This window comes from Desulfobulbaceae bacterium DB1, from assembly GCA_001914235.1.
Lineage (GTDB): Bacteria > Desulfobacterota > Desulfobulbia > Desulfobulbales > SURF-16 > DB1.
On the sequence record MQUF01000021.1, the window covers coordinates 1 to 57671 of the forward strand.

Below are 57671 nucleotides of genomic sequence, written 5' to 3' on the forward strand. Positions count from 1 at the left end.
GTCGTCCTCCTTGTATTTTGAAGACGACTATAACAAATATCACGCAAAAATACGAAAACTTAAATTTTACATTGTACTAGGGCAAAAGACGCCAGATGTTGCGTACCGGTTCGCAAAGCACGGCGGGGCGTTGATCGTGGACAGATTCCCAGACAGAGAAAAGAAAACTGAACAGGCAGCACCAGAAAAGATCAAATCGGGACAGCGCCGTCCAGCTGTGGATGAAGTCAAATGTGCAGCTTAAACTCTGTGTTTTTTTGTCTTGACTCAGGGGTCCACTTTACCGCCTCAAGTCGGCGGATCTGGTCTTGCCGGAAGTGCCAAGTGGGGTTTGATTACCGCTTACATTGAGAATTTGTTCAGGAAAAAAGGAAGGGGTGGCTTTTCGTACGACTTGCAAATAAAAAACCCTCTGATACCAAAAGAGAATATCAGAGGGTTTTCGTATATGGTGGGATGCAGGGACTTGAGTTGTTTCTGTAACTAATTGAAATTAAATAATTTTTTTATTTGTTATTCTGGGAATACCGTCATAAATACCGTCAAATCCATTTCGCTGCGTTTTAATTCATAGCATTTCCCAGACACGCATTATTCGTAGCAGTTAATCGATCTAAAGCAATTTTTATCAATCTATCATTGAAAACTTTCATCTTTCTTTGCCCGGCTTCAGGCCCTCCCGGCCATTGTTGTAAGCCCTTCTTTATTTCATCTAGTGTTGCTGCGCATTTGTTTTTTTCTATCAACCAATCTACCGTAGCCAATAATTCCATACCCAAAGGTGACTCAAAACCGTCGATAATTTGGGAAGTTGTCTCCAACGCTTTCACATAGGGCTTAACGGCAACACTTTTCAAATAAGTCTTCAAGTAGTCTTTCTTTTTGTCATCAAACCAAATTACATCCATAGGCCCGGCATCAGCAATTCGTTTGTCGCAATGCAGGTAACTTCCATCTAAAGCATTAAGCAGGTGATTTAATCTAGTCGCAAACGGCCCGAATTTATTTGCTTCAAATCGCAGATCAAGAGGGTTGTCCGGAGCACACTTTTCAATATTCCGTTCCAAAAACCAGGCAAGTTTCTGAATTTCTAACAGAGTACATTCTATGCCGAGTATCCAATATTGTCTTATTAATTCTGCCACTAAAGCTCGTGCAGGCGTTAGCTTCTGGACCCCTGTCTTTTTTGCAACATTCTGGTATTTTTTTATAGGCTCAAAAACAATAATCTCAACATTTTCTATATCTGACAAAACATCCACAATTTCATCGCGCACATCGTTCCAATCTAGCCCTCCATTCCCACATCCCAAAGGAGGGATAGCGATTGATTTGATTTGATTTTCAATAATTACACGATGCAAGTCTAACAGGCCTTGAGCAACCCATTCCATCTTGGTTGGATGCCGCCAATGTTTTTTTGTGGGGAAATTGATTATCCATTTCGGCCCAAACAATTGAGCGTTTCTGACGACAAACATTTGTCCGACATCAACTTTTTTTGCCTTACAAGCCGCTTCATATTGCTTGGTATTTTCGGGGAATGCTTCCTTAAACATCAAAGCTATACCTTTTCCCATAACACCTACGGTATTAACCGTATTAACTAATGCTTCAGCCTCAGCTTTAAGTAAGTTTCCTTTAGTAAACCGTATCATTAGAAATACCACCCAGGAAGTTTTTTAACCTGCAGATCAATACCACTGCCATTGGCTAGTTTTTGAATATGGTTCAGCCCCTGATCTGTGTAACAAACAGCCCCAATGAATTTCTCAATCGGCAAATGCTGATAAATCAAGGCTTCAGCTTGGTACCGTTCAAGTTTACCAGGATCATCAGGGTCTCTTTGGAAATTCCTACTCTGCAACAAAGGCCAATCGATTCGTTCCAGGTCAACTAATTCGCTATAAAATTGAGCGCTTAAAAGATATGCGTGCCGGTCGGTAAAGACAAACGGGTTCTCCATTTGGTTCAACTTATGCAAGCTAGAAACAAAAATAACCACTTTTTCATTAGGCACCTTTGTAATGCCAGCATACCCTGTTTTAATATTGTACATCATCGGCGAAAATGGTGTGAAGTAAAAAGGAATGTAGTCACTTAATGTTCCGCCAGGATTGATCGGCACATCCCGATATTGTCGCTTATTAATTAGCTCAGGATTTCCTATGGTTCGGTATTCCAAATCCTGAATAGAAGAATTACGGCAATACATACCATGTCTAAGAATCCACTGAACGTTGTCCATGTGAACAATTCTAAAGATCAGGGCTTTTAGAGGATTAAGGTTATCCGACATTTCTTTCTGGAATTAGCGTAAAATATGCGACCAAATATTAATACAAACTATACTCTATTTTATATTATTCTCATCATTTAGATGGAAAGAAAACCAACAAGACTGTCATTTATCCTTCTTTCGTTAAATTCTATCCCCTGCCGAAGCCCCGGCCCCCTGAAACCTCTTAAAATTCTCCGCCTGCTCGAAAATTTCTTTATACACCTCATCACGGTCAACCGGCGGGTAGTCATTCTCGGCAAGAAGGATAATCAGGTCTGCCTTCAGCTCGGCTTTAATGTCATCGCGGGCGTCCCAGTCGGTATACTTGGCCTTGTCATCAACTATAACTTTAACCTCCTTGGCCAGGTGCAGAAGTTTGTCTTCCGGGTATTCAAAATCATACTTATGCGCCAGGGCCTTCAGGATGTCATAGAACGCCTTTTCCTCAAAATCAATGCCCAGGTCGGCAAATGACTCTTTCTCCTTTCTTAACGCCTGAATCAGGTCGTAAATCTCATTGGTGAAATCATCCAGCACTTCACTTACCAATACATCCTGTTCCTTGCGCTCATTGTACCGCTCCACCAGCGCCTTGAGCTTCTTTGAAAAGTCGATACCCTTGATCTTGTTTACCTTCTTGAAATCGCCAATGGCCTTGGCCAAGAGCTGTTGCAGGATTTTAATTTTCGTGTTGGGCAGCTTGATCTTTTCTATCTTGGCAAGGTAATCGTCATCAAACAGGTCATGCTCCTTGCCCCCATCTTTTCCCATCTTGAATATCTCTTCCACCCCATCGCTCTTGATGGCCTCCTTGATCATCTCCCGAACCTTGGCGTTCATCTGTGCCGTGTCCGGGGCGTCGCCCTTGGTCAGCTTGAAGACAATGGAACGGACAGCCAGATAAAAATGGATATGGTCACGCTCATCCTGGCTGAAGGCGTCCGAGCCGCAGCAGATGTCATAGGCAGCCTTCAACCGCTTTACCAGATACATGAACCGCTTTTCCTGGGTATCGGTGATCATGGCAAACTCAGCCGCCATGTTGAGGCAATGCAACTGTTCAAGCGGAGCGCCGCTGAAATATGGTTTCTTGTCAAACTTGTGGAACACCTTGGCCAGCAGATCAAGATGGTCTTTGACCACCACAATGGACTGCTCTACCTCTTCAAAGTTTGAGCTGTCGGTTTTGGAATACTGGGCCAGGGCCTGATTCATCTGGCGTTTGATACCGATATAGTCCACCACCAGCCCCTTTTCCTTGCTCTCAAACTTGCGGTTAACGCGGGAGATGGTCTGGATCAGGTTGTGCCGCTGGATGGGCTTGTCGATATACATGGTATCCAGAAACGGCACATCAAAACCGGTGAGCCACATATCCACCACAATGGCAATCTTGAAGTTTGATTTCCCGTTCTTGAACTGTCGGTCCAGTTCTTTGCGATAGTCCTTGGTGCCGAGCATGTCATACAGCTCTTTAGGATCATCCTGGCCACGGGTCATGATCATCTTGAACCGCTCCATGGGCTTGATCTCTTTTTTCTCCTTCTCGGAGAGTTCCACGCCTTCCTCGCATACCTTCACATCTGCCCATTCAGGCCGCAGCGCAATAACCGCCTTGTAGAAATCCCAGGCAATGAAACGGCTTGAGCAAACAAACATGGCCTTGCCCTTGACTGTCGCGCCTTCGCTCACCCGCGCCTCATAATGCTTCACAAAATCATCAGCCAGGGCCTTGATCCGGTCAGGGTCGCCCAGGATAGAGTTCATCTGGGCATTGGCCTTCTTGCTCTCTTCAATCTGGTATTCGCTAGCCCCCTCTTCAGCACACTGGGCGTAATACTCTTCAATCTCCTGCAATTTGGAATTATCAAGCAACACCTTGGCGGCCCGGCCTTCATATACAATGCGCACGGTGATTTCATCGGCAACCGATTCGGTCATGGTGTAGGCGTCCACCACTTCGCCGAACACATCAAGGGTCGCGTCGATGGGGGTGCCGGTAAAGCCGACATAGGTGGCATTAGGCAGGGAATCATGCAGATACTTGGCAAAGCCATAGGTTTTGCTCACCGACTTCACACCGTTCTTTTCTGTGATACGCACCTTCTGATCAAGATTGACCTGGCTCCTATGCGCCTCATCGGATATGCAGATCACATTGTCCCGGTCGGTTAAGAGTTCCGTGTCCTCGGTGAACTTGTGGATGGTAGTCAGGAAAACGCCGCCGCTGTTCCGGCCTTTCAAAAGTTCCCGCAGATGCCCCCGGTTCTCAACACTGATCACTGAGTCATCACCGATATACCCCTTGCCATTGGTGAATTGGGCGGAAAGTTGATCATCCAGGTCGGTGCGGTCGGTAATCAGCACAATGGTGGGGCTGGCGAAATCAACGCTTTTCATCAAAAGCCGGGTCAGAAAGAGCATGGTAAAGCTCTTGCCGCAGCCGGTGGCCCCGAAATAGGTGCCGCCCTTGCCGTCCCCCTCCGGGCGGCGGTGCGCCTTGATATTCTGATAGAGCTTGTTGGCCGCGTAATACTGGGGATACCGGCAGAGGATTTTTTCATCCTTTTTGGATGTGTCCGGAAAATAGATAAAGTTGCGGATAATGTCCCGCAGCCGGTCTTGGTTGAACAGACCCTTGATCATGGTGAAGAGCGAGTCGATACCATCCTTTTCAACCAGATCGCCGCCATCGGTTTTGCGCCAGGCATAGAAAAATTCGTATTGAGCAAAGAAGGAACCGGCCTTGTTGTTCACCCCGTCGCTGATCACGCAAATGGCGTTGTATTTGAACAGTTCCGGGATGTCCCGCCGGTAACGCACCGTCAACTGCACATAGGCGTCATGGATGGTGGCCTCTTCCCGGATGGCGCTCTTGAACTCAAAAACCACCAAAGGCAGGCCGTTGATATAAAGAATACCGTCCGGGATGCGCTTTTCATATCCGGTAATTTCAAGCTGATTAACGATTTTAAAGATATTATTGCCTGCATGGTAGACGGCAGGCTGCTCGGCAACTACGGTTGCCAGTTCAGAGGCTTCCGGGGTGCGGAATGCTGTCAGTTGTCTGTAGTCGATAAGCTGGACATAGAGGTCTTTCTTGCTGCGGTCTTCCCTTTTGAGCAGAAAACCGTCCGAGACCATTTTCATGATGGCCTTGTTGCTCTCGTACAAATCGGAAGCGGGGAAGGTCTCCAGCTTGCGGACAATGAATTCTATCTCGCCGGGGGTGATGTTGTCGGCTTTGTATTGAGTGGCCAGGAAGGTTCGCAGGTCTTCCTTGATGAGAACGTCGGCAGGATCGCGGGCAATGCCCTGGCCAAGGACATGGGGATAGCCCTCTCCTTCAAGAAGCTCGATAATCGCCTGTTCTAAGCGTTCTTCAGTGAATTTCATTAGGCTGCCATCCTGGTCATTTTTGAAAGAAGGATACCATTCAATGTGTTTAATATGTTTTGTTCTCCTTCTTTTAAATAAAGATGCTGAAACAGTGCCGTTGATACCTTCTCAAATTCCTCGACAATATCTTCGACAGGAAAAATTGTGACAATACTATTCAATAAATTTTGAGTTAATAAAGGTTGTCCTGTCCCTTCACTTCTCTCATTAAGGTTAAGACTTTTGAGAGTGTGAAAACAAAACATATTTTGCTGGTTTAATGATTTCGCACAGATTGCGTTGTCACTGATCCAACATTTGCCAGGAACTCTGTATAAACTGCCGCAATAAGCACCTACACGTCCTATTGCAACAACATTGTCATTGTTTGATTTATTCGCAAAACCTAATATCCCATTCCCTCCGTAGATAGGAAAATTCCCCTCATCCAATGGTCTTGATTTTCCATTTTTGAACTTTATCATTTTTTCCAACAGTCCAGCCGACCAACCCTGCGGAATCTCCTGATCCAGTTCATCATTGTAAACCATCTCGCCGCCGCTGGATTTATAGGGCTTGCCTTCCAGTTCCGGTTTGCCGATGGCTGCGACATACTCGGCGGAAATGGGGAACTCAAAATCCACAAACCACTGCTTGTAAATGGCCTGGGCGGTCTCTTCCAGCTTTTGGTTGAGCTGTTCGTTGAGCCTGATCCGTCCAACAATGGTGTGGTACTCCTTGACAATCTCCCGCTGTTTTTCCGGGGATGGCACAGGAATTTCCATTTCACAGAAGTCGTTCCAACTAAAGCCGCCCCGTACGCTGCTGTCTGTCGTGAACCATGCATTGCGGTCAAATTCGGGACGCCTGCACCACATCATCAGATATTCCGGCAGCAACTCATTCTCATCTTTGATTTCAAAGACAACATAGGCAGGAGAAACGATGACGCTTTCCTTCTCTTCGAGCATACTGATAGGCAATACCTCATCACGGCCAACATGCATGGGGTTAAAGGCAAACTGCTTACGGGCTACCACCTTGTATTTGGATAAATCCGTTCCATGGACATTGGCCACAGAAGGCATGAACTCTTTATTGATGCTGACACCCTGGAGGGTTGTGACAGACAGGTCTTTATTCCGGGCATTTACCTGTTTTACGAGGGTGTAAAATAGTTTGTGTAAATGGCTATGACTGAGTAAGTCAAAAAACTACCCTTTAAAAAGGAGCTCATATGGCCATTGATAAAGAAATTTTGGATCGTTTACTTGCCGACTACAATTACCAGAAGCCCGAAGAACTGATCGGTGAAAACGGGCTGCTCAAGCAGCTCACCAAGGCCTTACTGGAGCGGGCGTTACAGGCGGAAATGACCGTCCACCTGGGCCACGAAAAACATGGAACCATCGTCACCAAAGGCGGTAATGCCCGAAATGGTAACTCTGCAAAGACCATCAAGGGCGACTTCGGTAAAATGCCGATTGAGGTCCCGCGCGACCGCGACAGCAGTTTCGATCCGGTCATCATTCCCAAAGGGCAAACCCGCTTTCCCGGCTTTGACGACAAGATTATCTCTCTCTACTCCCGAGGGATGACTACCAGGGAGATTCAGGGGCACTTGGAAGACATTTACGGAGTTGATGTCTCTCCCACCCTGATTTCAACGGTCACCGATGCCGTTGCTGACGAGGTTAAAGTTTGGCAAAATCGCCCGTTGGACCCCATTTATCCCATTGTTTACATGGACGCTATCCGGGTTAAGGTGCGCGACAATGGGCATGTTAAGAACAAGGCGGTCTATCTGGCTATTGGCATCACCATGGACGGCGTCAAGGATGTCCTGGGAATGTGGGTTGCCGAAAACGAGGGCGCCAAGTTCTGGTTGCAGGTAGTGACTGAGCTAAGAAACCGTGGCGTGCAGGATATTTTCATTGCCTGCGTCGATGGCCTCAAGGGTTTTCCTGAAGCCATTGAGACGGTTTTCCCCTTCACCCAGGTCCAGCTCTGTCTCGTCCACATGGTGCGCAATTCCCTGAAATATGTCTCATGGAAACAGCGCAAAGAGGTGGCTGCGGATCTCAAGGCCATTTACCAATCGCCAACAGCCGAGCAGGCCGAAATGGAACTGATGACCTTTGAAGAAAAATGGGACAAAACGCATCCGTCCATCGGCCAATCCTGGCGAAGAAATTGGGAAAGAATCACCCCATTTTTTGCGTATTCGCCCGAGATACGCAAGGTGATATATACCACCAATGCTATTGAGTCGTTGAACATGTCACTGCGCAAAGTTACCAAGAACCGGGGTTCATTTCCCAATGACGAGTCGATGCTTAAACTGCTTTACATGGCGCTGAACAATATCGCCAAAAAATGGACTATGCCAATCAGAGACTGGAAGGCTGCCTTGAACCGCTTTTCAATCTTGTTCGGCGACAGAATGCCTGCATATTGAAAATTAAAAATGAAAACCATTTACACAAAATTCTTTACAGGCCCTGTTTTACATATTTGCCGATGCGCTTATAACCTGATCTCATAACCCAGCTCTTTGAACACAGTCAGTAGTTCTTTTTTTGAATCCTCTTCGGCTTTCAGCAGTTCGTTGATCACAGCCTGCAATCCGGCCATCTTTTCGTCAAAATCAATATTCTCATCCCGGTTAATAAACTCAATATATTTACTGGGAACCAGCGAATAGTCCTTGTTGCGGACTTCATCAATATGGGCGGAGTAACAATATTCCGGCACATTTCCATATTCCTGATCGGCAATAGCCTGCTGCCAGGTGTGATAGGTCTTGGCAATGTCATGGATATGCTGCTCGGAAAACTGCACATACTTCTTCTCGAACGGTTCACCCCATTTCCTCAAATCCATAAACAGAATTTCATCTTCCCGGTCTCGGTAATGCCTTGAAATATCACCATGTTCAACGGTACGGGCTTTTTTGTTCTTGTTCAGAATCCAGAGGGTGACGCTAATGTCTGTGGTGTAGAACATTCGCATGGGCAGAACCATGATCGCCTCAACCAGATGGTTCTCAATCATCTTTTGGCGGATTGCTTTTTCGGTGTTACCACCGGAAAGCGCACCGTTGGCCAGAATGAAACCGGCCACCCCGTTTTCCGAGAGCTTGGAAACCATGTGCAGAATCCAGCCATAGTTTGCATTGCCGGTCGGCGGCACCTCGTAGCCTGCCCAGCGGGGATCATCGGTCAGTTCATCGGCGGCCCGCCAGTCCTTCTGGTTAAAAGGTGGATTGGCCATGATGTAGTCGGCCTTGAGATCAGGGTTCTGATCCTTGGAAAAAGAGTCGTCTCCTTTATCCCCCAACTTAGCGGCAATACCGCGTATAGCCAGGTTCATCTTGGCAAGCTTGAGAGTGGTTGACGTGCCTTCCTGCCCATAGATGGAAATATCTTTCTGGTTGCCCTGGTGGTTCTCGACAAACTTCATGGACTGCACGAACATGCCGCCGGAACCGCAGCAGGGGTCATATATCTTGCCCTTGTACGGCTCAATCATCTCGGCAATCAGATTAACAATGCTCTTGGGGGTATAGAACTCGCCCTTGCCCTTGCCCTCGGCCAGCGCAAACTTACTCAGGAAATATTCATACACCCGGCCAACAATGTCCTGCTGCTTGTCCTTGATGGTGTGGATATTGTTGATGGTGTCAATAAGGGCCGCCAGCTTGCTGACATCCAGGTCAAGGCGGGAAAAGTAGTTGTCCGGCAAAGCGCCCTTGAGGGCCTTGTTGGTTTTCTCCACCGTAAAGAGGGCGGTGTCGATCTTGATGGCAATGTCATCCTGCTTGGCGTGCTTCTTGATATAACTCCAGCGGGACTCCTCCGGCAGGAAGAAGACGTTCTTCATGGTGTAAAACTCCACCATGTCGATGTACTTCTCCTTGCCCTCGCGGATCAACTCCTGCCGCCGCTCCTCAAACTTGTCGCTGGCAAACTTGAGGAAGATGAGAGAGAGTACCACATGCTTGTACTCCGACGGTTCGACATTCCCCCGGAGCTTATTGGCCGAATCCCAAAGGTTATCCTCAACGCTCTTCTGCTTCTTATTGGCCGTATTTTTTGCCATTATGTCTTGCCCTCACCAAAACCAGGGAGTTTCGTTTGAATAACCCCATAAAATAACGATAAAATTTAGAACAATGATGTTATGTACCAACTGCCTGTATAATTCTCAAGAAAATTGCCTGACATTCACCTGAAATTGACGATGGATTTGAATTTACCACCTGGATATGGTAATAGGTTTTCTTTTTTGTCGCTTTTGATCTGCCGGATTAATCAACTTTCATTCTCCAGCCGAAATATTATATTATAAGAGTAGATCAACAAACCAAATACTGCTTAAGTGAAATTCTCATGGATCAAAAACGGGTAGACCTCCTTATTCAATACATTCTTTCTGTCGCAGCCCAAGGCTGGGGCGACTACGAAGACAAAGGGGTCGGACGTATCCATATTATCAAGTACGTTTATCTTGCTGATCTTGCCTATGCCATGCGCCATGGGGGTGAAACATTCACCGGCATCCCCTGGCGATTTCATCATTTCGGCCCATGGGATGAAGGGCTTTTCCAGAGAATTGATCCTGCCTGCCAGGCCATAGGTGGCCACAAAAGGACAATAACCGACACCCCATATGATGATTTTGACCGCTGGTCCGTTGACGATGGACACTTGACAGACCAACTGGGCAAACAGCTTCCTTCTACTGTTGTGTTTGCCATCAACGGAAGTTTCAGGCAATTCACAACAGATACCTATGACCTTCTTGATCACGTCTACTCTACAATACCAATGCGTCATGCCGCGCCAGGCGAGACATTGCCTTTCGATATTGCCGCACAACAGTACGAACAGCAAAAAAAAGAATACGAAGAGCTGAAAGAATACCAGCCTCCGAAACTGTCCGCCAAGCAACAGAAAAAACGGAAACAGGCTTTCCGGGACTTGAAAGAAAAAATTCAGGCAAAAATCGCAGACAAGAAAAAAAGTGGCCAGGCTGGATTTGTCAAACCTACTCCCCCTCGATATGATGAACTCTTCTGGAAAGGACAGGAGTGGCTTGACAGCCTAGCAGGGGAACCGCTCTGTAGTGAAAAGGGTGAGCTGACGGTATCCGATTCAGTCTGGAAGTCTCCGGCCCGAAGTGAACCGCATGTATGAAGATGGCACCCTACAGTCTTTTTTTCATACTGAGACATCACCTTGGTGGACAGTAAACAAGAACAAGGAACTTTGCATAGGCCGTTTATTAAGGGCCTTTGTCCCGCACACTGACCTTATCCCGAATGTTCTGATACCAGAGAGCAGGGCTGAAGCCACTGTACATGATAAAATCAATTACCGTATCGAAGATTTCAGTGTTGCCAATCCCCCACCAAACCCAAAGCTACCCACCGCTGCTCTGCAAGATTTTCCGGGTGAAAGAAAATTTGTATATCGGGCAAAAAAAAGGCCGGTTGTGGTTGTAAGCCTTGGCGGGCCAGAAGTCCCGAAGACGCTGCGGCCTGGCAGCAAACCAAAATGGCAGACAGCCCCAACCATGTTGGTTGCTCCATACTATGGTTCTGAAGAGACCGATTTAAGGGCTGGATGGCATGGGGCTTTGGTTGAACGAATCCAGAGATGTGAATATCCCCAATATATGTGGGAAAGACTCCCCATAAATAATCCCCCACGAGAATCCATACTAAAATTTGACCATATTCAACCCTTGGGAAGGCATTATAAATCGTATGAACTGACTGATTATGTTCTATCCGATGAGGCTCTTGAGGTGCTGAACCATTGGCTTATTTGGCTGATAAGAAATGAAATGCCGGAAGGGAGCAACCTATACGAAATACGTGAGTCGTTACTTGAAATCAACGGTACTGATTCCTCAGTATAGAAGTCTCCTCCCTTTATTTGTCGACCATATTTGCTTGGTTTAATCGTTTAAAAAGCGCTTCGACTATTTCATCGGCGCCCGTAGACATATTTTCTTGCGGCTTTGCCAGATTTTGAATGATTTCCCCCTGACGTTGGCAAGCAACCTCACCATAACTCAGAAAGGTTGTCAGAACCTTCTCATGGCCCAGGTTCTGGCTCCATGCCTTGAACTCTTCCGGGCTTTTGCAGATTTCCTGCCCGAGTTTGACGAGGGTATTTCTAAAGCTGTGCGGGTTAAAATACGGCAGCCCGGCGGCAATGAAGGCATTTTTGAATATGATGCGAATGGGGGAGGCGTTGCTCCAGTGTTTTCGATCCAGCCCGGCGGTTTCAAAATGGCAAGACGCGCCAACCTTCATGAGGGTTGCCGGGAAGAGCGGATCATCATTGCCCCACAGTTTTTCATCCCGGAGATAGCGCACCCACTCCGCCACAATAGCATGAATTTCTTCACCCACCGGGAAGAAATAGGTGGTGAAGGTCTTGCTGAATTTCGTCTGCACCTCGCGGGCATCCTGATTGACACACCCGGCAATAAGGTCAATGTGCTTCAATTTCATTGAGGCAATGGCGCTGTCCCGTGCCCCGGTCAGCAAGGTGAATGCGATCAGGGCGCGGTTGCGTCTTTCAATCTCGGTATCGGCGGGCATGGTGCTGATAACATGCTTAATCTGCTTCATGGTCGGCGCTTTCTGGTGCCGCTTGGCGGTGGCGATCCGGGTGTCTTTGTCGGAAAGGTTGAAATACTCGGCATCGGAATACTGAATACGGGATTTATAACCCGGTTCTCTGGATAGCCATTTGAAGAATTTCTTCAGTTGATTCAAGGTGGCAAGCAGAGTTGCCTTGCTCAGTTTCTCGCCGGAACGCTGCCCCTTTTGCGCGGCAAGATGCTTTTTAAAGGCAATGGCCTGATCCACATGGAAATACTTGAAGTCCCGGAACTTGGAATAAACCTCGAACCGGTTCAGTGCCTTGGCCACTGCGTCAATGGTCGGCTCGCTGTGCTGCTTGGCTTCTTTCAGAAAGGCAAAATATTTGCGCTTGATTCTCTCATTGGCCGGGTTGTGTTTTGTCATGTTCTTTACTCCCTATCTCAAATCACAGTTTACGGAGGGCTTTGTAATATCAACTATGTGTTGCAGCTCTTCCGGGAACGTGATGTCCATATTGCCTCTGATTTGCCCGATTTTGGCCAAACTGACCCTCCGGTTCATGAGGGTGTCACAGACCGGACAAATGGCAATCAGGTTGCCGGTCTTTTCGTTGACTGGTGAATATTCCGCCATATCTTCCGCCGCTGGCCTCGGGACATGGCACCGGACACAGAAGAGTTCTCCCGGCTTGCATTTCTGCTTGTTTTTTGTCCGCCGGTCTTGCAGGTACTCCGCCAGGACACTGCCTTGAATGAGGGTGGGCCGCTTGCTGTCGATGGGTGCGAGTCCGTTCTTGACCCAGTTCCGCACCGTGTTTTTATGGATGCCGTACAAACCGGCCACCTCTTCCACTGTGTAGCTGCGGTGAGTTTTAACCAAGCGTGGATTTGGATGACGCTTTGCCATTGTTCAGACCGCCTCTCTTGTTTGCGGTAAGGTTGCAGTGCAGTGGTATCTATAGAATAGTGACAAATATGTTACTCCAAAGGGGTTGCAGTGCTTTTGTCTCATTTTCTCAAACATTACCGGTTGTTACCTTTTTGCTATTTGGTTTTGGGGTATCAATTCCGTTACTCGAAAGTATTGGGGATTCTCCGTCTGGAGTAGCAGAACTGACACTCGAAACAGCCTTTTTAGGTATCAATTTTGTTACCGAAGTTTTTTTCTTCTTGGCGTGAAAAGCTGTCCAGCCCCTTGCTTTCCGGGTGTCTTTTATGCGGGGTTTTCTGGCCGGACGAAATGCAGGGGTGCCGTAATCTTTCCAGCGGTCATCAATGAAATATTTGGTCATGTCCCCGGAACGGCCACCGGAACCTTGATGGGCGATGTCGAGAAATCCTTTCTCCATCAACTCGTCAATGGCGTTCCGGAACTCCCGGCGGCCTACCCCTTTACGCTCCGCCTCGGAATATGGATAGACGATTTCACCATTGTTTTTGATGAGCCAGTCATCCGACCTTTTACCCCGCTTCACCGGTTCCATCTGCCGCTTACGGAGAAAATCCAGATACACGATAAGCGACCACTTTTTCAGGGATCGGAACGCTGTAGAACGCAGCAGGTCTTTGTCAAACCAGATATTTTTCGTCATGGTCGGCCAGCAAAAGGGATTAGCTGTTGTTGCGGACTTCCAGCCTGTCAGCCAGCCATGCTTCAATCTCATTTTCCAGCCAGCCAACAGCACGCGCTCCCAGGTTGATCGGTCTCGGGAAAGTGCCTTCCTGGATACGGAGATAAATGGTTGACCGGGACAAGCCGGTGCGTTTCTCAACCTGCTTGCGCCGGAGGATGGAAAGTTTCTCTTGGTTTGTGTTCGCCATAGCAATACCTCATGAATTGAAAATGGATGTTGTTAGCCTATGGCGGTAGTTATAATGACTGGAGAAAAAGCGGTCATCGCGTGTTGCAACGGTCAGCGTTGCAATTGCAATGATGGGGGGGGAACTGCTGAGGGGGAGAGGCAGGAAGTAGAGGCGGGAAAGGCAGGGCGTTTTCAGTCTATGTCATCGTTGAGCGCCCTTTTTGCGGCAGCGAATATGTCAGCCGTATTTCTGACGCTGACCCCACGGAGATCATCGAACTTCTCGGCTATGAAGTCACGAAGCTGGGTCTCGCTTGAAAAATTTTCACCCTTAAAGGTGCCGGTGGTCACTTCGAGGAGTGCGCCAATAATATTGAGATAGGTTCTTTCAGTACGGGGGTTGATTTCATCCCCCAGGTGCTTGAGCCGCTCTTCATACTGTTTCACTTTGGCGGCAGCTTCATATTTCTCCATTTCCATCTTCTGGATGGATTCCTTGGCAGATTGCAATTGCCGGTTAAGGGCATCCCTATCGGCTTGCAAGACCCTGAAAGATTCGGCATTGATGGCAGTGTGTGTTTTACGTTCAATCTCATCGAAAAGAAATTCTGGTTTGTCAGAAGGGAACTCCTTGGCGATCCACTCTTTGAGGTCTTGGCGGGAGACCGTCCGCCGCTCAGGCGCGACATGATCCTCGGATTCCAGATTGCGCCCCTTGCCCTCTCTGCCGCAGGAAAGCTTGTTGTTGTCGATGGCGTCATGAATCGCCCGGCACCTTGGCTCAAGGCAAGAGATTTTTGGATGGGCATAGACGTTTCTGGTTGTTTCGGTCGCCTGGCTCAAAATATGGTTCAGCATTTCAGCGGGGACGCCGCACCATAAGGCGGCAGCCTGGGGGATATAATAGGCGGAATAATAGGCCCGGACTTCTTCGCAACTGTCTGATTCCCAAGGGTTAGCCATTGTGCATTTCTCCAATCATTGAACTTGCTCCGGTGCCAAATCAGTCAAATTCCTCCCTGATTGTTTTTTTGGCGGCAGCAAACTTTTCGGCAAGGGTTCTTTCCGTAAGGCCCTTGAAACCGGCATATCTCTCGCTTAAAAACTCCCTCAACTTTGTCTCGCTCGGGAAATTGACATCGCCATGATCTTTATGGACAAAGGTTTCCAGCATGGCCCCGATGATATTGAGATATGTTGTTTCGGCCCGACTATCCAAGGGAGTGTTTCTGTCAGAATCTGCCGGTGACAACCTCTCTTGCAGATCAATTAATGCCTGGGTGCGTACGACAAGCACACTGTCATCACTGGGCAGACCAGTAGCGTCAGCGGGATAATAACGATCAGCTTCATTTTTAAAGTCTACCTTCTTTTTTTCCCCTTGAGCAGTTTCATACTCTATGGGTTCGTCAAATCTTTCATGAAGTCGGCATACTTGCCCCCCTTCCCTTACAACAAAAGTAGCACCAATAATTGGAGGCGCTACCTCTGGACCACCAGTCAACATTTGATACTCATTTTCAATGCAATACCGCTGGCCACAAACCATGGGCAAATCCCATACACCCTCAATTGCTGTCACTTTGTCGTCAAGGTCAAGGAACTGATTTTCAAAGTGACCCATTTTGATAAAGCCCGCAATCAGCTCATCTTTCTTCTCCTCAGAAAAACCATCAAAAAGTGAAAGAAAGTGAGCAGGAAGATTTTCCTTGTCTTCAGATGAGATGAGCTTTCCACACTTGCCATAGGTAGGATTCACGAAGTTTACAGATAGCTTTAAGTGACCATCCAAAGCCAATCTTAATACGTCCGCCTCGGTGACGTCCTCGCAGAACACGCTGGACAAATGTCGTGCCGCTTCCGAAACAGTCAACCATTCTCTCAACTTGAAGAGTTTGCTTTTGATGGATCTTTGTTTGTTGCTCATGCCGGGTCACCTTTTAATTTTTCCAGGTAGTCGGCCCATGCCTGCATCATCTTCCTACGTTCCGGCAGGTGTTGAGCATGATTGTAGGCGGCTTTGATGCTGTTCCGTTCTGCATGGGCAAGCTGGCGTTCGATAACATCCGACGGCCAGCCCTGTTCATGCAGGACGGTTGACGCCATGGCCCTGAAACCGTGACCGGACATCTCTTCCTTGGTAAAACCCATGCGTCGCAAGGCGGCTAAAACGGTATTCTCACTCATGGGCCGGGCATTTGTTCTGACGCTTGGAAAGACATACCGGCCCTTGCCGGTAATCGGCAAAATCTCAGTCAAAACCTCTACTGCCTGGGAGGATAAAGGGACGATATGCGGGTCTTTCATCTTCATTTTTTCTGCCGGGATACGCCACTCGGCCGTATCAAGATCAATTTCTGCCCACTCAGCATGCCGAAGCTCTCCAGGGCGGACGAAAACCAATGGGGCCAATTTTAAAGCACATTTGGCCACCGGTGTTCCTTCATAGCTATCAATGGCCCGCAGCAATTCGCCGATTTTTTTTGGATCGGTTATGGTCGCCATCCGTGCATGCTTTGCCGGGGTTAATGCGCCTCGCAGGTCTGCGGAAGGATCACGCTCCGCCCTGCCCGTTGCTATGGCATACCGGAAAACTTGGCCGCAGTTCTGTTGCGCCCGATGCGATGTTTCCAAAATGCCCTGACTTTCAATTCTGCGAAGGACCGCAAGAAGCTCCGGCGGTGCAATTTCAGATATTGGGCGGGAGCCAAGCCAGGGAAAAATATACAGTTCAAACCTGCGAATTATTTTCATGGCATGACTATCCGCCCAGTTTGAGGAATATTTCCCATGCCATTCTCTGGCCACTGCTTCAAAGCTGTTTTCAGACTGTTCGATCTGTATGGATTTTTGAACCTTGCGGGTCTGCCCAGGATCAACGCCATTGGCAATCATCTTTCTGGCGTGATCACGCTTTTCTCTTGCCTCAACAAGTTTTACGTCTGGGTAAACACCAAGGGCAAGGGTCTTGCGCTTACCCGCATAACGGTAATCAAGGCGAAAATATTTCCCGGCCTTGTTGACCAGAAGATACATTCCCTTCTCATCAGTCAGCTTGTACTGCTTACTTTGGGGCTTGGCGTTGCGAATGGCGGTATCTGTGAGCGGCATGACGGTATCTCCATTCAACGGGTGGCGGTATCTCTTTTGCGTAGGCTTTCAAAGAGAACAACCACTTAATTTGATGGGGAAAACACTGTTTTGACGGTATCTAACTTGCAAAATCTGTTTATACCGTCAAAAATACCGTCATGAGTGACGGGATGTCAATAGTTTTTACTGGAACACACAGGAAAAGAAAAACCCCGAAATCCTTATCAGGACTCGGGGTTTTATATCTTACCGGAACACTCCGGATTTGTTTTTGGTGGCGATGCAGGGACTTGAACCCCGGACACTACGGATATGAGCCGTATGCTCTAACCGGCTGAGCTACATCGCCATGGTTTGTGTGCGATTCGGGAATGGAAATCGTTCCCTTTTCTGACAACGCAAAGAAAAAAGTATATGGTAAATTTTCTTGGCATTGTCAATAAAAAACAGCATTTTTTACATCATGCCGCCCATTCCACCCATTCCACCCATGCCGCCCATTCCTCCCGGAGGCATGCCGCCCATGTCACCTTTTTCTTCCGGCATATCGGCAATCATGCACTCGGTGGTCAGCAGCAGCCCGGAAACGCTGGCTGCGTTCTGCAGGGCGAAACGGGTTACCTTGGCCGGGTCGATAACGCCCGCGGCAATGAGGTCTTCATATTTTTCGGTGTCTGCATTGAAGCCGTTGGGGCCGTGCTGATTCTTGACATGCTCAACCACCACGGATCCTTCGCAGCCCGCGTTGGCGGCAATCTGCCGTACCGGTTCTTCCAGGGCGCGTTTGATGATGTTGATGCCCAGGGCCTGCTCGCCGGCGAGCTCCATTTTGTCCAGCGCCTTGATGCAACGGATATAGGCCACGCCGCCGCCGGGAACAATGCCTTCCTCAACCGCCGCCCTTGTCGCGTTCAGAGCATCCTCGACACGGGCCTTTTTCTCTTTCATCTCGATCTCGGTGGCAGCACCGACATTAATAACGGCAACGCCGCCGATCAGTTTGGCCAGCCGCTCCTGCAGTTTTTCACGGTCATAATCGGAGCTTGACTCTTCGGCCTGGGCACGGATCTGTTTGACGCGTGCGGCAAGTTTATCTTTGTCGCCGGCGCCGTCAATGATGGTGGTGTTGTCCTTGTCGATGACGATACGTTTTGCATTGCCGAGGTCATCCAGGGTAACGTTTTCCAGCTTGATGCCGAGATCTTCGGTAATCACCTGGCCGCCGGTGAGGATGGCGATATCTTCGAGCATCGCCTTTCTTCTGTCGCCGAAACCCGGGGCTTTGACAGCGGCAACATTCAGGGTGCCGCGCAGCTTGTTGACGACCAGGGTGGCCAGCGCTTCACCGTCCACGTCTTCGGCGAGAATGAGCAGCGGTTTGCCCATTTTGGCAACCTGCTCCAGGATCGGCAGCAGATCTTTCATGTTGCTGATCTTTTTCTCGTTGATCAGAATGACGGGATTTTCCAGGTTGACTTCCATTTTTTCCGGGTCGGTGACAAAGTAGGGAGAGAGGTAGCCGCGGTCAAACTGCATGCCCTCAACCACGTCAAGCGAGGTCTCCATGGATTTTGCCTCTTCAACGGTGATAACGCCTTCCTTGCCGACTTTATCCATGGCCTCGGCAATAATGTTGCCGATGGTGGAGTCGTTATTGGCGGAAATGGTGCCGACCTGGGCGATTTCCTTCTGTTCCTTGGTGGGCTTGGCGATCTTGGCCAATTCCGCAACAACGACATCAACCGCTTTGTCGATGCCGCGTTTGATTTCCATCGGATTGTGACCCGCGGCCACCAGTTTTGAGCCCTCGGTGTAAATGGACTGGGCCAGAAGTGTTGCCGTGGTGGTTCCGTCACCGGCGACATCACTGGTCTTGGAAGCAACTTCCTTGACCATCTGGGCGCCCATGTTCTCGAATTTGTTTTTCAGTTCGATTTCCTTGGCCACGCTGACGCCGTCCTTGGTGATGGTGGGGGCGCCGAATGATTTTTCCAGCAGGACGTTGCGGCCTTTGGGGCCCAGGGTTACTTTGACTGCATTGGCCAGCGTGTTGACGCCGTTTAAGATCTGCTCTCTGGCTTTGCTGCCGTATTTAATTTCTTTTGCCATCTTGTCTTCTCCTTAAGATGCGCCTGCGGAGAGTTATTGCGGGTGTACCGGCAGGCGTTTTTATTTTTGTTTTAAAAAATTGTTTCCGCCAACGAATAATTATCCTTCAATAATGCCGAGGATATCGTCTTCGCGCATGATCAGGTAATCAACGCCGTCAACTTTGACGTCGGTGCCGCCGTATTTGCTGAAGAGAACGCGGTCGCCTTTTTTAACTTCCAGGGCCACTCGTTCGCCTTTGTCGTTCATTTTGCCGGAACCTACGGCCATTACTTCGCCTTCAGCCGGTTTTTCCTTGGCGCTGTCGGGAATGATGATGCCGCCTGCGGTTTTTGCTTCGCTCTCAAGTCTTTTGACCAGAATACGATCGTTCAAGGGACGAATTTTCATCTGCAACCTCCGTAATGAATGGATTTTGATTTGATATTTTTTGATAAGCCGGGCGGGTGCCGCCGGCCTTCTCGAAGTAGTGGACCCGATCCATCGGGGAAATTTTCTTGTCCACGATAAAGAACAAGGAAATTGGACCTTTATGCAAGGTCCGCATTCCTTGTTGGCGAAACAATAGGGATGGGTATTTCAAAAATCAAGAGAGGGGTCAAAAAAAAATTACAGGGGGGCCACCCAGCCATAGGGGTCGGATTTGCGGCCGTATTGGATATCCTGAATTTCATTGAACAATCTTTGCGAAAGGGTGCCTGTTTTGCCGTGATTGACAAAGCAGGTTTTGCCCTTGTAAAAGAGCGATCCCACCGGCGAGATGACGGCGGCGGTGCCGGAGCCGAAAACTTCATGCAGCATGCCCTTTTCGCTTGCGGCAAAAATCTCGTCGATACTGATTTGCCGTTCAACGACATTGCATTTCCAGTCTCTCAGCAGGCGCAGCACCGAATCCCGGGTGATACCGGGGAGAATACTGCCGGAAAGCGGGGGCGTGATGACTTCATCGCCGATGACAAAAAAGATGTTCATGGTGCCGACTTCTTCGACGTATTTGCGATGGATGGCATCAAGCCAGAGCACCTGGGTGAAACCCTGCTGTTGCGCCTCTACCGCCGCCATGATGCTGGCCGCGTAGTTGCCGGCGGTTTTCGCCTCGCCGACGCCGCCGGGAACGGCGCGGACATATTTATCGGTGACAAAGATTTTGACCGGGTTGAAGCCCTCTTTGTAGTAAGCGCCGACCGGACTCATGATGATAAAGAAGAGATATTTGCCGGCCGGCCGGACTCCGAGAGCCGCTTCGGTTGCTATCATGGTGGGCCGGATGTAAAGCGAAGCGCCCTGGGCATCCGGTACCCAGTCCTGATCGGTGCGCAGCAGCGCCTTCAACCCTTCAAAGACCGCATCGACGTCGATATTCGGCATGCACATGCGGGTGGCGGAATGATTCATGCGGCCCAGATTGTCTTTGGGCCGGAAGAGAAAGATGCGGTTGTCGCTGCCCCGGTACGCCTTCAACCCTTCAAAGATCGCCTGTCCGTAATGGAGAACCATGGCTGCCGGGTCAAAGGAAAAATTGCGATACGGAGTTATCCTGGCATCATGCCAGCCCTGATCCTTGTCATACTCCATGAGAAACATGTGGTCGGTGAAATGGGCGCCGAACCCCAGCGCATTTCCGGCAGGTTTTGCTTTCAGGGCGTTTCCCTGCGCCTTTTCGATAGATAAATCCATAAAAAACTCCTCAAGCGGAACAGCAATAACAAACCCATGGGAATGAGGCACGGTAATGCCGCGACCGGCTTGGCACAAAAAAAAATTGTTCTACAGGAAATGTGGGTTATAATTAAATAATTAAGGATAATTACATTTCCCGGCCGTTTTTGACTCGAAACGCAGAAGCGAACTATAGCGGATTCTCGCCGCCTTTGAAACAACTTATTTCATCTTGTATTACAGGATTTTTATGCCGAAGCAGCCCCCCAGCCCCATGGTATTGTTTTATTTCCTCACCCTGCTGCTGCTCGCCACATTGCTGATGGGCTGGTTGTTATGGCCGTTTTTGTCAATAATCATTCTGTCTTATCTGCTGGCGTCTATTTTTGAGCCGGTTTATGTCTTCCTGAACAAAAAGCTGTCCGCCAACCTTTCCTCGCTCGTCACCTGCGGCCTGATTGTCCTGCTTATTTTTGTGCCGGTTATTTTTTTTGTCGGGGCGCTCTCCTCGGAGGCCTATGATCTTTTTCAGATGACAAAGGGAACGAATCTGGCGGAAAAGTTCAAGGAGTTTGTCGAAAGCAATGCCCTGCTCGGCCGGTTAAAAGTGCTGATGGAGGGATACGGCATTCATTTGCAATTCGCCCAACTGGGTGTTGAGTTGTCCAAGTTCGGCGGCATGATCGCCCTTTTTGTCTACAATCAGGCCAGTTCATGGGCGGCAAACATTCTTCATTTTGTTTTTCAATTTTTTATGATGATTCTCATCATTTTCTTTCTGCTCATCGACCGGAGCCGCCTGCTTGCCTATCTGATGCGTCTTTCCCCCCTGCCGGATGATCATGAGAGAAAGCTGATCAGCAAGTTCGAGGCGATCAGCCGGGCCATTCTGATCGGCAACGGTATTTGCGGCGTCATTCAAGGGGTGATCGGTGGCATGGTCTTCGCTTTCTGGGGATTTTCCTCGCCGGTTATCTGGGGAGTGGTGATGGGGATACTTGCTTTCCTGCCCATTGTCGGCATCGGACTGGTGCTGGGGCCGACCGCGGTCTTTCTGCTGTTGCAGGGCAAAATCGGCCAGGGCATCGCCATGGGCCTCTTTTATATGTTTCTTTCCTTTTCCGTGGAGTACCTGCTCAAACCGAAAATGGTGGGCGACAAGGTGAAAATGCATACCCTGCTCGTTTTCCTGGCCATTATCGGCGGACTGCAGTTGTTCGGCATCATGGGGATAATCTACGGGCCGCTTATTGTCACCGGCTTTCTCACTTTAGGCGAAATTTACACCGTCAACTATGACAAATGCGTCAAAAGCCTTGTTTACTGGAAAAACGCCGGGACATTGAGCGGAGAAAAGGAACAGGACCAGCCGTGACGGGTTGTCGCGCAACGATGAAAATCTTCGCGTGATTCATCATCATCCTTGCGTTTACAAGTGACTGTCTATCATGTTAGTATCGGTGCAAAATCAATACTCAAGGATATTCGACCTCAAATTTGTGTATAAATGATCCCCATTAAACACGCTCGAAAAATAATATCCTCGCTGTTTGTGCCGATCAGTTTCTTTTTCTTTCCGCTGTGGCTTTTTTCCGCATCAACCGCCTGCTTTTATTATTTTAATCCCGATTCCCCGCAGAGCAACATGTCCCGCTTAAAGGAGGCCATGGATAATCTGCTGGCCTTCGGTAATATTCCCCTTGTTTTTCAGCCGTTTACCAAGCTCAGTGATTTTGACCGGAAGGTGCGCGAAGAGGCGCCTGATTTTCTCCTGTTACCTGAATGGTATCTCAAGCAGGACGGGAACGAGAAAAGGTTCGAGGCTTTCTTGGCGCCGGTGCGGAATGGGAATACGACCTACCGCAAAATCCTGCTTGTCGCCCAGGATTCCTCCCTCTCCATTCAGGATCTTGCACAGGAAACCATTGCCATGACCCCCATGGGCGCCGCCGGCTTGGAAGACCTCGACAAGGTTATTTTTCAAAAGCACGGGCTGGACTCCAAAAAGCTTAATTTCGTCACCACCGCCAAGGATTCAGACGCCCTTTTCGCCCTGGCCCTGCGTCAGGTAAAGGCGGCCCTGGTATCCGAGGACAATCTTGACCATTTCGGCGCCATCAACCCCAGGATTCTGCAGACAGTGAAACAGCTGGCGATATCAGATCCCATTCCCCTGCCGTTGCTTTGTTATAATAAGGAGATTGCCGGCAAGGATGAAGTGGAAAAATTAAAGAGCCTCTTTTTAAAGGGGAAAATTGACGGCGGAACCGCGAAGATTATGGAGATGTTGCATATCGATGCCTGGCAGACGATTAATTAGCATATTGAGTGCCCTGTTGCTGCTTGTCGCCATGGCGATGGCGGCAATGGAAGCCTGTGCCGCGGAACGAACCTCGTCCGTGGCCGCCATCCTGCTGTCCGACGGCGAAAGTGCCTACCGGCAGGCGGCTGACGCCTTCAGGGAAAACAGCAATTTTCCGGTGCAGCTTTTCAATCTCCACGGGGACATCAAGGCCGACCCCGGATTGAAGGACAAGTTGCTGGCATGTGAACCTGACATTATCTTTGCTCTTGGCGCCAAGGCTGCCTATGTCGCCAAGCTCTGGACCAGGGATCGGCAGGATATCCCGGTGATTTTTGCCATGGTGCTGAACTGGCAGCGCTACAAACTTTTGGAGGGTGCTGCCAATATTGCCGGTATCGGCGCGGAATCCGCCCCCGGCACTCAGTTTGTCAATATGACCATGTTTTCTCCGAAGGTGCGGCGGATCGGTGTTGTCACCAGCCCCCATTCCCTTCAGATCCTGGAGCAGGCAAAACAAGCGGCCGCCCTGCTGGGGATTGAATTGATTGTTGAGTCGATCAGTCGCTCCAATAACTTCCAGCGCGCTTTCAAAAAAATTGCCGGTCAGGTGGATGCCTTCTGGGTGCTGAACGATCCGGTGATTTACACCCTGGAAAATGTTGACTGGCTTGAAGAACGGTGCCTGAAGGAAAGACTTCTGTGCGTCGGACAGACGCAGAATATCGCCCGGATGGGCGTGGCGTTGTCCGTTAATCCGGATACCAACCAGATAGGGACACAGGCGGCGTCAATGGCCCGCAACATTGTGGAAAACGGCCAGAAACCAAGTGATATCGGGGTGATGGATCCGCTGGCCACGCAAATATTCTTCAACCTGAAAACAGCCGAAAGAATCGGTCTTGCAACCAACCCGCAAACCCTTGATATGGCCACCATGGTTATCCGTTGACAACGGCTCGTTTGTTGCGCCTCTTTTCCGGTCTCCCTCCTGCAGGATTTTCTCCTCGACTTCAACGTCTTCCTCGTGTCATGAAATCGTATAAAAAATGAGGAGTGGTTCAATTTTGTATTTCATTTGCCGCCATGGAAGGTTTTTCTGACATTTTCCATTGTTTGCTTGATTTTTGTGTTCTGCTTCATCTAAGCTGAATTGAATAGATCCGAATCCTAACCGATTGGTTTTGTTTTGGTTTGGCGGCATGATCCGAAACGTAACGGGAGCGGGAGAAGAGCATGGGGAAAAAACGGCTTGCCGCGGCAGCGGCCTTCTTGTTCATTATCGTCAGCGCCTCGTCCCCGGCCGCTGAAACAGTTGAACCGGCGGCGGGAGAGCAGGAGGAGCAGGCCTTTTCCGAAATGTTCGGCCGGGGTCCCCAGGAGGAAGACGTTTACCGGGCGGACCGGCTGCTGCTTACCGCCACCGGCTCGTTGAAACCGGTACACAAGGCGCCGTCGGTGGCCTCGGTCATCACCGCCGAGGACATCCGGAAGATGGGGGCCACCACCTTGGACGAGGTGCTGGTGGCGGTACCCGGCCTGCATGTCGAGCAATCCGGCCTCTGGTTTTCCTCCATCTGGTCGATCCGCGGCGTGCATACCAGCCTCAATCCCCATGTCCTGCTGCTGGTCAACGGCGTGCCCTTTACCTTCAACTATCAGGGCAGCCGCTATTTCGACTACAAGATGCCGGTGGCGATGATCTCCCGGGTCGAGGTGGTGCGGGGGCCGGGCTCGGCCCTGCACGGTGCCGATGCCTTTGCCGGCACAGTCAATGTCATCACCAAGGACAACTTCGAGATAAACGGCACCGAGACCGGCGTCCGCTACGGCTCCTTTGATAGCAAGGATGTCTGGTTGCAGCACGGCGGTCAGTACCGGGGCTGGGACGTGGCCTTCGGCCTGGAGTGGCAGAAGACTCAAGGGGATGACGAGCGGATCATCGAACGCGATTACCTCCACGCCGTCGGCGCGGCGGCTCTGTCCAACGCACCCGGCCCGCTCGACACCGGCCATGATCTGCTGGACAGCCACCTCAACCTGCGCAAGGAAGACTGGAATCTCCACCTCTACGGCACCCTGCAGGAGTCGGCCATGGGGCCGGGCGGTGCCCAGGCCGTCACCTACGGAACCGAGAACGACGCCCGCTCCCTCCTCGTCGACCTCACCTATCACAACGACCATCTGCACGAGGACTGGGACCTCACCGCTCGCACCTACTATTCGTACATGAAATCGGATTCCTTTATCCAGTATTTCCCCCCTGACTTTCTCAACATGCTCGGCAACCCGATCCATGAGTCGCAGGACGGCGGACTGGAGATGACTGGTCTCTTCAAGGGGTTTGATCGGCATCAGGTGCGCTTCGGGGCCGGCTGGAAGAACTATGATTACGAACCGGACCAGTACAAGAATTTCGGCCCGCCGGCCGGAGTCGATCAGTTCGGCGCCTTGGTCCATGTCACCGACCCGGCCCACCTCTTCATGCCGTCAGCCAACCGCCAGCTTCTCTTTGCCCTGGTCCAGGATGAGTGGCAACTGGCCCCGGCCTGGGAACTGACCGCCGGCGTCCGGCACGACGACTACAGCGATTTCGGCTCCACCACCAACCCCAGGGCCGCCTTGGTCTGGGAGACGCGTTACGATCTCACCACCAAACTCATGTATGGCCAGGCCTTCCGTGCCCCCTCCTTTGGCGAGCAGTACACCAGGAACAATCCCGCCGCCATCGGCAGCGAGGATGTCGAGGCAGAGGAGATCGAGACCCTGGAGCTTGCCTTCGACTACCAGCCGCTCCGGGATCTCCGCCTCATCCTCAGCCTCTTCACCTACAAGGCGGACAAGCTCATCGAGGCCACCGGCGCCCTGCCCCAGCAGTACACCAACTACGGCGAGCAGGAGGGCGATGGTTTTGAACTGGAAATGGACTGGCTGCTCCATCCCGATCTGCGGCTGCGCGGCACTGCCGCCTACCAGCGCTCGGAGAACACCAGACTCGACCATGTGGTGCCCGATGCGCCGGAGTGGCGGTTTTACCTCAATCCCAACTGGGAGTTTCTGCCGGACTGGTCCCTGGACGGCCAGTACATCTGGATCGGCGACCGCCACCGCGCCCAGGGCGACCCGCGCGGCGACATTAACAACTACGATCTGGTCAATCTCACCCTGCGGCGGGTCAACATCGCCCGCCACTCGGAGGTGGCGCTTTCCCTGCGCAACCTCTTTGACGAGGATGGCCGTATCCCCAGCCCTTATGCCGCGGCCGCACCGGAAGGGGCCTTCATCCCCGACGATTACCCCATCGCCGGTCGCTCGATTTACGCGGAAATCCGCTATCGATTTTAACGGGTTCGACACACATGCACAAACAAACCAGTAAGGTCGGGAAGCGGAATATGACGTTCAACGACCGCACCGTAACCAAGCTCTGGCAGGAAATCCCCGACGCCGAAAATCCCTATCTGGCCGCTCGGTGCCGCTGTCATGGCTACGACATCCTGGAGCTTGCCGAAAAACTAAGCTTTGTCGAGGTGCTGTTTCTTCTCTTCAAGGGCGAACTGCCCTCCCGGCAAGAGGCCCGGCTGCTGGAAACCATCTTCATTGCCATGATCAACCCCGGGCCCCGTCATCCGGCCACCCGCGCGGCCATGAACGCCGCGGTAAGTCGAACGAACACCCAACATCTGTTGCCAATCGGCCTTTCCGTTTTGAGCGGGTCATATCTGGGGGGCGGCGAGGTGCTGGCCGCCATGCGCTTTCTGGCTGACAACCTTTCGCTGCATCCGGAGGAAACCGCTGCCGCTTGTCTCCTCCCGCAACGACCTTTGGAAGGGGATTTTCATCCCGCTCCCGGCTTTGGCAGCCGTTTCGGCGGCATTGATCCGTTGCCCGCGCAGCTTGCCGATATCCTGTGCGAAATGCCCGGCTGCGGCAAAAACCTCAGGTGGGGCAAGGATTTTGCGGCATTACTTCGTCCACAGGCAATGGGCTGGCTCAGCACAGGCATAGCGGCCGCCACCTTGTGCGATCTCGGCTTTACCCCTTGGGCCGGGGCCGGACTGTTTCAACTGATGAATGCACCGGGTATTCTTGCCCACGGGCTTGAGCTGGCTGACAAACCTCTCACATTCATGCCATTCCTCGCCGAGGAACATTATGTCATTGCCGGGCAAGCAAAAAAATAGCACGCCCTACTGGGATCATCGCAGAGGCAGAATATTCACGCGCAAAGGCGGAATAGTCTTTGGCGAGGCAGTTTACTGCCACGGCTATGACATGATGAAAGATTTGGTTGGGCAGACTTCTTATTTTCAGGTCCTGATTCTCAATGCAACAGGTAAACTTCCGGAGCGCCGGCTGGCGGACTGGCTGGAGGCGTTGTTCATCTGTCTCAGCTACCCTGATGCCCGTATCTGGTGCAATCAAATTGGCAGCCTTGGAGGAACACTTCGGACATCTCCCGTTGCAGCTGTTTGCGGAGGAATACTCGCTTCTGACTCAAGAATGTATGGCCCAGGCACCATCACATCAGGCGTGGATTTTATCACTCACGCTCTCCACCAAAAAAAATCAGGAATTTCCACAAAAGACATTATTGCTCGGCATCCGAAGCGAAGAGATGACGACACGCCAATTATCGCTGGCTATGCCCGCCCAATTATCAATGGAGATGAACGCATCCCGGCAATGGAACAAGTGGCCAGCCAACTTGGTTTCGCATACGGCGAACATCTGACTGTTGCATATGAAATTGATCATGTTCTTCATGTCGATTGCGGAGAAAGAATCAACCTCATTGGCTATGCCTGTGCATTTCTTTGTGATCAGGGCTTCTCTACGGCAACAATTTACTCCCTGCTGAGCTGCTGGGTGTATTCCGGCGTCCTTGCCTGCTACGCCGAGGCCGCAGATCAGGTGCCGGAATCGTTTTTCCCCCTCCGATGCGGGGATATCGACTATCAGGGGCAGCCACCGCGATCGGTTCCGGATGAAAAATGATTTCATCACTCCCATTTGTCCTCCAGACCATAATGATCAAAGACAAAGGCAAATTCCCGGGAGATCCGCTCCCGACTCACTCCGAACTCGGCGGGATCCCTGACCGCGTGCCTGCGCTGGTAGCGCTCCTGCCGGTCGGCCCGTTCAGCCACGGCCTGGTGCAGGGCCGGATCCGATCGGATGCCGGTAAAGGCGATAATCCGGTCAAAGGTAGCCGTCAGATTATACCGCAGCTCCTCGTAGGGCAGCACCAGCACCCGTTCCCGGGGCAGCTGACCATGTATGTCCAGCTCGTAAAAGTAACGGTAGAGATCAGCAATGCCCTGAAAGCGGTGTTCATTATAGCGCTGCAGAAGCTCCGGCCTGATTGTCTCAATGCCCCAGCGGAATTTGATGCTGTTGTGCAGCAGCGAGAGAAAGGAGGGCACCACTTGATGCGGGTTGCGCATGATGAAGATGAACCTGGCATCCGGATAATACTCAAGCATGGTTTGCAGGCGAAAGGTGGAGAAATGGGTCTGGGCTATGATCTGCTTTTTGCCGGTAAAAAAAATATGGCGCTTGAAACAGCTGTTCAGGAAACGCATGGAATCCAGCCGCACTTCCTTTGGTTGGCGATCATGATACTGTAACTCCGGATATTTTTGCTCGTCAAAGGAGAGCATGCCGATGCTGATGAAGTTGGTGTCATAATTATGGAGAAAAAGCATCTCTTCTTCTTCCGTCTTGTTGAGTTCCATTTTGTGACCCGTCCATTCGGGCATGACCTCGGTTTTTCCTTTTTTGATCATTAAATTCACCAATGGCCGGAAGAGGGCGCGGGCCGTGAGGGCGGGAAAGAAGAGGTGCCAGGTCTGGAAGGCGGCCGCATCGTCATGGCTGCTCAGTAGATGATGGAGAAAGGTGGTGCCGCTGCGGGGGTGACCGATGATAAAGATCGGTCTTTTCACCTCAACGTTGCGGAAGCCCGGGAAAAAGAGATGGTCAAGGACCATGGTTGCCGCGGTAAGTAATTTCATGAAAGGCTCAACCAGCAGCCAGGTGAAAAAAACCCGGCCCAAACCATAGACTCGCCGGATGGAGGCGAGAACACGCAGATAGATCGTTGCCATGAAAATGAAACGCATTTCTTTTTTTGTCCTTCTTACTGATGAATAAGCTTGGTGAAAATGAAAAATTGCATTTTGCCGATATCCTACACCATCACAGCCTGATGGAATAGATATTATGTTGAGAGGAGCGCACGGGGAGGCGCGGTATTTTGGTCAAGAGGCCTAAATTCGACAGAAGCACAATCAGGAGAGGATTATGAACACTGCTGACTTGATGATTGACCTGCTGGGGCAAATGGGAGTGAAATACATTTTCGGCGTGCCGGGCGGAGCCATTGAGGATCTCAGTACCGCTATTTTTCACAACAAGCAAGGGGTGTTGCCGATCATTTGCAAGCATGAGGAGGGGGCTGCTTTCATGGCGGACGGTTTCGCAAGGGTATCCGGCAGGCTCGGGGTCTGCACCGCCACCGCCGGACCCGGAGCCTCCAATCTGATCACCGGCTTGGCTTCTTCCTATGCCGACTGCATCTCGGTCCTGGCTTTGACCGGGCAGGTTGCCATCTCGGTTTTCGGTAAAGGAGCCATTCAGGAATCTGGTTCGGAAGGGGTTAATATTACCAATATTTTCCGAAATTTCACCAAATACAGCGGCATGCTCATCACCGAAAAACGTGCCCAGTACATGCTGCATAAGGCCACACGACTGGCAATGACCGGCCCCAACGGTCCAGTCCATTTGAATCTGCCCACCGATCTGATGAAAAAAGAAATCGATCAGCAGAATCTCTGTACTCTGAAAACGGATGTACGCCTGTATGATGAAGAAAGCGTCAAAAAGGCGTCTAAGTATCTTGTCGGCGCCAAAAGGGCTGCAATCATTGCCGGATGGGGCGTGGTGTTGTCCCGGGCTGCCAATGAGCTGCTGGAACTGGCTCAGCTTCTGCAAGTGCCGGTGGCGACATCGCCCAAGGCCAAGGGGGTTTTTCCGGAGTCACATCCCCTCGCCTTGGGTGTGCTGGGATTTGCTGGTAACCCCCTGGCCAAGGAGTATATCACCAATGGTGAGGTTGATGTGCTTGTCGGAGTGGGCACCAGTTTCAGTGAGATGATGACAAGCGGCTGGGACGAGAAAATCCGGCCGAGCAAACATCTGATCCATATAGATATCAATCCGGAAAAGATCGGTAAAAACTACTGCACTTCGGTCGGCCTCGTTGGAGATGCGCGAATGAATCTCAAGGAGCTTTGCAAGGCGGTGGTCGAGGAACGATCTCAACAGAACGCCCATAAGCACTTTAATTCAATCATGGAGTGTCTGGATGAGCTGAAGGAAAAATCCCGTGATCCTGAGCTTGATTTCACCACCCGGGAAAACCTGTACCATCCCGGCAAACTGGTGTTAGACATCCAGAGATCCTTTCCCGACAATACCATTTATTTCGCCGACATCGGCACTTCCATGGCCTGGGGCATCCGGTACATGAACATAAACCGGCCCTACTCCTTCTTCGTCTCACTCGGATTTGGTTCCATGGGCTATGCCGTGGCAGCGCCGGTGGGCGGCAAACTGGCTGTGCCGGAACGGCCCGTGGTGGCCATGGTGGGGGACGGTTCTTTTCTCATGAACGGGTTTGAGGTGGCAACAGCCGTAAACTACAATATTCCGGTTATCTGGATCGTTTTCAACAATGCCATGCTGGGCATGGTTTATCATGGGCGTAAACTTTTTAAGACGCAGATTCCGGACGGGTTGCCGTCCAGGTTTAAAAGGGTGGATTATGCCATGGTGGCGGAAGGCTTGGGTGCCAGGGGGATACGTCTGGATGCTGAAAATCCGATAACGCCGGAGCTGGCCAGGGATATTATAGAATCGGGCCGGCCCACGGTGGTCGATGTCTGGATCGACGAAGAAGTGGTGCCGCCCATTCACAGCCGCATTTCAACTGTGGATAAACATTTCGGCTGAAATTGTCGGGTGGCGCCATTGACGGTGAGGAATTTTTTGTTGAGCGATCGAGGTTTTCTCGCCGTCATTTCCGCAGCCCCTTTTTCATTGCTTTTCCGTAATAACAGCCACTATAATTAGACATAAAATCTCGGAAAATATTTTCCTTGGTGCAGGAACACGATACAGATCAATGAGTTACACTTCTGCGGACTATGCGCAGCCTGAGTCGGATATCCAAGATTTCAAAAACAACACATTTGCAAGGTTTCTTCCCGGATAACAGACCAATTCCTATGCGCAGACGACCGTCAATCAGGGTGTATCTCATCGGTATGAACATGCTGTTGCTTTGTCTGCTCATTCCGACCCTCGGATTTCTTTTTATCTGGAAGACGAGTCAGTTCCGCGATGTGCAGCTGGCCGGAAATATTGCCCTCATGCAACAGGATCTGACCAACAGAAGCTCGTCGCTGGTCCGCAGCATGGGGCTCAGTGCCGATCAGTCCATTGCCGGTTTTGATTTCAGCTTCCTGCAGAATCTGGTGGTTGAAGTCGTGGAGAATGACCCGGAAATTGTTTTTTGTTTCGTTGTGGATAAACAGTTGACCGTGGTGGCCCATAATGATCCGGTTCAGCGGGGCCGAATATTGAGCGAGCCCCGGGACAGAATGATCGGGGCAATGATGGGAACCTCTTTCCCGGAAGTAAAGCCGGCTGCCGCCAAGCCGATCAGCATTCTCTGGCCGGAGACGGATCGGAGTGATTCCGCCGTTCTTGAGGCGATTATTCCCGTTTACAGCGGTTCCCGGCTGTGGGGTGTTCTGCGGTGCGGATTTTCGCTGCAAACCTTGAATACGGCCATCAGCGCGGCGGAAAGAGAATGGGCCGGGCAGATGGTCCGTATAAAAATTTATGTTATTACCGCCCTTTGTTTTTTTCTGCCGGCAGCTTTTTTGGCCGCCATCGTCTTGACGCGCTCATTGGTCCGCGACACACGGGCCCTGCATGACGCGGTGCATCTGGTCGCAAACGGCGATCTCAACCAAGAGATTCTACTTTCCGGCCTTGGTTGCAAGGAATTTGCCGGACTGGCCGCATCGTTCAACATCATGACGGAAAGATTGCGGCAAACCCGTGAAGAGCTGGATGAATATTCACGATCCCTGGAAGACAAGGTTGTCGAAAGAACCCGCGACTTGAAGGAGGCCCAGGCCATTCTCCTGCGGCAGGCGCATGAGGCGGGCATGGCCGAAATGGCGGTGGGGGTTCTCCATAATATCGGCAATGCCATTACTCCGGCCAAGGTTGTTTCATCGGTTCTCCTTAAAAATATTACAGAAAGTCCGCTGAAGACAAAGCTTGCGCCATCCCTGCTCGCCTTGGAAAAATATCTGCGGCATACCGTGGAGATTGCTGATCCGGAAAAGGAACGGCTCCTCAGGATTGTGGAGATCCTGCCGACAGCGATTGCCGAGGAATACGATTCGATTGCCGGGGAGCTGAAAAAAATTCGTGCAAAGCATGAGCACATCGAAAACATTATCGGCCTGCAGATGCGCTATGCCCGCATTGCCGACACGATCGAACCGGTCGACATGAACAGTGTCGCGCACGATGCTCTCAATATGCTGGCCGATACCATCAAAAAACGCGATGTTCAGGTCGAGGTCGATTTTTCCCGGGTGCCGCCGGTTCGGGTGGAAGAAACAAGATTGCTTCAGGTGCTTGTTAATTTGATAAAAAACGGCTATGAGGCAATGGATACCATGGTGGGGACCAAGGAACGGAAACTCGTGATCAAAAGCAGCCTGGAAAAGGGGCGGCAACCAATGGTGCAGCTGTCGGTTGCCGATAACGGCTGCGGGTTTTCCGAGGAAGAGAAGAAGAATTTTTTTACTTTCGGCTATACGACCAAAAACACGGGTTCCGGATTCGGATTACATACCTGCGCCAACTATCTGAAAGCAAATAACGGCTCCATCGAGGCATCCAGCAAGGGGCCTGGACAAGGAGCGACTTTTGTTGTTCGTCTGCCCGCCTGGGAAGGGAGGGTAAAGAATGAAGACGCCGGGGAAGAAAAGCCGGAGACGGGCCTGAGCGGCGGCGCACCTGGTGAAACCGCTGATTCGGCGGGGTCGGCATCCCCTGCGGCCGAACATAATGAAATGGATACGGATCATGGAAAAAAGACGGATTCTGATTATCGACGATGATAAGGACATCTGGGCGGCTTATCAGATGGTGCTCGATCCTCGGCGGAAGCGGGGCGGCGCGATCGAGGAGATGAAGCGGATGTTTCGCGTCGAATCGGACGATGCGGATTCGGCTGATTTTGTACTCGTTTTTGCCGGTCAGGGGCAGGATGGGTTTCAAATTGCCCGTGCTGCGAAAATGGCGGGCGAACCCTTTGCCCTGGCATTTATCGATGTGCGCATGCCTCCGGGGTGGGACGGCATGGAAACCGCGGTGCGCATTCGGGAAATGGATAAGGAGATCGAGATTATCATCGTTACCGCCTATTCGGATCATTCCTGCGAGGATATTGTCAGGGCTGTCGGCACACCGTCCAAGCTTCTTTTTTTCCGCAAGCCCTTTGACCCGGAGGAATTGAGGCAGCTTGCCTGTTCGTTGAGCGACAAATGGTTGCTGGCCCGGCAGGAAGAACTGCAGCGTCGGGAACTGCAGGGCATATTGCAGACGAGCCCGGCGGCTATCTTTGTCCTGGATGCACAGGGCAAAATCATGACCTGGAATCCGGCCGCCGAGCATATTACCGGCATGCCGGCGGCAAAGGCGGTGGGAGGCCCCTGTGTGTTTCGGGAAATTTCCGAAAATCCACACTGCCGTGCATGCGCAAAGGAATGTTGTCTGCTGGATAAAAGTGAAAAGAGCAGGGAAATCGTCATCACCGACCAGGCGGGAAACAGGAAAATACTGGCGATGAATCTGGCTCCGGGCATGAAGAAAGACGGCAAGAGCGAAAATCTCATCGGCAGCTTCTGGGATATGACTTCAATTCGAGAAACCGAGTCCGCGCTGGTTTCTTCGGAGCTTCGTTTCCGCTCCCTGGTTGAAACAACCCGGGACTGGGTCTGGGAGGTTGATGCGCAGGGGAATCTGACTTACTGCTCTCCCGTTTGCTACGAGATTTACGACTATCAGCCTGATGAACTGCGGGGAAAATCCTATTTTGATATCCTGCATGATGAACAGGCCGGCATTGCAATGAAAAAAGTATTTTTGGATTGCCTTCAGGAGGCGCGTAACTGTCAGGCCCATGAGCATCGCTGCCGCAAAAAAAACGGGGAGTACATTTTCATTGAAACAAGCGGCACCCCTGTCTTTGATAATGCGAGACGGGTAATCGGTTACCGGGGAATCGACCGTGACATCAGCCAGAGAAAGGCCGCTGATGAGGAACGGCGCCTGCTGGAAGAGCGGTATCGTCAGGCCCAGAAGCTTGAGGCGCTGGGAACCTTGTCCGGTGGTATTGCCCATGACATGAACAACATCCTTACCCCCATTCTGGGCTATTGTTCCCTGGGAAAGCTGAAGCTCGGCAAGGACCATTTTTTTTATGAAAAGCTGGAAGCCATTGAAAATTGCGCCCAAAGGGCGGCGGAATTGATTCGCCGCATTATGGGCTTCTGCCGCAAGCAGGATATGAATATCCGGCCCGTGCAGCTTAACCTCATGGTTCAGGAACTGGCGAAAATGCTGGGGAGGTTGATCCGGGAAGATATTCAGTTGACGATGGAGCTTACCGAAGATCTGTGGCTTGTCGAAGCGGATCGCAGTCAGATGGAGCAGATTCTCATAAATCTGGTGGTCAATGCCCGTGATGCCATGAATGAACCGGGGCAACTGTTCATTCGCACCGCCAATCGGATCGTTGAGCCGAAAACCCTGTACGATGTTGATCTCAGGGAGGTGAGCGGGCAATATGTGGTGCTGAGTGTCAGCGATCAGGGCAGCGGCATGGACCGGCAAACGCTGGAGATGATCTTTGATCCGTTCTTTACCACCAAGGAGGCCGGCAAGGGTACCGGGCTGGGGCTTTCCAACGTCCACGGCATCGTGGCGAGTCACAACGGCCGTATCCTGGTCGACACCGAACCGGGAAAGGGAAGTACGTTTCATATCTTTCTGCCGAAAATCAATCCTGATTTGGTTGAAGCGGATATTTCCTCACCACCGGAGATATTGATGCCGGGCGGACCGGAGACTATTCTGCTGGTCGAGGACGACCTGGAAGTGCTGCAGGTGCTGGCGGCATCGCTTTCCGAGGCCGGCTATCATGTCCTGACCGCATCCGACGGCAATGCCGCCTTAAGGATTTTTGAGGAAAGAAAGCACGATATCGATCTTCTGGCCACGGATCTGATCATGCCCGCCATGGGCGGCAAGGCGCTGAGCAGAATTATCCGCCTTCATGCACCTTGGCTGCCCATCCTCTATATGACCGGCCATTCTTTTGACATTGATACGGACGAACTGAAAAATATCAGCAATACGACCTTGATGCAGAAGCCGTTCAGTCTCGAACATTTTTCCCGGAACATCCGTTCCATGCTTGATTCGCAGAAGAAGCAGGATTCGTAAGCCAAAATCCTCCGCCCCGCAGATCACAGAGCGCACAGGGAGAAAAAGAGAACATTTTGTGCGCTCCGTGCTTCCTCCTGCCATGTGTCGATCATCCGCCGGAGTATTCTGAAAAAACTTGACTGGATTCGGCAAGGGTGTATATTTCCGCCTTTTTTGCCATCGCGAAAGGTTCCAAATTCAGGTATGGTACTATTGTCAATCCGTGAAAAAAGAGGGTCTGCCCATGTCGCTGTTGCGAGGAACCGAAATCCCATACGAATGTTCTCGCTCTGCCGATAGCCTTCAGCCCGGCGGCGTCAACATCATCGGTGCGGGCTTTGACGGGACCGCCTGTTTCCGGAAGGGTGCTGCCGCTGGGCCGGATGCCGTCAGGCGCGTGTCGGCCGATATTGAAAGCTATTCTCCCTATCTTGATCGCGATCTGGCGGACGCGGTTTTTTATGATCTCGGCAATATCCGGGTCGGCAACAGCGGTGATGCCGGTGATGACTGGCAGGTTTTTCTGGAGGCCTTCAACGGGTTGCTCGAACCAGCTGATTTAGCCGGCAAGTCGATAAGGCTTCTGACCCTGGGAGGGGAGCATTCGGTGTCCTACCCGGTTATTGCGAAATATCTTGCCGTTTTCCCCGATCTTCTGCTTCTTCATCTCGACGCCCATGCCGACCTGCGTGACGGTTACGAGGGCTATCATTACTCCCATGCCTCGGTGATCAGACGATGCCTTGATCATTTCGGGGCCGGGCAGGAGCTTGCCCAGTTCGGCATTCGTTCCGGGACCAGGGAGGAGTTTGCCTGGATGCGGCGCAAGAAGACCCTGTATGGGGATCTGCGGCAATTTTTGTCTTTCGTGCGGCAGGTGCCGAAAGAACGCCCTCTCTACCTGACCCTTGATCTTGATTATTTTGATCCCGCCTTTCTGCCGGGAACAGGGACTCCGGAGGCGGGCGGCGAGGATTTTCATTCATTTGTCGATATCATCAAAATAGTAAGCGAGAAGAATCTGGTGGGGGCCGATGTGGTGGAGCTGGCTCCTGTTATTGATCCGACCGGCAACAGCGATGTCTTTGCCGCCAAGGTGGTCAGGGAGCTCATTCTTGCCTTGCATGGGGAGGCGGTCCATGTTGGATAAACGAAAAATCATCAATGCAAATGCTGAACTCTATAACGTGCTGCGCTGGGGGAACGGTTTTTTCGGCATCAATGAAAACGGGCACGTCTGCGTACTGCCTGAAAAACGGGATGACGGCCCGGCCATAGATATTCTTGAGGTGATTGATGAGATCAAAAGTCAGGACATCCCGTTCCCCACGGTCATCCGTTTTCATGATATTCTCCGCGCCCAGGTGCGCCAGCTCAACCTGACCTTCCGCGAAGCCATGGAGGAAAGCGGTTATCAGGGCCGTTTTGTCGGCGTTTATCCCATCAAGGTGAACCAGACCCGCGAGGTGGTGGAGGAGATCATCGATGCCGGTGACCCCTTTGACTACGGGCTGGAGGCCGGGTCAAAATCCGAGTTGATGGCGGCCCTTGCCTTGAATGAAAACAGAAACGCCCTCACCGTGCTGAACGGGTACAAGGACGAGGAGTACATTCGTCTGGCGCTCCTGGGCCGCAAGCTTGACCGCAAGGTCATTATCGTCGTGGAAAATTTCTCCGAGTTTGAGATGATTATCCGGCTGTCGGAGGAAATGAATGTTTCACCCCTTATCGGCGTGCGGGCCAAACTGTCGGTGCAGGGGGGCGGCCGCTGGGCCGGGTCCAGCGGCGACCGGGCCAAATTCGGTCTGACCAGCAGCGAGATTTTAAGCGGGGTCGACCTGTTGAAGCGGTATAACATGACCGACTGTCTCACCCTGCTTCATTTCCATGTGGGCAGCCAGATTCCCGATATCCGGGTGTTGAAGGAGGCGGTCAACGAGGCCGGTCGCATTTACGCCGATCTGGTGCTGTCCGGGCTCAATATCGAATATTTCGACGTGGGCGGCGGTCTCGGCGTGGATTACGACGGCTCGCGTTCTTCCACCAATTCCTCGCGCAATTACACCCTGCAGGAATATGCGGCGGACATCATCGCCGTGCTGCAGCAGATCTGCGAACAGGTCAATATCCATCATCCCAACATTGTCAGCGAGAGCGGCCGCTACGTTACCGCCCACCACTCCTGCGTCATCACCAATGTGGTCAATATCATTCACCAGACCAGCGATTCCTTTAACACCGATAAAACCGCCGGCGAGCACATTCTGGTCGGCAACATGCGGGAGTCGGCGGGTGACCTGACCATGGAGAATTATCAGGAGATCTACAACGATGTCCAGCAGATCAAACTTGATTCGATCCAGGCCTTTAAGCTGGGCGTCATTTCCCTGGAGGAGCGGGCCAAGATCGAAACCATCTACTGGAAGATCATCGGCCAGATCCGTGACGTCATGAAACGGGCGGATTTCGTTCCCAAGGAGCTGCAGCAGATAGACGAGTTGCGGGCCAGCCAGTATCTCTGCAATTTTTCCGTTTTCCAGTCAGCCGCCGATACCTGGGCCATCAGCCAGTTGCTGCCCATCATGCCGGTAATGCGGCTCGACGAAATCCCGGGCGAAAGGTGTTCCATCGCCGATATCACCTGTGATTCGGACGGTAAGATCGACAAGTTCATTGCCAAGAACGGCTATGATGAGAGTTTGCTGCTTCATGACCTGAAAAAGGATGAGGATTATTTTATCGGCCTTTTTCTCACCGGCGCCTATCAGGACGTGATGGGCGACATGCATAACCTTTTCGGCCGGCTGAACGAGGTGCATGTCTACTGCGATGATGATGATCCCTCTGATTTTTATATCGAAGAGGTGATCAAGGGGGCATCGGCCCAGAATGTTCTTGCCACCATGCAATACAGCCCGGAGATCATGGCCAGGAGCATTAAGCGGAAAATTGACCGGCAGGTGCACCGGGGCACCATCCAGCCCCGGGAAGGAGTCAAGCTGATCGATTTTTACGAGAGCTGTCTGGAAGGGTATACCTATCTGAAATTTTAGAATTCACGAATCGGAAGGACGCCGTTGAAACGATGGAACGTTGAAACGGTTGAACGAGTCAACAAGGAAAGGAGTTTGCCATGTCACGAGTACTGATCATAGGCGCCGGCGGAGTCGGTTCGGTTGTTGTTCATAAATGCTGCCAGGTGCCGGAGGTCTTTTCCGACATTATGCTGGCCTCGCGCACCAAGGCGAAGTGCGATGCCATTGCCGCGCAGGTTTCCCGGCCGATCCAAACGGCCCGGGTCGACGCCGACAACGTCCCCGAACTGGTGGCCCTGATGCGTGATTTCAAGCCGGAACTGTGCATCAACGTCGCGCTTCCCTATCAGGATCTGACCATCATGGATGCCTGCCTGGAATGCGGCGTTCACTACCTCGATACCGCCAACTATGAGCCCCTTGATGAAGCCAAATTCGAGTATAAATGGCAGTGGGCCTATCAGGAAAAGTTCAAGAAGGCCGGACTCATGGCCCTGCTCGGCTCCGGTTTTGACCCCGGCGTCACCAATGTTTATACCGCCTGGGCGCTCAAGCACCATTTTGACCGGATTGACGAGCTGGACATCATCGACTGCAATGCCGGCGACCATGGCCGGCCATTTGCCACCAATTTCAATCCGGAGATCAATATCCGCGAGGTGACCGCCCCGGCCCGTCACTGGGAGGAGGGCGAATGGCTGGAAACCCCGGCCCTGTCAACCGCCAAGGAGTTCGACTTCCCGGAAGGCATTGGTCCGCGCAAGATTTACCTCATGTACCATGAAGAGCTGGAGTCCCTGGTCAAACATATCCCCGGCCTGAAAAAGGCCCGTTTCTGGATGACCTTTTCCGATAATTATCTGCGCCATCTCGAGGTTCTGCGGAATGTGGGCATGACCAGCATCGAGCCCATCGAATATCAGGGCCGGCAGATCGTGCCCCTGCAGTTTCTCAAGGCGGTGCTGCCTGATCCCGGTTCGCTGGGGCCGCTGACCAAGGGCAGAACCTGCATCGGCTGCCTGATCCGGGGCAGAAAGGACGGCAAGGAAAAGTCCTATTACGTCTATAATATCTGTGATCACGCCAAATGCTATGAGGAAGTGGGTTCCCAGGCCGTCTCCTACACCACCGGCGTGCCGGCCATGATCGGCGCCATGATGATGCTGACCGGCGCCTGGCGTGGGGAAGGTGTCTTCAACATGGAGCAGCTTGATCCCGATCCCTTCATGGAAAAATTGAATATTCACGGGCTGCCATGGACCGAAGTTACCTTGTAGACTTCGACCCCGCGCGGGTACCCAGCCCGTCCTTTGTCGTGGACCTGGGGGCGCTGGAACGGAATTTGCGCATCCTGGATACGGTACAGCAGCGCACCGGCTGTTCCATTCTGCTGGCGCTCAAGGGCTTTGCCATGTTCCGGGTCTTTCCCCTTATCCGGCGGTATCTGAAGGGCGTCTGTGCCAGTTCCCCGCATGAGGCGCGGCTTGGCCGGGAAGAGTTCAAGGGCGAGGTACACGGCCACGGTCCGGCTTTCAGCGCAAGCGACCTGGGTGAGCTGCTCGAACTCTGCGATCATATTGTCTTCAACAGTTTCAGCCAGTGGCAACGCTTCCAGCCCCTGATTGAACGCAGTCCCCATCAGGTCGGTTTCGGTCTGCGGGTCAATCCGCGTCATTCGGAAACCGACGTGGCCCTTTATGATCCGTGCGCGCCAGGCTCGCGGCTGGGCATAACCAGGGAGCAGTTTGCCGGGAAGTCGCTTGCCGGCATCACCGGGCTGCATGTGCACACCCTGTGTGAAAAAGGGTCGGACGCCCTGGCCCGCACCGCCCGCGTCTTTGAGGAGCAGTTCAAGGATATCCTGCCGACCATGCAATGGCTCAATCTGGGCGGCGGCCATCATATCACCAAGCCCAATTATGATATCGACCTGCTGTGCGAGGTTATCGATCATTTTAAAAAGACCTATGACCTCACCATCTATCTTGAACCGGGCGAGGCCATCGCCATCCACACCGGGGCGCTGATTACCACGGTGCTTGATATCATTGAAAACGACGGCCCCATTGCCATCCTCGACACATCGGTTTCCTGCCATATGCCCGATGTGCTGGAGATGCCCTACCGGCCTGATATCAGAGGGGCCGGCCTGCCCGGAGAATTTCCCCACACCTATCGGCTGGGCGGGGTATCGTGCCTGGCCGGCGATGTGCTGGGGCTCTACTCTTTTCCCAGCCCTCTGCGGGTGGGCGACCGGCTTATTCTGGAAGACATGAGTCATTACACCATGGTCAAGACCACCACCTTCAACGGCGTGCACTTGCCCTCCATCGTCCTTTATGACCCGGAGTCCGATGCGGTTGAAATCGTGCGCCGGTTCGGCTATGAGGATTATAAGACGCGCTTGTCGTAGAGTGACAATTATTGCCGCAGCTTGTCCAGCACGAGCCTGCCCGCGTTTTCAAGCTTGGCGCGGTTGCCGTCGCGCTCGGGGTTGCCGACCCCGATGGTGATGTAGGTGTCGCCCGCAAGCATGTGCAGTCCTCCGGTGCCGATGAATGCCGCATCGCCGAGATCGGCAAGGTCGATCCGTCCGTCGGCCAGCATCTCCTTGGTTGCGGCAAAAATTGTTTTCGGACTCTGCCCCGCCTGCCGGACATTTGCCGGCATGAAATCCGATTGCTGCACCGTGATCTGCAGAAATTTCATGGAATCAGGATTGGCCGCTTCAAAGAAACATTTTTTCATGCCGACCACCTGCTGCTCGCCGTACTGTCCCTCTTTCACCGGCTCTCCGATGAGGGTTGCCGCTTCCGCAGCGGTGATGAGCCGACACGGTTCAAGAAGACTTTTCTCCACGCCTTGTTCTTTTGTCGCCTGCGCCGTCTGTTTTTTTTCCCCTGTTTCGCCGGCCCGCTCATTGCCCCCGCAGCCGGCAAAAAGGAGCAGGACAAGCAACAGGAGCGGGGTGAATCGTTTTTTCATCATCTCTTTTTTCCTTTGTCGTTTCTTTGCCGCCGGCCGGCTGGTTTTGTCTCGTGCACGGATCAACATATCCGCGAAACCGGCAAGACGCAACACCCGCAAGAGAAAATTGCGCGGCTCATGCAATTTAAAAACGGTGCAAACCCACCCAGAGTCCCTTGAAGAAGCTGCGGGCGTTTATGCCCAGGGATTTGGTGCGGTAGCCTCCTTCCTGGACGACCAGGGTCGGCAGGCGCAACCGGCCGATCAGAAGGCCGTTCTGGTAAAAATCCTTTGCATCCAGTTGCCAGGTGCCGGTGGGATCGTTTTTCGCCGGATCATAGCCGAGGGCGACAAGAAGAAAACGGGGAGAAAACGACTGAATCCTTTTCAAGGCGCGCTCCAGGACCCGGCGATATGCCGCGCCGTCCAGTTGTTCCTGCAGGGGGTAGTTCTTGTTGCACTTGTAACCAGGCCCTTCTCCCTCTTCATCGCCGAAACCGACAAAGTAGGGATAGGCAAAGCTCGGATGGCCATGGATGGAGACGGTCAGCACGTCACCCCGGTCATAAAAAATATCCTGGGTGCCGTTGCCGTGATGGTAGTCGATGTCCAGTATCGCCACCTTGCCGTGGCGGCTGAGGAAATTGGCGGCAATGGCGCTTGAGTTGAAATAGCAGAAACCGCCGAAAACCTTCCGTTCCGCATGATGGCCGGGAGGACGGACCAGGGCATAGGAGAGCCGGTAGCCCTCAAAGAGCAGGCTGGCGCCGGTCAGGGCGCAGTCCACCGCTCCCCTGGCCGCCACATAGGCATTGCGGTTCAGCGGCGTAAAGGTGTCGATGCAGTAGTACCCTGCCCGCACCGGCAGTTCCTTGGGCGGCCTGGTAGCGTTGCGGATGGGGAAAACATAGGGATAGACGGATTTGCCCGGCTCCACCAGGGCGCATACCCGCTTGAGATACTCGACAAACTTGGGATCATGCACCTGTTTGATATGGGTTTCCGGGAAACGGCGGGCAGGCAGCCTTTCAAAAAAACCGGTCTGTTCGATGCCCTTGAGGATGGAGCGGATGCGGGCCGGTGCTTCCACATATCCCCTTTCATGGACATGATGGATGTCATGTTTGTCATTCACCACCAGGGCAATGCGCTGCTCCAGGGAAAAGACGGTTTTTACCCGTTCGGCATCGGGGGTGATGTGGCGGGGGGCCCGGAGCCGGATCGGATCGTGCCTGAAGGAACCGACCACCATATCGATGTATCCCGCCGGGCAAGCCTTGCCGTACTTTCTGGTCAGGATGGCCCGGACAATCTTTCCGGCGGCCTCCCGGGAAGGTAGCTTTTTCATGCCGATCCGGTCAAAAACCAGATACGGCGGGCAATCGCCCCCTTCTTTCAGCGGGGTTTCGTAGGCGGTGCCGACAATCGGCATTGCGCCATAGCGTTCATAAAAACGCAGCCTGGCCTTGTTCTGTTTGAGGGTTTCCCTGTCCGTGCACAGTTTGGGGTCGTCAGGCAAGCACTCCATGAAAATGCCGCACACTTTGAGGTTTTTTGCCTCGTCGCGCACTTTTTCATAAAGGGCGCCGCCGATGCCGCCGGCATTTTTTGTCGGCTGCACCGAAAGAAAATCGAGATAGCTGAAATTGAGATCAGGGGCATAGTTGACCAGGGCAAATCCTTTCACCCGCTGACGCTGGTCGTCGGCCACAAAAAGAATGGTGCGGAATTGATATTTGAGCGGATTGGTGAGCTTGGCGGGCAGGCTCTCGATTTCCTTGCGGCTCAGTCCGGAAAACTGCTTGGCCAGTATTTCCTGAACCTGGGCAATGGCGTCCCGGTCAATGGGCAGGGTGTTGTCGTAAACCCGTCGGATGCGGAACATGTCAGATATCCTTGCTGTAAACTACTTTGTCGTCTCCTGCCCGGTAAAAATCAGGAAACACGCAGGCAACTTGGTAGCCGTTCCGTTCGTAAAAGGAACGGGCCCGGGCGTACCCGCTGGTGCCCGACGTATCAACATAGACGCGGGCGCCTTTGCCGAGCCTTTTTTCCATGGCCTGCATGAGGAGGGTGCCGACACCGCGGCGCGACATGTCGGGTGCGACGGCTATCCAGTAGAGATCCCAGCGCTTCACCGTAATCGGGATTTCACCGTAACAGATAAAACCGGCAAGGGAAGAGCCCCCGTCGCTTGCCACCAGGATATGGTAGCCGTTTTCAGCCGAGGCCAGCCCGTCATGAATGACTTCCCTGGCCAGTTCCTTTTCCGCCGGGGTAAAGTTGTCAATGGTTTCGATCAGGGTGAAAAGCGGGTGTCGATCGTTGCCGTCAGCGGCGCGGATGATCATCATTTTTTTGCTCGTATATGAAGGAATCCGACAAAATCGCGGACAATATCGGTGAAAGTCATCCTGCATTGACCGGCGGCGGCGACAAAACCGGCGTCAGGCGTGAGGCAGGGGTTGGCATTTGCTTCAAGGACATGGATCTTGCCCAGGTCATCCAATCGCAGGTCGATGCGGCCGTAATCGCGCAGCATGAAAAGTTTGTAGGCGCCGGCCGCCACCTTGCGCAGGTTACGTTCCAGCAGCGGCGGCAGCTTCTGGGGAAAGATTCTCCCGGTGTTCCGGTACTCAAAGGAATTTTCGTCCCATTTTGCCCGGTAACCGACAATCTTCTGCAGTTCGCCTGGGAATGCGGAAAAGTCGATCTCGGCCAGGGGCAGGATGTGGGGATGGGGATAGCCGAAGAGCGAGATGTTGAATTCCCGGCCGTCAATGAACCGTTCAAGCAGCAGGGGACCGTACTGCCGATAAAAAAGCGGCAGTTTTTCCTTGAGTTCCTTTTTCTTGAAAACAATGGAATCCTGGTCAATGCCGATGCTGGCATCCTCAAAACGGGGCTTGATGATGGCCGGCAGAGGGAAATCGGCCAGGGTCGTTACATCCTCCCCGTCATAGGTGAGAAAATCGGGGGTGGGGAAGCCGGCGGCGGCAAGCTGTCTTTTGGACAGCAGTTTGTCGGTGGAAAGCATCAGGGCAAGGGAGCCTGATCCGGTGAAGGGCAGGCCCAGCAGCTCAAACAGTGCCGCCGGGTGGCCGATCAGCCGGGCATCGTCGTCAACGCTTTCGCACAGGTTGAAAATCGCCTCTATTTTCTCCTGCCTGATCATTGCCAGAAAAGCATCAACATCGCGGTCAAAGGGGATGGCCAGGCAGTCTGTTTCAAGCTTCCGCAAGGAGCGTTCCACTGCCTCCACCTGCTGGAGCACATCCTGGGATGACTGCCAGTTCGCCTCGCCTGTGCGGGCGGGGCGATTGTAGACAATGGCGATTTTCATGGCGGGTTCAGCCCTTGATCCGCGTAAGCGCGGCACTGACAATGTCACTTATCAGCTGCTGGTAGCTCATGCCGAATTTTCCGGCAATGATGCACAGATCGGAATGTTCCGGATGCAGTCCGGCAATGGGGTTGATCTCAATGAAATTGGGCCGACCGAGTTTGTCCGAACGGAGATCCACCCGGCCGGAATCCCGGCAGTCGAGGCCGTGCCAGACTTGGAGAGCCACCCGTACCGCCTCCTGCGCCTCGGGATCATTCACGGCACGGTATTCAACCACCTCTTCGCATATTTCCTTGTTCCGATACGAATAAACATCCGGGTCGGAGTTTTCCAGCAGCACCACTTCAACAACCCCGATGGAGCGGGCTTCGGCGCCGTTGCCGACGATGCCCACCGTGAATTCCCGACCGGGCAGAAAGGTTTCCACCAGCACCGGCTGGCGGTAGGTGGCGAGCAGGTCGCGGCAGACGCTTTCCAGTTGATCCGCGGCGGCAATTTTCGATACCGGGGTCACCCCCTTGCCGGTCCCCTCGGCAACCGGCTTGGCGAAAAGCGGATAGGGCAGATTGACGCCGGCGATCTCCTCCACGCTGCGTACCAGGACGAAATCCGGGGTGGCGATGCCGAGATCGCGCACCAGTCGTTTGGTCGTTGCCTTGTGCAGGGTAACGCTCATCATCAGGGGATCGGAAAAGGTATAGGGAATGCGGTAGGCGTCGAGCAGGGCCGGCACAACCGCTTCCCGCCCGAAACCATACAGTCCTTCGGCTATGTTGAACACCAGATCCCAGCGCCGACCTGCGGCCAGGCTCTTGACCAGGCTGTCAAGATTGCCGATGCGGTCGGTTCGGTGGCCAAGTGCCCGCAGGGCGCCTTCAATGGCGTCGATGGTGTCGGGTCGGTCGAATTCGGCGGTTTCTTCCTCGCCGTAACCGGCGGCAAGGTAGTCGGCCCGCAGGTCATAGGTCATGCCAATATTCATTCTGTCCTCATGATAAATATAATGTGATGCGGCGCGTTGTTCTTACATGGCGTCCGGATAACGATAGATGTTCCCCTCATAGTTTTTGAGGAGAATATCGTTGCCCTCTCGGCCGAGGTATGTTTCCGGCAGCAGAGGGATCTTGCCTCCACCCCCGGGGGCATCGATGACATAGGTGGGAACGGCATAGCCCGTGGTGTGGCCGCGCAGGCCCTGGTAGATTTCCAGTCCCTTGGCCACGGATGTTCTGAAGTGGGCGGAGCCGATGATCGGATCACACTGATAAAGATAATACGGTTTGACGCGCATGCGCACCAGGCCCTGCATGAGTTTTTTCATGGTCGGCACGTCGTCGTTGATGCCGGCCAGCAGCACCGTCTGGCTGCCCAGCGGAATGCCGGCGTCGGCCAGTCGTTCACATGCCTTTTTCATTTCACGGGTTTGCTCGGACGGATGCATGGCATGGATGCTGATCCACAGCGGATGATAGCGGCGCAGCATGCGGGTGAGCGAACCGGTGATGCGCTGGGGCAGAACCGCCGGGGTTTTGGTGCCGATACGGATCATCTCGACATGACGGATGGCGCGCAGCCGTTTGAGCAGATATTCCAGGGTTTCGTCGGGCAGGGTGAGAGGGTCGCCGCCTGACAGCAGCACGTCGCGGATTTCATAATTGTTTTCGATATAGGCAAAGGCTTTTTCCCAGCGCTCCTTGCAGGCTGTTGTATTCTGTGATCGGCCCACCATGCGCGACCTGGTGCAGTAGCGGCAGTAATTGGAGCAATAGTCGGTAACCAGGAAGAGCACCCGGTCGGGATAGCGGTGCACCAGCCCGGGAACCGGCGTGTGGCTGTCCTCTCCGAGCGGATCATGGGCCTCGCCGCTTGAAACCAGCATTTCGGTGATCACGGGCACCACCGCCCGACGGATCGGATCCTGAGGATTGACCGGGGAAACAAGGCTGGCGTAATACGGGGTAATGGCAAAGGGCAGATTGGAGCCATGGCGTTGCAGGGCCTGGCGTTCACTGTCTGTCAGCTCAATGATTTTTTCCAGCTGCTCGCTTGTGGTGAAGCGGTTGCGCAGCTGCCAGCGCCAGTCGTTCCATTCGGCGATAGTCGTTGTTGGAAAGTGTCGGCTGCGGAAGGCTTTGGCGCGGGAAATGGCGGGGAATCGTGCCGGAACAGCAGAGGCAAAGGCGGGAGGGCAGATCGTGAGATGATGATTGCCTGGAGGTTCATCCTGTTCTTCAAGGGGGATGATTTTAAGGGACATTTTTTTCTCCTGCGAAAAAATTTTTCGTTATTTTCAGTAAACTGATGAACGGCTAAAAACGGTAAAAGAAATGTTCAAAAAAAAAGCATGCGCCTATTATATTCCGCCATGCTAAAAGTCAACAGAATATTAAAAACGCCTTGAAAAAAAATGATTTCCGGATGGCTTGGTACGCGCGCATGCGGGCCCGCCGGCTGTCGGAAGTGAAGAGGGTTTGTGCCCTTGCTCCGGCATCCGGCCGGCAGCAAAATCCGGGTTCTTTTTCGTCCATCCACATAATCCCTTGACAGAATCGGCAAAGATTATATTGTTAATGTGAGTAATCAATTACTATCTTTAAGGAGGAAGGTTGCATGAGCACCCATTTAAAGCATCTTCCGGCGGAGGAGCGCCGGGCGGTGACTGTCGAGACCGTGGTTGCGCTGGCCGCGGAGCAGAACCCCAGTGATATCACGACAGCCGCGATTGCCGGTCGCATGGGGCTGACCCAGGGCGCCCTGTTTCGACACTTTCCCAATAAAGCCGCGATTCTGCAGGCGGTGATGGAGTGGGTGGCTGAACGGCTGTTGTCCAGACTGGAAAAGTCTATCCAGGGGGCGCCGTCTCCGCTGGCAGCGCTGGAGGCCATGTTCATGGCGCATGTCGAGTTTGTCGGCGAGCATCCGGGCGTTCCCCGCATTCTGTTCGGCGAGCTGCAACGTCCTGAAAAGACCGCCTCCAAGGCCATAGTCCAGGGACTCATCCAGCGGTATGGCCGGCGACTGCACCGCGTGATCGAAGAAGGCAAGGCCCGGGAAGAGCTGGACCCTCACCTTGACACGGAAGCAGCCGTCATCCTCTTTATCGGAACAATCCAGGGACTGGTCATGCAGTCGCTGCTGGCCGGTGATGAAAACCGCATACGTCATGATGCGCCGAGGGTTTTTGCCGTCTATCTGCGCGGCATCAGGAGGACACCATGAAAAAATTTCCCTTTCAGAGCCGCACTCCGCTGCTGTTGGCGGTACTTGTCCCGCTGCTCGCGCTCTTCATCTATGTCGCCCTGCGCTCCGGGCCATTGGCGCCGATTCCGGTGACAGTCGTCACCATCGAGGAGCGGTCCATTGCTCCGGGGTTGTTCGGCATCGGCTCGGTTGCGTCTCGCTACACTTACAGGATCGGCCCGACCTTTGCCGGGCGGGTCGAAAGGCTGGATGTGCAGGTGGGCGACCTGGTAAAGGCGGGACAGCTCCTCGGCGCAATGGCCCCGGTTGATCTCGATGAGCGGATCCGGGCCCAGGAAGCCGCGCATAAGGGCGCCGAGGCGCAACTGCATGAAGCGCGGGAACGGCAGACCTATGCCCGGACGCAAGCCCGGCGCTATGAACAATTGCTGGCAGTGCACTCGGTAAGTGAGGAGATCGCGGCCACCAAAACGCATGAACTGCGGGTGGCTGAGGCTGGTCTGGCCGCGGCGCAGGAAGAACTCGTCCGTGTCCGTGCCGAGCAAGAGGCCCTGGTTGCGCAACGCGGTAATTTGGATCTCGTCGCCCCGGTGGACGGCCTTGTTGCCGCGCGCGACGCGGATCCCGGTACCACGGTGGTGGCCGGCCAGGCGGTGGTGGAGCTGATCGACCCGAACAGCTTGTGGATCAATGTGCATTTTGATCAGATTCATGCCCGCGGCCTGCAGCACGATCTGCCGGCGCAGATCGTGCTGCGTTCGCAGGCGGGCGAGGTGCGAGCGGGCCGCGTGCTGCGGGTGGAGCCAATGGCCGACGTCGTGACCGAGGAAACCCTGGCCAAGGTGGTATTCGATCAACTTCCCGAGCCGCGGCCACCTGTCGGTGAATTGGCCGAAGTGACTGTTCTTCTGCCGCCGCTTCCGGCAGCGCCGGTCATTCCGAATGGTGCCGTCCGGCAGGTTAACGGCAGCCTGGGCGTCTGGCAAATTATAAACAATGATCTGCGTTTTACGCCGGTTTCGTTGGGCCGTGGTGACCTGGAAGGGTCTGTGCAGGTGCGTGAAGGAATCAAGTCCGGCGACCGGGTGGTCGTCTACAGTGCAAATGCCTTGCAGGCGCGCAGCCGGATCAAGGTGGTTGATCACATTCCGGGGGTGAGTCGATGATCAGCCTGGCAGGACGGGACATCATGCATTCCTGGGGCAAGTTTGTCTTTACCGGCGTGGGGCTTGGGCTGTTGATCGGCGTTACCTTGTCCATGGCCGGCATTTACCGCGGCATGGTGGATGACGCCAAGGTATTGCTCGACAACAGCGGCGCCCAGCTCTGGGTGGTGCAGAAGGACACGCTCGGCCCCTATGCCGAATCATCGAGCATTCATGACGATGTCTGGCGCTCCATTCGCGCGATGCCCGGTGTGGCGCGGGCGGCCAACATCACCTATCTCACCATGCAGGTGCGGCAGGGCGAGCGTGACGTGCGCACCATGGTGACCGGTGTCACGGCGGGCGAACCGGGCACCCCCGGCTGGCCTACCTATCTTGTCGCGGGCCGGCAGATTACCCGGGGCCATTACGAGGCGGTTGCCGACATCGCCTCCGGCTTCAAGCTCGGCGATCACCTCCTGATTCGCCGCAACCAGTACACCGTGGTCGGCCTGACCCGGCGCATGGTTTCTTCCGGCGGTGACCCAATGGTGTTCATTCCGCTCAAGGATGCGCAGGAAGCCCAGTTTCTCAAGGATAATGACGCCATCCGCCAGCAACGTCGCCGCACCGCCGAAAATTCGGCTTTCAACCGGCCGGAAGTCCCCGGTTTGCTCGACGCCGTTGTCGCTTCGCAAAGCGCCAACCCCTACGTCAACGCTGTTCTGGTGCAGATTGAAGCGGGTCACACCCCGGAAGCGGTGGCGGAATCGATCCGCCGCTGGAAGCGTTTGACGGTTTATACCCGCAGCCAGATGGAAGAGATACTCGTCGGCAAGCTGATCGCCACTTCGGCCAGACAAATCGCCATGTTCCTGGTGATTCTGTCGGTGGTCAGCTCGGCCATTGTCGCCTTCATCATCTACACCCTGACCCTGGGGAAAATTCGTGAAATTGCCGTGCTTAAACTGATCGGCACCAAAAATCGAACCATTGTCGGACTGATCATGCAGCAGTCCATTGCCCTGGGTTTGATCGGGTTTGTGGTGGGCAAGATCACGGCCACCCTGCTGATGGCGCCGATTTTTCCCAAATATGTGCTGCTTGAACCGCTCGACTCGGTAATCGGTTTTGCCGCCGTGGTGGTGATCTGCGTGCTGTCGAGCATTATCGCCATTCATGCCGCGCTGAAGGTCGATCCGGCCGAGGCCATAGGAGGTTGACATGGTCGGCAAGGGGATTCTCATCGAAGGGTTGAAAAAACGCTACGGCAAAGGCGATACCGCCGTCGACGCCTTGAAAAACGTGGATATGCAGGTGGCTCCCGGCGAGGTGGTCGGTCTCATCGGGCCATCAGGGTCGGGCAAGAGCACGCTGCTCAAATCGCTGGGGGCGGTGATCGAGCCCACGGCCGGCCGGATGATTCTCGGCTCGGAGGTGATTTATGACAATGGCTGGCGGGTGACTGATTTGCGGGCGTTGCGGCGCGATAAAATCGGCTTTGTCTTCCAGGCCCCGTACCTCATCCCCTTCCTTGATGTCACCGATAACGTCGCCCTGCTGCCCATGCTGGCCGGCGTAGCAAACGGCGAAGCGCGCCGGCGGGCAACGGAGCTGCTGAAGGAGCTGGATGTGGAACATCGGGCCCGCGCCATGCCGTCGCAGCTCTCCGGCGGCGAACAGCAGCGCGTGGCCATTGCCCGAGGCCTGATCAATCGTCCGCCGGTGATTCTGGCCGACGAGCCCACCGCGCCGCTTGACAGCCAACGGGCGCTGGCGGTTATCCGGATTCTCAACGACATGGCCCGTCAGTATGAGACGGCCATCATTATCGTTACCCACGACGAAAAGATCATTCCGACCTTTAAGCGCATCTATCACATCCGCGACGGCGTCACTTACGAGGAAGCCGGTGAAGGACGTGATTTTTCCTGAAGTTCAAACGAATTGCTCAAAACAATGGAAAGATATCCCCGCCTTTGGACGGCAACAGGGCGGCTGCTCCATGCGGAACCGATTTCCGTCCTGTTGCCGCTCGGGGTTATTCTTCCACGCTGATTCCCTGTTTTTTCAGATCCTGCAGGACATTGTCGACCTGTTCTTTATTGCAGTCGTCGATGTGATAGACATTTTTCATGCCGTCGACAAAGTGCAGAATAAAATGGCCTTTGTCATCCACGCTCGCCTTGCGGATATGATCCTTGTCGAGCCACGGTTGCAATTCCTGCATAAAATCGTTCAAGCTGCAGCTTTTCATGAAGAGTCCTCCAAATGAAGTAAGATATCTGGGACGAATGCCTGGGCCTTTTCTTCTATCATACGCATCTGCGCGGATAATTTTAAGAATTTTTTCCAACAAGCGGTAAAAGGAAGAAGAAAACAGCTGATTTTGCTGTCAAAGAGTCGAGGGGGCACAGGACTTTCACTTGCTGAGGTGGTGTTTTTATCTTATCATCACATGTGTCTGCGTTTACACCTCGGGCTGCCTGCCCGACAAAACATTTTCCTTACAGCACCATACACCATGCGAAATTTCCTTGAGTGGCGGGTTATCCTCGATATCGCCCTGATTACTCTTCTGCTTTATTCGTTTTACCGCACTCTTCGTGCCACCGGCACCTGGAAGATTGCCCTCGGGCTCACCTTCACCGCCGGGGGTGCCCTGGTGGCCCGACTCCTCGGTCTGCAGGGTATTGAGTGGATTTTTTCCAATTTCAGCCAGATTGCCGTGCTGGCGCTGCTCATTATTTTCCAGCCGGAGATCCGGCGTATTCTTGAACGCACCTTTTCCATCGGCCATCATCGACGGATGGGAACCGAAACCAGGGCCGCGGAGATAGTCGATCAGTCGCTTTTTGATCTGGCCGAGCGGAGATGGGGGGCGCTGCTTGTCTTGCCGGGGGAAGTGCCGTTGCAGCAGTGGGTGACGGAAGGCGTCCGGATTGATGGGCTGGCCGGGGTTCAGCTGTTGCTCAGTCTTTTTGATCCCACGTCGCCCGGACATGACGGCGCCGCGATCATGGCCGAAAAGCGAATCAGTCGCTTCGGCGTTCATCTTCCCCTGTCCACCTCCAATCGCCTGTCAAAGGATCTGGGCACCAGACATCATGCGGCCATGGGGCTTGCCGAGAAAACGGATGCCCTGGTTTTTGCCGTCAGCGAGGAAAGGGGAGTGGTCACCGCCTTTCTTGATGGGGAAATGGTGAAGTTGAGCTCCAGAGGCGATGCGGCAAAGCTCATTCATGAGCATTACCGGCGGCTGGAGAGATTTGCCGGAAGTGTTGTCAGGAAAAAGAAGAATCCCCTGCTGGCCTTTGCTGAAATAGGAGTCAGTTTTTCCTTGGCCGTGCTGCTCTGGCTGACCTTGATTCAGTCCGGAACCGAGATCCGGGAGATGCTTTTCACCGTGCCGATCGAATACAACAAGGCGACAAAAAACATCGAGGTGATCGGTAAGCAGGAAGAGGCAAAGCTTCTCATGGAGGGTCCCCTGACGACTCTGCGGTCCATTGATCCTTACCAGTTGCGGGTTCAGGTGGATTTGTCCAGTCTTGGCCCCGGCCGCCACCAGATTGATCTGTCCGAGGCCAACATTGTTGTCCCCAATAAACTGCGGCTGCTTGACATTCAACCGCAGAACTTCAAGGTACAGCTCAAGCAGGTTGCGGCGCGAAACATCACCATCACCCCGCAGTTTATCGGCACGCTGCCCTCGGGTCACCGGATCAGCCGCATGGAAATCACGCCGACATCGATTACCGTTGAGAACGCCGCGCACATCGACACCCTGACCACGACGCCCATTTATCTGAGCGGCCTGGGAGAAAGCACCACGGTACAATGCCGGATCGTGGTGCCGGAGACGCTGCAGGAGCAGGAAAAAAAATGGCCCGATGTCGTCGTCAAACTGACCATTGTCAAAGATAAAAAATAGCGCTGATTCAGGCGTTGATGCATAAAGATGCAGGAGGAAAATATTTCATGAAGCGACCCCCTCTTCTTACCGAAGACGGATATCTTTTCCTTGATCCGGGTGCCGAGCCCACCATCGACGAGGAGCTCGGCGTTCCGAAACTGACCGGCTTCATGCGTCTGGAGGACACCAGTGACACGTTGCGCGGGGTGTTGGCTGACCTGATGAGCGAAGGGCAGCTCCGGGAGCGGTGTTGCCTGATCGGCCGCAGCGGCCACTCACAGATCGGACTCGATGTTGATTTCGGTGCGGGCGAACCGCGGATAGACACGCGTCTGCGGCGGATAGATCTGCCGGTGCAGCTCATGTCGCTTAATTCCCATATTCCCGACATGCTTTTTTCCGAAATCCGCGCCATTGTCGACAGCAACCTGCGGTTGACCATCGGCAGGCTTTTTATCCCCATGGAAAAGCCGTTGTCAGGTCCGGAAATAGCCGAGGCGCAGGAGATACATCAGCTGCTGCTGCCCCACCGGGCAAGCGTCAGCGCGGAGGGGGTAATCACCATTCCCCTGGAAAATATCAGTTATTTGCTGTCCACCGCCATTCTTACCGCGGGACAGAATGCCCAGATCGTTCTCCGCCAGTCCAAGGAGGGCTTGGGGCTTATCCAGTACCCCTCGCGCGCCGGGCTGCCGGAAATGCTGGAGGAGGGCGACTTTCTCTGCGGCGCCATCCGTATCTCCCTGGGGCCGTATAACGCCCTCATCGAACGGGAGCTGAGTGAGCCGGGGGTCTTCCATCTGGCCGCCCGTTTGCTTGATGCGGTGCGAACCAGCGGGCTCAATGTGCCCCGCCAGGTTGAGATTTTTAACGGCAGCGACAAGAAAGTTGCCACCGGGAGCCTGTTTCTCCGGCTGCGCCTTTTTTCCGCCGATCATGCAACCACACGAGTTGCGGCCAGGGTACTGACTCCCAGCCGGGCCGGGAAAATCATGCAGCAGGGGGTTGATTTTGCCGATGCCACCAATATTTTCGAGCAGGAGGTCTGCGACGTCCTTTTTGACGGCATCAGTTCCGATCCGGTGGAGCGCGGCATCTACGGCCGGATCCTGACCCGCAGCAAATGTATCGACATTCAGCGGGAGATGCTGGAAAACGAATGGCATGAAAGCGCCCAGAACAGGATTGTCTACGAAGTCATACGGGGCACCATAACGTCGGGTGTGCATCGCGGCCAGCAGATCAGCCCTGATCTGCGGGGTTTTGTCGAGAGTCTTGAGCTGGTGGGCGGCGGACAGAATCTGCACAAGGTTTTTGTGACCCATGAATTTCCGGTTACCGATACCCTGCGGGTGCTGAAACGCAACAACGTCGGAGTTTTTGTCGGTCGCAGCATCAGGTGCCGGGAAATCTCGTTGGTGGGGGACAAATGTTCCGTTCAGTCCGGCGGCAATATCTACTTTGGTCAGACCACCTATGAAACCTTCTGTGATCTCTCCGACCGGGAAGGCGCCCGTTTTTATATGATTTTCGGGGAAGGCGAAAGCCGCCATGTGCGGGAATTCCACCGCGGCTTCTGGATGACCAGGGAGGGCAAGGAGGACGTGGCGGATGTGCATACCATGATCGCCATGTTCGGTTCCCATGTGGAAGGGACGGACGAAGTGCTGACCGAACAGATCCATCGTTTTTTTCAGCAGCTGTCCACCGTGCCCGAAATCGGCGGCAAATTTGCCGTCTGCCACGGCAGCGGGCCGGGGGTAATGCGCATTGCCGACGAAGCGGCGGCGGAAAAGGGAATCCTGCGCATCGGCATCGGCATTGACAGCGAAAAGATCGGTCAACAGGCCAACCTGCGGCCCTCGATTCTGCTTAATTTCAATAATTCGGCCCGGCACATGCGGCAGAATATTCTTGACCGCACCTCGCTTTTTAAAATCTATAACATCGGCGGCATGGGCACCTTTGAGGAGCTGCTGATCGCCATTACCAATCTCAAGCTTTTTGAAAGCCTGCCCGCGCCCCATATCTTTGTCGATCCTTTCGGGCTCGGCGAAAACGGCACCCATCTCTGGCAGTCCACCCTGGCGCAACTGAAAACGGCGTCCAGCCCAAAAACCATCGGCAGCCACACCGTGCGGCTCGCTCCGGTCTGGGTTCCCAATTTCTGTCATGTGGTGAAGGACTATGACGGGGTGCTGGCGATCATCGCGGATTTTGCCCGAGATCCCGCCGCCTACTGGGAAAAGGCGGGCATTCCGGACAGCGACCTGCTGCTGGCTTTTGATAACGCCATCCGGGCCGGTGTGATTATTCCCCCTTACATGCAGGCGGCGGTAATCCGGAAGGGCCTCCTCATCGCAAAATCGGAGTAGCCCGTCTCGTGCTGCCGCGTATCGCAAGCTGCTCGGCAACCGAGTGATGTTTGCCAACAGTTCGAGATTATCGGGTTGAAAAACAATGCCATTTTCTGAAGAGAGGTTCTGCAAATGGGCGTAGCCGCGGATATCGTCATTATCGTGGTTGCCGCCTTGATTGGCGCGCTGATTGCGCAAAGGATCAAACAGCCGTTGATCCTGGGGTACATACTTGCCGGCATCGTTGTCGGGCCGCATACGGGCGGGGTGACGGTCGGCGATATTCATGAAATCGAACTCCTGGCGGAAATCGGCGTGGCCCTTCTTCTTTTTGCACTGGGGCTGGAATTTTCCATCAGCGAATTAAAACCGGTTCGCAATATCGCCCTGTTCGGCACTCCTGTTCAAATTCTGCTCACCATCGCCCTTGGCTTTGGTCTTGGCAGGTATTTAGGCTGGTCCTCGGTCAATGCATTATGGTTCGGTGCCCTCATATCGCTTTCCAGCACCATGGTGACCCTGAAGACCCTGATGAGCAGAGGGCTTGTGGGGACACTTTCCAGCCGGGTCATGATCGGCATGCTTATTGTGCAGGATCTGGCCGTCATCCCGATGATGATTATCCTGCCGCAGTTGAGCAACCCCGAAGCCGGTTTGCCCCTGTTGGCCATTGCCGTCGTCAAGTCCGTCATCTTCCTGGTGGTGATGCTTTATCTGGGCAGAAAGTTACTGCCATGGCTGCTGGCGCAGGTGGCCAACTGGAATTCCCGCGAGCTTTTCATCCTGTCCATTACCGCCATAGGTCTTGGAGTGGGGTATGCCACCTACCTTTTCGGGCTTTCTTTTGCTTTCGGTGCGTTTGTTGCCGGAATGGTTCTCAGCGAGTCTGATTACGGCCATCAAGCATTGAGTGACATTGTTCCCCTGCGGGACATCTTCGGTCTTTTGTTTTTTACATCAGTGGGCATGTTGCTTGACCCGGTTTTTTTGTTCGAAAACTGGGGCAAAATTCTCTCCCTGGTTCTCATTGTCGGCCTGTTCAAGGGGGCAATATTCTCCGTGCTGGCCATGCTGTTCGGCTATATCAATATCGTGCCGATTGCTGTCGGGCTCGGGCTGTTCCAGGTGGGTGAATTTGCCTTTGTCCTTGCCCGGGTGGGTCTTGAGACCCAGGCCATCGACCAGAACATGTATTCCCTCGTCCTCGCCATATCGGTGTCGAGCATGGTGTTGACCCCATTTGCATCGGCCCTGGCCTCCCCTCTTTACAAATTAAAAAAACGGCTCTTCCGGTATGAGCCCCTGCAGACGGAGAACATCCCTCATTCCGGGCTCAAGGACCATGTCGTCATTGCCGGAGGCGGACGGGTGGGACAACATATTGCGAAGATCCTGACCCAGCTCGATCTTCCTTTTGTCATTATTGAGTTGAATCACCAGCGAATGCTTGAATGCAAGACGGCAAAATTTCCAGTCATCTATGGCGATATGAGTCAGTCGACGGTAATCGAGGTCTCACGAGTGCATGCCGCCAGGCTTTTGCTGATTACCACCCCTTCGGTTATCACGGCTCAGTCCATTGTCAAACAGGCTCATCTTTTCAGGCCGGACTTGCATATCATTGTCAGGGCCAATGGCGCTGAGCAGGCTCGGACCTTATATGAAAACGGGGTTTACATGGCGGTTCTGCCGGAGATGGAGGCAGGGCTCGAAATCGCACGGCAGGCCCTTCTTCATCTGGAAATTCCCGTGGCTGTTATTCAACAGTATACGGATGGGGTGCGACAACAGCTTTATGCGCCGATTTATCAATCAAGCAGTGATCAGCAACTTTTGACCAAGCTTGATAATATAAAAAACATGTTGGAAATTTC

General features: G+C 53.1%; 46 protein-coding genes, 1 tRNA gene and 1 pseudogene (1 of these 48 running past the window's edge). 24 read left to right on the forward strand and 24 right to left on the reverse strand.

Annotated features, from left to right (window positions below; genetic code table 11):
- On the forward strand, positions 1 to 244 hold a 244-nt coding region (locus tag BM485_15400; GenBank protein OKY74005.1), incomplete at its 5' end, for a hypothetical protein.
- Between the two features lie 319 nt (positions 245 to 563).
- On the opposite strand, the gene BM485_15405 is transcribed toward BM485_15400, so the two are convergent.
- The 4 genes and pseudogenes from BM485_15405 to BM485_15420 form a co-directional block, all read right to left on the reverse strand.
- Positions 564 to 1658, reverse strand: a complete 1095-nt coding sequence (locus BM485_15405) for an Appr-1-p processing protein (protein OKY74006.1) — start codon at positions 1656 to 1658, stop codon at positions 564 to 566.
- Entirely contained in the window at positions 1658 to 2299 is a 642-nt protein-coding gene (locus BM485_15410; GenBank protein ID OKY74007.1) for a hypothetical protein, read from the reverse strand. The genes BM485_15405 and BM485_15410 overlap by 1 nt, the downstream gene beginning before the upstream one ends.
- Before the next feature lie 123 nt (positions 2300 to 2422).
- A complete protein-coding gene (locus BM485_15415; GenBank protein ID OKY74008.1) occupies positions 2423 to 5677 on the reverse strand; it encodes a type I restriction endonuclease in 3255 nt (1084 codons plus the stop codon).
- Positions 5677 to 6852 (reverse strand): annotated as a pseudogene (locus BM485_15420) (hypothetical protein). Before BM485_15420 ends, BM485_15415 begins: the two are co-directional and overlap by 1 nt.
- 44 nt (positions 6853 to 6896) lie before the next feature.
- On the opposite strand from BM485_15420, the gene BM485_15425 reads away from it, so the two are divergent.
- Positions 6897 to 8117 (forward strand): IS256 family transposase, encoded by a 1221-nt coding sequence (locus BM485_15425; GenBank protein OKY74009.1) that lies wholly within the window; start codon positions 6897 to 6899, stop codon positions 8115 to 8117.
- A 68-nt stretch (positions 8118 to 8185) separates the two neighbouring features.
- Here the strand turns inward: BM485_15425 and BM485_15430 are convergent, their stop codons facing one another.
- The gene (locus BM485_15430; GenBank protein ID OKY74010.1) at positions 8186 to 9760 is read right to left on the reverse strand and encodes a DNA methyltransferase; all 1575 of its coding nucleotides are present in this window, start codon (positions 9758 to 9760) and stop codon (positions 8186 to 8188) included.
- Positions 9761 to 10050: 290 nt separating this feature from the next.
- Between BM485_15430 and BM485_15435 the strand changes: the two genes are divergently transcribed.
- Complete coding sequence (locus tag BM485_15435; protein ID OKY74011.1) at positions 10051 to 10857, forward strand: hypothetical protein; 807 nt, start codon at positions 10051 to 10053, stop codon at positions 10855 to 10857.
- A complete protein-coding gene (locus tag BM485_15440; protein OKY74012.1) occupies positions 10850 to 11584 on the forward strand; it encodes a hypothetical protein in 735 nt (244 codons plus the stop codon). The genes BM485_15435 and BM485_15440 overlap by 8 nt, the downstream gene beginning before the upstream one ends.
- A gap of 13 nt (positions 11585 to 11597) precedes the next feature.
- Here the strand turns inward: BM485_15440 and BM485_15445 are convergent, their stop codons facing one another.
- The 11 genes from BM485_15445 to BM485_15495 form a co-directional block, all read right to left on the reverse strand.
- On the reverse strand, positions 11598 to 12704 hold the full coding sequence (locus BM485_15445; protein ID OKY74013.1) for a recombinase XerC: 1107 nt from the start codon (positions 12702 to 12704) through the stop codon (positions 11598 to 11600).
- Positions 12705 to 12716: 12 nt separating this feature from the next.
- A complete protein-coding gene (locus BM485_15450; protein ID OKY74014.1) occupies positions 12717 to 13187 on the reverse strand; it encodes a DNA-binding protein in 471 nt (156 codons plus the stop codon).
- A gap of 109 nt (positions 13188 to 13296) precedes the next feature.
- Positions 13297 to 13872 carry a hypothetical protein gene (locus BM485_15455; protein ID OKY74015.1) on the reverse strand — a complete coding sequence of 192 codons (576 nt, stop codon included), beginning with the start codon at positions 13870 to 13872 and terminating at the stop codon, positions 13297 to 13299.
- A gap of 19 nt (positions 13873 to 13891) precedes the next feature.
- Positions 13892 to 14101, reverse strand: a complete 210-nt coding sequence (locus tag BM485_15460; GenBank protein ID OKY74016.1) for an AlpA family transcriptional regulator — start codon at positions 14099 to 14101, stop codon at positions 13892 to 13894.
- A 173-nt stretch (positions 14102 to 14274) separates the two neighbouring features.
- Complete coding sequence (locus BM485_15465) at positions 14275 to 15045, reverse strand: hypothetical protein (protein ID OKY74017.1); 771 nt, start codon at positions 15043 to 15045, stop codon at positions 14275 to 14277.
- 40 nt (positions 15046 to 15085) lie between these two features.
- Positions 15086 to 16009 carry a hypothetical protein gene (locus tag BM485_15470; GenBank protein ID OKY74018.1) on the reverse strand — a complete coding sequence of 308 codons (924 nt, stop codon included), beginning with the start codon at positions 16007 to 16009 and terminating at the stop codon, positions 15086 to 15088.
- Positions 16006 to 17193 carry an integrase gene (locus BM485_15475; protein ID OKY74019.1) on the reverse strand — a complete coding sequence of 396 codons (1188 nt, stop codon included), beginning with the start codon at positions 17191 to 17193 and terminating at the stop codon, positions 16006 to 16008. Before BM485_15475 ends, BM485_15470 begins: the two co-directional genes overlap by 4 nt.
- A gap of 254 nt (positions 17194 to 17447) precedes the next feature.
- A tRNA-Met gene (locus tag BM485_15480) sits at positions 17448 to 17524 on the reverse strand.
- 107 nt (positions 17525 to 17631) lie between these two features.
- Positions 17632 to 19284, reverse strand: coding sequence for a chaperonin GroL (locus BM485_15485; protein OKY74020.1), 1653 nt, complete (start codon positions 19282 to 19284; stop codon positions 17632 to 17634).
- 99 nt (positions 19285 to 19383) lie between these two features.
- Complete coding sequence (locus tag BM485_15490) at positions 19384 to 19674, reverse strand: co-chaperone GroES (protein ID OKY74021.1); 291 nt, start codon at positions 19672 to 19674, stop codon at positions 19384 to 19386.
- Between the two features lie 219 nt (positions 19675 to 19893).
- The gene (locus tag BM485_15495) at positions 19894 to 20961 is read right to left on the reverse strand and encodes a branched chain amino acid aminotransferase (GenBank protein OKY74022.1); all 1068 of its coding nucleotides are present in this window, start codon (positions 20959 to 20961) and stop codon (positions 19894 to 19896) included.
- A gap of 232 nt (positions 20962 to 21193) precedes the next feature.
- On the opposite strand from BM485_15495, the gene BM485_15500 reads away from it, so the two are divergent.
- The 6 genes from BM485_15500 (at position 21194) to BM485_15525 (ending at position 28243) form a co-directional block, all read left to right on the forward strand.
- Entirely contained in the window at positions 21194 to 22318 is a 1125-nt protein-coding gene (locus tag BM485_15500) for an AI-2E family transporter (GenBank protein OKY74023.1), read from the forward strand.
- 132 nt (positions 22319 to 22450) lie between these two features.
- Positions 22451 to 23263, forward strand: coding sequence for a hypothetical protein (locus BM485_15505; protein ID OKY74024.1), 813 nt, complete (start codon positions 22451 to 22453; stop codon positions 23261 to 23263).
- A 16-nt stretch (positions 23264 to 23279) separates the two neighbouring features.
- Positions 23280 to 24197, forward strand: a complete 918-nt coding sequence (locus BM485_15510; protein OKY74025.1) for a hypothetical protein — start codon at positions 23280 to 23282, stop codon at positions 24195 to 24197.
- A gap of 284 nt (positions 24198 to 24481) precedes the next feature.
- Positions 24482 to 26590 carry a hypothetical protein gene (locus tag BM485_15515; GenBank protein ID OKY74026.1) on the forward strand — a complete coding sequence of 703 codons (2109 nt, stop codon included), beginning with the start codon at positions 24482 to 24484 and terminating at the stop codon, positions 26588 to 26590.
- A gap of 14 nt (positions 26591 to 26604) precedes the next feature.
- The gene (locus tag BM485_15520) at positions 26605 to 27429 is read left to right on the forward strand and encodes a hypothetical protein (GenBank protein OKY74027.1); all 825 of its coding nucleotides are present in this window, start codon (positions 26605 to 26607) and stop codon (positions 27427 to 27429) included.
- Positions 27401 to 28243 (forward strand): hypothetical protein, encoded by an 843-nt coding sequence (locus tag BM485_15525; GenBank protein OKY74028.1) that lies wholly within the window; start codon positions 27401 to 27403, stop codon positions 28241 to 28243. Before BM485_15520 ends, BM485_15525 begins: the two co-directional genes overlap by 29 nt.
- A gap of 5 nt (positions 28244 to 28248) precedes the next feature.
- Here BM485_15525 and BM485_15530 read toward each other — a convergent pair whose 3' ends face one another.
- The gene (locus tag BM485_15530; protein ID OKY74098.1) at positions 28249 to 29355 is read right to left on the reverse strand and encodes a hypothetical protein; all 1107 of its coding nucleotides are present in this window, start codon (positions 29353 to 29355) and stop codon (positions 28249 to 28251) included.
- A gap of 196 nt (positions 29356 to 29551) precedes the next feature.
- Here BM485_15530 and BM485_15535 point away from each other — a divergent pair, with 196 nt between their 5' ends.
- The 7 genes from BM485_15535 to BM485_15565 all read left to right on the forward strand — a co-directional run bounded on the left by BM485_15535 (position 29552) and on the right by BM485_15565 (position 41278).
- A complete protein-coding gene (locus tag BM485_15535; protein OKY74029.1) occupies positions 29552 to 31264 on the forward strand; it encodes a hypothetical protein in 1713 nt (570 codons plus the stop codon).
- 314 nt (positions 31265 to 31578) lie between these two features.
- Positions 31579 to 33459, forward strand: coding sequence for a hypothetical protein (locus BM485_15540; GenBank protein OKY74030.1), 1881 nt, complete (start codon positions 31579 to 31581; stop codon positions 33457 to 33459).
- Positions 33425 to 35848: a hypothetical protein gene (locus BM485_15545; GenBank protein ID OKY74031.1), complete on the forward strand. Its 2424-nt coding sequence runs from the start codon at positions 33425 to 33427 to the stop codon at positions 35846 to 35848. The genes BM485_15540 and BM485_15545 overlap by 35 nt, the downstream gene beginning before the upstream one ends.
- A gap of 226 nt (positions 35849 to 36074) precedes the next feature.
- Entirely contained in the window at positions 36075 to 36980 is a 906-nt protein-coding gene (locus BM485_15550) for an agmatinase (protein OKY74099.1), read from the forward strand.
- Positions 36970 to 38883 carry an arginine decarboxylase gene (locus tag BM485_15555; protein OKY74032.1) on the forward strand — a complete coding sequence of 638 codons (1914 nt, stop codon included), beginning with the start codon at positions 36970 to 36972 and terminating at the stop codon, positions 38881 to 38883. Before BM485_15550 ends, BM485_15555 begins: the two co-directional genes overlap by 11 nt.
- An 80-nt stretch (positions 38884 to 38963) precedes the next feature.
- Positions 38964 to 40142: a saccharopine dehydrogenase gene (locus tag BM485_15560; GenBank protein OKY74033.1), complete on the forward strand. Its 1179-nt coding sequence runs from the start codon at positions 38964 to 38966 to the stop codon at positions 40140 to 40142.
- Positions 40121 to 41278, forward strand: coding sequence for a carboxynorspermidine decarboxylase (locus BM485_15565; protein OKY74034.1), 1158 nt, complete (start codon positions 40121 to 40123; stop codon positions 41276 to 41278). The genes BM485_15560 and BM485_15565 overlap by 22 nt, the downstream gene beginning before the upstream one ends.
- Before the next feature lie 8 nt (positions 41279 to 41286).
- Here the strand turns inward: BM485_15565 and BM485_15570 are convergent, their stop codons facing one another.
- The 6 genes from BM485_15570 to BM485_15595 are packed head-to-tail and all read right to left on the reverse strand — an operon-like array spanning position 41287 to position 47435.
- Complete coding sequence (locus tag BM485_15570; protein ID OKY74035.1) at positions 41287 to 41976, reverse strand: hypothetical protein; 690 nt, start codon at positions 41974 to 41976, stop codon at positions 41287 to 41289.
- 1 nt (position 41977) lies between these two features.
- Positions 41978 to 43717, reverse strand: coding sequence for an acetylpolyamine amidohydrolase (locus BM485_15575; GenBank protein OKY74036.1), 1740 nt, complete (start codon positions 43715 to 43717; stop codon positions 41978 to 41980).
- Between the two features lies 1 nt (position 43718).
- The gene (locus tag BM485_15580; GenBank protein ID OKY74037.1) at positions 43719 to 44183 is read right to left on the reverse strand and encodes a hypothetical protein; all 465 of its coding nucleotides are present in this window, start codon (positions 44181 to 44183) and stop codon (positions 43719 to 43721) included.
- Entirely contained in the window at positions 44183 to 45175 is a 993-nt protein-coding gene (locus tag BM485_15585; protein ID OKY74038.1) for a hypothetical protein, read from the reverse strand. Before BM485_15585 ends, BM485_15580 begins: the two co-directional genes overlap by 1 nt.
- Positions 45176 to 45182: 7 nt before the next feature.
- The gene (locus BM485_15590; GenBank protein OKY74039.1) at positions 45183 to 46160 is read right to left on the reverse strand and encodes a D-alanine--D-alanine ligase; all 978 of its coding nucleotides are present in this window, start codon (positions 46158 to 46160) and stop codon (positions 45183 to 45185) included.
- Positions 46161 to 46202: 42 nt separating this feature from the next.
- Positions 46203 to 47435 carry a lysine 2,3-aminomutase gene (locus tag BM485_15595; protein ID OKY74040.1) on the reverse strand — a complete coding sequence of 411 codons (1233 nt, stop codon included), beginning with the start codon at positions 47433 to 47435 and terminating at the stop codon, positions 46203 to 46205.
- 353 nt (positions 47436 to 47788) lie between these two features.
- Between BM485_15595 and BM485_15600 the strand changes: the two genes are divergently transcribed.
- Genes BM485_15600 through BM485_15615 form a run of 4 tightly spaced genes read left to right on the forward strand, consistent with a single transcriptional unit; the run spans position 47789 to position 51459 of the window.
- Entirely contained in the window at positions 47789 to 48397 is a 609-nt protein-coding gene (locus tag BM485_15600) for a TetR family transcriptional regulator (GenBank protein OKY74041.1), read from the forward strand.
- Positions 48394 to 49545: an efflux transporter periplasmic adaptor subunit gene (locus BM485_15605; protein OKY74042.1), complete on the forward strand. Its 1152-nt coding sequence runs from the start codon at positions 48394 to 48396 to the stop codon at positions 49543 to 49545. Before BM485_15600 ends, BM485_15605 begins: the two co-directional genes overlap by 4 nt.
- Positions 49542 to 50747 (forward strand): ABC transporter permease, encoded by a 1206-nt coding sequence (locus BM485_15610; GenBank protein ID OKY74043.1) that lies wholly within the window; start codon positions 49542 to 49544, stop codon positions 50745 to 50747. Before BM485_15605 ends, BM485_15610 begins: the two co-directional genes overlap by 4 nt.
- Position 50748: 1 nt before the next feature.
- Positions 50749 to 51459 (forward strand): ABC transporter, encoded by a 711-nt coding sequence (locus BM485_15615; GenBank protein ID OKY74044.1) that lies wholly within the window; start codon positions 50749 to 50751, stop codon positions 51457 to 51459.
- Between the two features lie 106 nt (positions 51460 to 51565).
- Here the strand turns inward: BM485_15615 and BM485_15620 are convergent, their stop codons facing one another.
- The gene (locus BM485_15620; GenBank protein OKY74045.1) at positions 51566 to 51781 is read right to left on the reverse strand and encodes a hypothetical protein; all 216 of its coding nucleotides are present in this window, start codon (positions 51779 to 51781) and stop codon (positions 51566 to 51568) included.
- Positions 51782 to 52048: 267 nt separating this feature from the next.
- Here BM485_15620 and BM485_15625 point away from each other — a divergent pair, with 267 nt between their 5' ends.
- The 3 genes from BM485_15625 to BM485_15635 all read left to right on the forward strand — a co-directional run.
- Positions 52049 to 53458: a hypothetical protein gene (locus BM485_15625; GenBank protein OKY74046.1), complete on the forward strand. Its 1410-nt coding sequence runs from the start codon at positions 52049 to 52051 to the stop codon at positions 53456 to 53458.
- Positions 53459 to 53505: 47 nt separating this feature from the next.
- Positions 53506 to 55815 carry a hypothetical protein gene (locus BM485_15630; GenBank protein ID OKY74047.1) on the forward strand — a complete coding sequence of 770 codons (2310 nt, stop codon included), beginning with the start codon at positions 53506 to 53508 and terminating at the stop codon, positions 55813 to 55815.
- Between the two features lie 114 nt (positions 55816 to 55929).
- Positions 55930 to 57671, forward strand: the 5' portion of a protein-coding gene (locus BM485_15635) for a portal protein (protein OKY74048.1). The gene runs 220 nt beyond the window's last position; only the first 1742 of its 1962 coding nucleotides appear in the window; its start codon is at positions 55930 to 55932; the stop codon falls past the right edge of the window.

What these genes read in the sequence shown, in the direction of transcription:
- BM485_15625 (OKY74046.1), top strand. Translation starts at nt 52,049, where the DNA reads ATGCGAAATTTCCTTGAGTGGCGGGTTATCCTCGATATCGCCCTGATT.
- BM485_15615 (OKY74044.1), top strand. Translation starts at nt 50,749, where the DNA reads ATGGTCGGCAAGGGGATTCTCATCGAAGGGTTGAAAAAACGCTACGGC.
- BM485_15490 (OKY74021.1), bottom strand. Translation starts at nt 19,674, where the DNA reads ATGAAAATTCGTCCCTTGAACGATCGTATTCTGGTCAAAAGACTTGAG.
- BM485_15485 (OKY74020.1), bottom strand. Translation starts at nt 19,284, where the DNA reads ATGGCAAAAGAAATTAAATACGGCAGCAAAGCCAGAGAGCAGATCTTA.
- BM485_15415 (OKY74008.1), bottom strand. Translation starts at nt 5,677, where the DNA reads ATGAAATTCACTGAAGAACGCTTAGAACAGGCGATTATCGAGCTTCTT.
- BM485_15575 (OKY74036.1), bottom strand. Translation starts at nt 43,717, where the DNA reads ATGTTCCGCATCCGACGGGTTTACGACAACACCCTGCCCATTGACCGG.
- BM485_15410 (OKY74007.1), bottom strand. Translation starts at nt 2,299, where the DNA reads ATGTCGGATAACCTTAATCCTCTAAAAGCCCTGATCTTTAGAATTGTT.
- BM485_15555 (OKY74032.1), top strand. Translation starts at nt 36,970, where the DNA reads ATGTTGGATAAACGAAAAATCATCAATGCAAATGCTGAACTCTATAAC.
- BM485_15530 (OKY74098.1), bottom strand. Translation starts at nt 29,355, where the DNA reads ATGGCAACGATCTATCTGCGTGTTCTCGCCTCCATCCGGCGAGTCTAT.
- BM485_15550 (OKY74099.1), top strand. Translation starts at nt 36,075, where the DNA reads ATGTCGCTGTTGCGAGGAACCGAAATCCCATACGAATGTTCTCGCTCT.
- BM485_15605 (OKY74042.1), top strand. Translation starts at nt 48,394, where the DNA reads ATGAAAAAATTTCCCTTTCAGAGCCGCACTCCGCTGCTGTTGGCGGTA.
- BM485_15620 (OKY74045.1), bottom strand. Translation starts at nt 51,781, where the DNA reads ATGAAAAGCTGCAGCTTGAACGATTTTATGCAGGAATTGCAACCGTGG.
- BM485_15585 (OKY74038.1), bottom strand. Translation starts at nt 45,175, where the DNA reads ATGAAAATCGCCATTGTCTACAATCGCCCCGCCCGCACAGGCGAGGCG.
- BM485_15610 (OKY74043.1), top strand. Translation starts at nt 49,542, where the DNA reads ATGATCAGCCTGGCAGGACGGGACATCATGCATTCCTGGGGCAAGTTT.
- BM485_15435 (OKY74011.1), top strand. Translation starts at nt 10,051, where the DNA reads ATGGATCAAAAACGGGTAGACCTCCTTATTCAATACATTCTTTCTGTC.
- BM485_15505 (OKY74024.1), top strand. Translation starts at nt 22,451, where the DNA reads ATGATCCCCATTAAACACGCTCGAAAAATAATATCCTCGCTGTTTGTG.
- BM485_15540 (OKY74030.1), top strand. Translation starts at nt 31,579, where the DNA reads ATGAACATGCTGTTGCTTTGTCTGCTCATTCCGACCCTCGGATTTCTT.
- BM485_15455 (OKY74015.1), bottom strand. Translation starts at nt 13,872, where the DNA reads ATGACGAAAAATATCTGGTTTGACAAAGACCTGCTGCGTTCTACAGCG.
- BM485_15500 (OKY74023.1), top strand. Translation starts at nt 21,194, where the DNA reads ATGCCGAAGCAGCCCCCCAGCCCCATGGTATTGTTTTATTTCCTCACC.
- BM485_15580 (OKY74037.1), bottom strand. Translation starts at nt 44,183, where the DNA reads ATGATCATCCGCGCCGCTGACGGCAACGATCGACACCCGCTTTTCACC.
- BM485_15460 (OKY74016.1), bottom strand. Translation starts at nt 14,101, where the DNA reads ATGGCGAACACAAACCAAGAGAAACTTTCCATCCTCCGGCGCAAGCAG.
- BM485_15630 (OKY74047.1), top strand. Translation starts at nt 53,506, where the DNA reads ATGAAGCGACCCCCTCTTCTTACCGAAGACGGATATCTTTTCCTTGAT.
- BM485_15445 (OKY74013.1), bottom strand. Translation starts at nt 12,704, where the DNA reads ATGACAAAACACAACCCGGCCAATGAGAGAATCAAGCGCAAATATTTT.
- BM485_15525 (OKY74028.1), top strand. Translation starts at nt 27,401, where the DNA reads ATGTCATTGCCGGGCAAGCAAAAAAATAGCACGCCCTACTGGGATCAT.
- BM485_15565 (OKY74034.1), top strand. Translation starts at nt 40,121, where the DNA reads ATGGACCGAAGTTACCTTGTAGACTTCGACCCCGCGCGGGTACCCAGC.
- BM485_15465 (OKY74017.1), bottom strand. Translation starts at nt 15,045, where the DNA reads ATGGCTAACCCTTGGGAATCAGACAGTTGCGAAGAAGTCCGGGCCTAT.
- BM485_15600 (OKY74041.1), top strand. Translation starts at nt 47,789, where the DNA reads ATGAGCACCCATTTAAAGCATCTTCCGGCGGAGGAGCGCCGGGCGGTG.
- BM485_15590 (OKY74039.1), bottom strand. Translation starts at nt 46,160, where the DNA reads ATGAATATTGGCATGACCTATGACCTGCGGGCCGACTACCTTGCCGCC.
- BM485_15515 (OKY74026.1), top strand. Translation starts at nt 24,482, where the DNA reads ATGGGGAAAAAACGGCTTGCCGCGGCAGCGGCCTTCTTGTTCATTATC.
- BM485_15560 (OKY74033.1), top strand. Translation starts at nt 38,964, where the DNA reads ATGTCACGAGTACTGATCATAGGCGCCGGCGGAGTCGGTTCGGTTGTT.
- BM485_15470 (OKY74018.1), bottom strand. Translation starts at nt 16,009, where the DNA reads ATGAGCAACAAACAAAGATCCATCAAAAGCAAACTCTTCAAGTTGAGA.
- BM485_15595 (OKY74040.1), bottom strand. Translation starts at nt 47,435, where the DNA reads ATGTCCCTTAAAATCATCCCCCTTGAAGAACAGGATGAACCTCCAGGC.
- BM485_15430 (OKY74010.1), bottom strand. Translation starts at nt 9,760, where the DNA reads ATGGCAAAAAATACGGCCAATAAGAAGCAGAAGAGCGTTGAGGATAAC.
- BM485_15475 (OKY74019.1), bottom strand. Translation starts at nt 17,193, where the DNA reads ATGCCGCTCACAGATACCGCCATTCGCAACGCCAAGCCCCAAAGTAAG.
- BM485_15520 (OKY74027.1), top strand. Translation starts at nt 26,605, where the DNA reads ATGCACAAACAAACCAGTAAGGTCGGGAAGCGGAATATGACGTTCAAC.
- BM485_15535 (OKY74029.1), top strand. Translation starts at nt 29,552, where the DNA reads ATGAACACTGCTGACTTGATGATTGACCTGCTGGGGCAAATGGGAGTG.
- BM485_15425 (OKY74009.1), top strand. Translation starts at nt 6,897, where the DNA reads ATGGCCATTGATAAAGAAATTTTGGATCGTTTACTTGCCGACTACAAT.
- BM485_15440 (OKY74012.1), top strand. Translation starts at nt 10,850, where the DNA reads ATGTATGAAGATGGCACCCTACAGTCTTTTTTTCATACTGAGACATCA.
- BM485_15545 (OKY74031.1), top strand. Translation starts at nt 33,425, where the DNA reads ATGGAAAAAAGACGGATTCTGATTATCGACGATGATAAGGACATCTGG.
- BM485_15405 (OKY74006.1), bottom strand. Translation starts at nt 1,658, where the DNA reads ATGATACGGTTTACTAAAGGAAACTTACTTAAAGCTGAGGCTGAAGCA.
- BM485_15450 (OKY74014.1), bottom strand. Translation starts at nt 13,187, where the DNA reads ATGGCAAAGCGTCATCCAAATCCACGCTTGGTTAAAACTCACCGCAGC.
- BM485_15495 (OKY74022.1), bottom strand. Translation starts at nt 20,961, where the DNA reads ATGGATTTATCTATCGAAAAGGCGCAGGGAAACGCCCTGAAAGCAAAA.